Origin of the sequence: Chelativorans sp. J32 (genome assembly GCF_000518985.1) — a bacterium.
Taxonomy (GTDB): Bacteria; Pseudomonadota; Alphaproteobacteria; order Rhizobiales; family Rhizobiaceae; genus Chelativorans.
The window spans coordinates 57672-112900 of the sequence record NZ_JAEQ01000008.1; the positions used below are offsets into that span (position 1 = coordinate 57672).

Consider the following 55229-nt stretch of genomic DNA (forward strand, 5'->3'; position numbering starts at 1 on the left):
TAGATATAATCCACGATCCGCGCGGCCGAGGGCCATGAGAACAGGATGAGCGTACCGTCATAACCGGCGTCATGGGCGATCTGCGCCATTCTGTAGACAGCGTTGTCAAACCCGGTGTTGAAGCCGTGGATGAAGACGAGCGCGCGGCCCCCATGCCTCTCAATGCTCTCATGGAGCGCCCTGCTATAGGCTTGCTCGTCGCGATAGATCCCGAGCCGGCGCGCCGCGAAATAGCGAGCCGGGTCTGCTACTTCGGGAGAGGGAGAGCGCTCGAGCCTGCCGGTCTGGTGGGTTGCAGGCACGGAAACATCTGCGAAGGCGTAGGTGGTGGCCGGGGAGCGATCGCCGGAGAAGATCACACCTGGAGCGGCTGTTTCCGCGCGCGTGGTCGCAACGAAGATGCGGTACTCTCCTGCGACTTGGGCCGATGTGGCCGGCGCGATGGTGCGCGCAAGCAAGCGATGGCGCTCTGGATTGGCGCAGCCGGCAATGATCAGGAGGAGCAACAACGTAAACGACTGCGCGACGACGGAAGGGAGGTGCATATTCGACTGGCGCCCGTGATTTTCATCCGGACGATATTCTATCCGGAAGGTGATGCAAGCCCCGACACGAGGGAAATCCTTGCTGCTGGTAAATCAAGCGGTAGGACAGCGCAATCCGTTACTGTCTCAATATTCTAGCATCTCGGCCAAACGTTGAAGAAATGGTTGCTGGCCGACGATGATCCTCGCGCGAGCCTCGCCAAGGCTGAACCATGCCGCGCGATCGATTTCGGGAAAGCTTTGCCGACGGCCGCTGCGGGGCGGCCAAATCATCTCGAACGTGTTGCTCTTCAGTGTTACGGGATCGAAATCAGCTTCCATTGCGAAGGCGATGACATGCTTGCCGCCCGCCTGACGGATTTCGCCTAAAGGCGCCAACTCTCCTTCGATGGACCAGCCCGTCTCTTCCATGAATTCGCGGCGCGCCGCGGCTTCGGCAGCTTCGTCTTCCAGATATTCTCCCTTGACGATCGACCAGGCCCCTTCGTCCCGTTTGCGCCAGAACGGACCTCCCGGATGCGCGAGCAGGACTTCCAGCTCACCCGAATGCCGCCGGAAGGGTAGGATGCCTGCACTGCGCCGCATCGTGAGATTTTCTCCTTCCCATCCGTATCAGTTTACATTCCCCAAGCGGTTTCAGCCAATGCAGAAAATCCCGATCCCGCTTTTAGCGCTGGTTTAAGACATCGAAACGCACGCTTGCAGGCGCATTTTATTTATATATGGAGTTTTATTATGAATAAGGACTATTTTTTACCTTATATTGCGCTGGTTGTCTTCTTGATCGTTTGCTTCAGCTTTTTTGTACCGAAATTTGCCAATAGTAATCGCCTGGAAAAAGGAGCCGATGGGAAGGATTCCAGGGACCTTGACCTTCTCAAGCTCGAATTGGTGGGAGATAGTATAGACATAAATTATAGGTATGAGGGTGATGATCGTAGAACAAACCCTGACAAGGGCTTTCTAATACAGCATTTTCAGAATGGAATGTTTCGACTATTCGAGGACGGGAAAGTAACGTACGGAGTTTATTATTTTGAGGGAGATCCGGAGTTGGGGGATAAATTTTCCGGATATTATATGACGATACCGTCAAAATATGCAGATGATGTCGTTATCTATATGAATATCGGCTACGACAATGATGATGGTGTATTCAGGAAGGACGAGCGCATTTTCAATAGATCGAAGACCGTTCGGGAAGGAATGTTCAACTTCATTACGCCTAAGTAGGCTGGTTGGAATTTCCCGGCAATCTAAACGCCGCGGTCGGTCCGCTATCGTTGAGATTCAGACCGGGCGGAGCTTCTAGTTCCTGCTGGCCCGCAGGAAGAGACCGCCGATTCAGCTCAATCCGGCTCTTGCGCGTTTGCGCGAGGCGATAAAATTGGCGAGCTGGTCCTCCGGCGTTCCGACTGTCCGGATGAGAAGGCCGCGTGCGGACAGTTCCAGCTTCTCGCGCCATGTCAGTGCATCGCCCACCCGCACCGGGATCAGCGCTTTCACGAGAGCCTGCGCCCGATCGCGTCGGTCGTGGCGGAAGCGGTCCGTGTCTAGGAACGCGCGGCGGCGGTTTTCCCCCGCAAGCTGCCAGGCTTCCCGCTGCAGCATTTGGATGCCTCGTTTCAGATTCAGTTCGCGACGGAGATAGGACGCCCTGTCGCCCAGGTCGCGCGTGGTCTGCGTGCCGTTCTGCGCCCAGACTGCCAGCGGCTTCATCGCCACATAGATGTCATCGATGATGGTGAAGGTGCGCAGATATTCCTGAAGCGTGACGTTGCAGGGATAGCCGATCTCGAGGTCGCTCTTTGCCGACCTCGACCAGAAGAGGCCGCCATTGGATACGCCGATTCCCGGAATGAGCGACATGCGGAAGAGGTCCGGTTCGTAGCGCCCTTCTGTCAGGCGGCGATCCAGGATGCCGAAGTCGCTTAGTCGTGCATCCGATGTGCCGCTTGCGTACTCCATGAATTGGTTGCGCAGGATGACGGTGACGCCCTCACGCGCGCAGAGCGCGATGTTCTCTTCCATGAACCCGGGCAGGATGAAATTATCGTCTTCCGCGACGCAGAAATAATCGGCATCGCGCGGGTTATCACGAGAAAAGCACTGGTCGATATTGCAGGAGGCAAATCTCTGCGGCCGGTTGTGGTTGTAGAAGATCCGCGGATCGCCAAGCTCCTCGCAGACCGTCTTGGCCGAGCCCTCGGGATCATCGTCATAAACGTCGCACACCCAGTTCTGCCAGGTCTGCTGCTGCAGGGATTCCAGACAGCGCCGCAGAGCATCGGGCCGCTTATAGGTCGGTGTCCGGACCTGGACGAGTGCGGTTTGCTGATTGGGCATCGGCCGTCTCCGCTACGATTGGGATTCTGTTTCAGGCGCCTCCGCAACCCGGCTGATCGCCGGTTGCGGTGCCGGGCGGGGTGCTGGTGATATGAGAAGGTATCCTGGGCAAAAAGGTTGCCCCAGGCCCTCCAGGTTCGATCCAAGTGCCGTCTGAGCAGCTATGATCCGGCTTCCCTCCGGAGCCGGCCAGTGGCAGGCCCTGCGAAGCTCTTTCGCGTCGTCGAGGATGGTGGCCAGAATCCGCTTGCGCGGCAAGAAGCCCGCTGCGTTCAGCCCCGCAAGACCATGGCAGACGATCTCGAGATTGGCTTCCATGCTCATCGCCGCAAGCCTAAGAAGATTCCCGCGCTCCTGCTGGCCAGCAGGCCTTCGCTCGGCCGGAGGCCTGTAGGATGCTACCGGAACAAGTTCTATGTCTCCAACACCAAGGGCGTCGTGAAGGGCGTTTACGTCGTTCGACCGGCAGGTTTGGTCGTGAAGTGCAATGATCCGCCGAGCGCGCGGTGCGGAAGGCCGCTTGTTCATGCGCGACTGAAGGTTCTCGACGACCGACCGCGCGAGCGGCCGGATAAGTCCCAGATCGGAAATCAGGAGGCCGAGCGCCTTTGCCGCCCGGCGCTCCTTGAGCGAAACGACGAGGCGTTCGAAGGACAGCGACGACCGCAGTGCCGCCATCCGCTTGTCGAGCAGCTGCTCAATCTCGGGAGAGAAGCTGCCCTGCGCTGCCGCCAATCTCTGTTGATTGGTGATCATGGCGAGAACCGTGCTTTCAGAAAGCCGGTGTGAGATGGAATGTGCATGCCGCCGATAAAGATAGAGCGGATCCGGCAAGATGTAGAACTGCGCTCCGGCAAGCAGGAAGCGCAGGAGGAAATCATAATCCTCGCCGATGCGCACCGCTTCGTCGTAGCGAAGCCTTGCAAGCCTTGCTCGCCTGAAAAGAGGCTTCACATATCCGAGCGGGGGCAGACCGTTTCCGGAGGTGTTGCTGCGGATGAAATCCGCGGGTGTTATCCGCCGAGGCTCCGCGGAAGTAGTCTCGCCCAGCAGCGTAGGGCCGGCACCGACATCGGAGAAGAAGAGGAGATCGTCGGCGATACCGTCGGCTCCCAGCGCGTCGGCGGCTGCAATCATGGTCTCGAGGCGTTCGGGATGGATGACGTCGTCGGAATCCACAATGGCGATCCACTCGCCACGGGCCGCTTCCAAAGCCCTGTTGCGCGCTGCAGCCGGGCCGCCATTTTCCTCGTTTGCAATTAGCCTCACACGGGAATCCCGTGCCATGTACTGGCGCACGATCTCGACACTGCTGTCAGGGGAGGCATCGTCGGAAACGATCACTTCCAGGCTGTGCACGGTTTGTGTGAGCACCGAGTCGAGAGCTGCGGGGAGGTGGGCGGCGCCACGGAAATTCGCCATCAGAACCGAGACCAGTGGCTCGCTCCCGGCTATCGTCGCGTTTTCGCCCGCTGTCGCCTTGTCGAAACGTTCGTGGCGTATCGAAGCGATATCCGGCGACGTCTTCATCTAGTGATCACCTCAACTGCAGTTACACTGCGGTGCAGCAAAACCGACTTCACACATCTTTACTAGCCTGGTTGTAGAATAATGAGGATCGTTCATTCGCAACCTAAGGTCGTTATGTACGTGGAAACAATAAAGCCTCAACTTTTGTGGCAAAGAGAAGACAATAAGATCTTGTATCAATCACTTTATTCGACCGCTGTTCACATAAATTTCGAGAATGAGGTCGATCATTTTCCTGGAATTGAGGTTTTGCAGGTTGCTCCCGCGGCGGCCCGGTGCCATCCTATATTGCATTGCAGCATACGGAAGTCGCTTCCTGATTGGTATACCCTACAGAAAGATGAGGTCCCGATATGGCAGAAAATTGTTTCCCGCGAATCTCGACGCTTGTCGCAACTCTCCTGATCGGGGGGACATGGCCGGCCTTCTCGCAGACGACGGGAACCTCTTTTTTTGATGATTTCGACAATTTCGACCGGTCACGCTGGTACGTGTCCGATGGCTGGGCCAATGGCGAGTGGCAGAACTGCACCTGGTCGAAAGGCCAGGTGAGCGTTGCCAATGGCATCGTCACGCTCGGATACGAGAAGAAGCCCTACAACAATCGGGAATATTCATGTGCGGAGATCCAGACGACCGCCCGTTTTGGATACGGTGTCTATGAAGCCCGGATGAAGACGGACGAGGGTTCGGGCATCAACGCCGCCTTCTTCAGCTATACGAACTCGCCCCATGACGAGATCGATTTCGAGGTGCTGACGAAGGACACTTCCAAGGTGAGCCTCAACACCTATGTTTCCGGCAAGCCGCACAACGGGGCGACTGTGGAGGTGCCGTCAGGCACGACGCAATTCAACCATTATGCCTTCGTATGGGAGCAGGGTCGACTGCGCTGGTATATCAACGGCAAGCTCGTCCACGAGGCAACCGGGGCGAATCTGCCGACCAATCCGCAGAAGATTTTTTTCAGCCATTGGGGGAGCGGCACCTTCACGGATTGGATGGGAGCCTTTGCAGACCCGGGCCGAAAGCTGAAAATGGAAGTGGACTGGGTGGCCTATACGGCTCCGGGCGATGCGTGCCAGTTTCCGGAATCGGTGGCCTGCAATCTGAACTAGGAATTCTGCCGCGTACCCTTTGCCGGATGCGGCTCTAGATTGAGGTAAAGCGTGCTCGCCGAAGGTGAGAAGCACCAGCAAGAAGACGGCGCATTCAGCCATATGCGTTCCGGGCGGGCGCAGGCCGCAGTGCGCGGCGCGCTGTGGGCCGGACTGAACAGCTTTGCGCCAGCCGTGGTGGCGGCCGGCGTTTTCACGGTCACGTCACGGTATCTCACGCCCGCCGAATATGGCCTTGTGATGCTCGCCGCCAGCATTTCGTTCTTTGCTTCCGCGATCGCTCCGGCGGGCTTTGGCGAGGCGCTGATTCAGCGCCGCGATGTCACCAAGAAGCATGTAGATGCGGTGTTCTGGCTCTGCGTCGGCAGCGCGCTTCTGATTTATGGCGGCCTTTTGCTGCTTACGCCGCTGCTGGCAAAGTTCCTCGGGCAAGCAGGCCTGCTGACGCTTCTTCCGGCGGTGGGTTTGCGCGTTGTCTTCGACCAGGCGGCGATCGTTCCCAGTTCGCTTCTGGCGCGGTCCATGTCGTTCGACAAGATCGCCCTGCGCACAACCATCGCTTCCCTGGTGGCTGCGGCGGTCTGTGTTCCGCTTCTGCTCATGGGGTACGGGGCTTGGGCCCTGGCGCTTTCCTTTGTTGCGGGCTCGATCGCCACCTTCTCCGCCGCGTTCCTCTCCGTCGCCTGGAAGCCGGGATTGAATTTCAGCCTCAACTCGTTGCGTGAGGTGGCCCGCTACGGCGTGTTCGCCTCGGGCAACCGCACGATCCAGCTCCTCAATTCAGATCAACTGCTGATCGGCTGGCTGCTGGGTACTGCGCCGCTCGGCATTTTCAGCTTTTCGCGCCGCATATACCAGCTTCTCAACGACCTGATCGCAGGTGCGCTGAGAACGGTTTCCTTCACCATGCTGTCTTCGCTACAAACCGAACACGAGAAGCTGAAGGAAGCCTTCCTCTTTGCCACATTCGCCTCTTCGGCCTTCTCATTTCCCATCTTTGTCGGGCTTGCCGCGGTGGCAGGCGATCTCGTCCCGCTTGTTTTCGGCAGCCATTGGGCCGAAGCCGTGCCCTCGCTCCAAGCCTTTTGCGCCCTGGGGTTGATAAGCTGTATCGGCGTGCTGCAATCCTCGTTGATCACCAGCCAGGGGAGGGTGGGCTGGTGGATGTCATACCAGGCCGCCCAGCAAATCCTTTCCGCGGTGGTGATCCTCGCCCTCTATCGGTTCGGCATTACCGTCGTGGTCGTCGCCATGGCCGTAAAGACCTTGATCACCTGGCCGATATCGGTGGCGCTCACGCTGCGCATCCTGCGGCTCGACGTCCTTTCCTATGCCCGCCAGTTCCTCGCGCCGGTCGTGGCGTCGGTCGTGATGTTTGCGAGCGTGCTTGCGGTCAGGAGTGCGATGCCGGAGGCGCATCCGGTCGTCACTTTGACGTTAGAGGTGCTCACCGGAGCCCTTATCTACGGAGCGGTGCTTGCGGTCCTGGTCGGCCGACAGCTCCTGCGCATGCGAGATCTGATCCTGAAGAGGGGTGCTGTTGCCTCATGAAGCTCGTCTATTTCCGTGGCCATGTGCCGAACTTCGGCGACGAACTGAACACCTATATGTGGCAGCACCTGTTGCCCGCCGGTTTTCTTGACGAAGACGAACGCGATCTCTTCATCGGCATCGGCTCGATCCTATGGGACACCTTTCCCCGGTCGGCACGAAAATATGTCATGGGCTCTGGCTATGCGGGCTACACCGGCCTGCCGGATGTGCATGACGGGAGCTGGGACATCGTGTTCGTGCGCGGTCCTGAGACGGCGCGGGTTCTGGGCATCGAGCCGGAAAAGGCCATTTGCGATTCGGCGGTCCTTTTGCGGGCTCTTCAACTGCCGGCAGCTGCTCCCACCTTCGATGTCGGCTTCATGCCCCATTATGAGAGCCTGGACCGGGGGCTTTGGGAGGAGGCTTGCCGCCTCGCCGGCATCCCGCTGATCGATCCGCGTGACGACGTGGAAAAGGTCATTTCCCAGATTCGCGGCGCTCGCATGATCATCACCGAAGCGATGCATGGTGCGATCGTGGCCGACGCCTTGCGCACGCCATGGGTGGCGGTAAAACCCATCAATCCGGGCCATCATGCGAAGTGGAAGGACTGGTCCGGTGCACTTTCCATGGATGTCTGCTTCCACGATCTCCGTCCTTCGAGCCTTCTCGAATTTTATGTCGGGTTGACCGGCGGCCGAGGAGATCCGAACGGCCGCGCCGGGCGGCTCAGCAGAAGCGCGCTGGCGACGCCCGCAAACAGGGTGCTTGTCAATCTCGCGGCTCGGCACCTGCGGCAGATGGCAACCGCCGCGCCACAGCTGAGCCGTGACGAGAAGATCGCAGAGGTGACCGAGCGTGCGTTGGAGGCGCTGCACGGTTTCGTCCGTGCGCGCCAGCTGAGCTTCACCTGACGACGCCGGTCACCGCGACCGGCTACTGACTCCAAGCATCGTGCCTCCCGGAATCGACTCCGGCTTCCGCACCGGTGCGCCAGCGCGCACCGTATAGATGAATGCGCAGATCACGATGATCGAAGTAATGCTGAACTGGAAGAACACGGCCACCTCGATGAAACTGCTGCAAACCACATAGGTGAGGAAGGAAGCGAAGAAGGCCGTCTCCGGCGCGGGTGCCTTAAATGCCCACAGATAGGCTCTGGCGAGGGCGCCATAGAGAAGCAGAATCTGCAGACCCACGCCAATCATGCCGATCTCGACGGCGTTGTTCACATAGGTGTTGTGGAAGTTGAAGCCGGCGCGTGCGTTGATGCCGAAGACGGCCCAGAGCAATTCGGCGGGTGGATAACCCTGTACCCAGAATGCACGATAGCCAAGACCGAGCCATGGATGCTCGCGGATGAACTGGGCTGCGAAGTGCCAGAGTTCCGTCCGTCCAGTCAGCGTGACGTCCTTGCCCGAGGCATCGAGCAGATTCTGGAGCAGGTAATCGGAATATTGCAGCACCAGGATCACCCCCGCCAGGCCGAGGCAGGCGACTAACCCGCCCAGAAAGAGCTTCTGCCAGTGGGTAAGGCGTCGGCTGAGGAGGATGGCGAGCGCCAGACCTGCGGCGGGAAGGATGAAGAGAATGGCGCCCGTCGATTGGGCGCTGATGAGCAGGGGGCCGGCGGCAGCGATTCCGGCGAGCGCTGCGAAGCGCATCAGGCGGGGCGCCGTGCGGTCGAACAGCATGGCGATCGAGGCGAGCGTAAATGCACAGATCACGGCGGCAAAGGCGTTCTTGCTACCGAAGATCCCGATCCACGCGCCGATATCGTCACGTATCCGGCCGAAGAGGATGCTGCCGACAATGCCGATGCCATAGATGCTGAAAAGAAAGCGTATGAAGGTCGTCGGCGAAATCCGCGTGGCGATGGCAATGGCGATCACCACAGTGATGGTGAACTGCAGTCCATAGCGAAAAGAGAGCCCGGGAAATTGCGACCACAGAATCGAGAGCAGGCAGAACCCGGGCAGGATCAGGAGATACCAGAAGCGCAGGATAGCCTGCAGGCTTGCAGCAGGCCGTATCGCAAGCAAAAGGCATCCTGAAACGAGGAACAGAAGCGCGCTAAGCGAGCCGAAAAAGGAATCGAAGATCAAAGCCGCGAGCGCAGTGAAGCTCAGGCTCGCGGCGACACCGATCTGCAGCCGTCTGCGGCCCACGCTGGCGGCAACATGCGGGTGCGACAGCCCTAAGGCCGACATCCATTCTCTCCGTGCGTCCGATCACGCTTCATTGGCCGGCGGAGAACTGGAGGGCAGGGGGCAATTCCTGTTCCACTTTGATCACATCGCCGGGCCAGACGGTTGAACTCTCGTCGGCAAGCAGCATCGTCGCCTTTCCGTTCACGACGCGCACAATGGTGATCTTCGGTTCCGGCAAGCCGCTGCGGCTCGCTGCTGCCGGTGCTTGTGCCAAAGCTTCCGCCATCAGCCCGCGCTGGGTCTGCATCGTGATGCGGTTCTCCTCCAGCTTGGCCTCGATCTCCTGCCGTTCAACAGCCAGCTCCGAGACGGCGGTGTTCTTCAGGTTTATGGCGTCCTGCTCCGCCTTGCTGATATCCTGGCGTGCCGTCAGGATCGCCGTTTCGAAATCGAGCAGCTTGCTTTCCATATCGGCGATGTTGCGCTCCGAGGTAAGCACGCGCGTATTGACCACAAGGCCCTTATCCGCCAGCGAGCCGACGCCTTCGAGTTCTTTCCTTGCAAGCTCCACCTGGCGGGTCTGCGTGGCAACCTTCTTCTCCAGGGAGGAGATCTCCTGCTGAAGCAGTTCCTTGAGATCGTCCAGGGCCTGGAGTTGGAGTGTAAGCTGCTTCTGCCGCGCATCCATGATCGCCTTCTCATCCGCAAGGATGCTGGGAAGCTTGGGGTCGGAGGCGATCTCGTCCGGCACCTGGATTTCAGCCTGACCCTGCAGTTCCGCCTCGATGCGAGCGCGCTTCACGAGCAGCCTTATGCGTTCGTCGGCGAGCGCATCGGCATTGCCCTGTGCGCTGATGAGATCGCGTTCGGCTCGGCCGCCGCTTGAATCGCGCCGCATCCCGCCGGCAATGCTCACGGCCTTAAGCACGGTCATGTCCGGCACATAGGGGTATTGTCCGGGCGAGTTGACGTCACCAGCCATATAGAATGGCCGGTACTCCGCCAATTCCACCGCCGCCTCCGGACGGTCAGCCAGGCCGAATTTCTGCTGCAGTGTCGTCTCCACCGTCTCCGAAATTTCCGCGGTGGTCTTCCCCGCCGCTTCGATCTCGCCCACGAAGGGGACCGATAGCTTGCCGGACGCACTGATCACATAAACGCCACTGACCGCCGACCATTCGCGGAAGGCGCCCTCCACGGTCTGCCATTCCACCACGCGGATGTTCAGCTTGTCCTGGCTGCCCAGACGATACTCTTCCGCCGCTGCGTGGGCGGCCGGTAAAGTTCCGATGACGAGGGCGACAAGCGCGCCGTACAACCGCAAAGCCATGGGCATGGATTTGCTGCCGACGCAGAAGTGGTTGGATTCCAGCAAGTGCAGTCCTTTTCTGTACCAGGAGCCCGGGCACAGCCCGGATTCATCGATTCAGCCCCCGCTGCCCAGCCGCACTCTGCGGCCCCTTTCTAATAGCTTCCGCGCGATAGACAGACGGCCGGAACGGTCTTGGCTATGATGCGGATGTCCTGCGCCAGCGACCAATTCTCCACATAATACCGGTCAAAGGCGACGCGGGTTGCATATGAGACGTCATTTCGTCCGCTTACCTGCCACAGGCCCGTCAAGCCGGGCCGCGACTTGAGGTAGAAGACTGCGGCACTCCCATATCGTTCCAGCTCTTCCTGGACGACCGGCCGCGGACCCACAATGCTCATCTCGCCGGCAAGAATATTGAGGAATTGTGGCAGCTCATCGAGGCTGAGCTTGCGCAATACCGCCCCGACGGGCGTGACGCGTGGGTCGTTCTTGAGCTTGCGCGTGGCCTCCCATTCCGCCTGTGCTTCGGGATTCTCGCTCAGATAAGCCTGAAGCACAGCGTCGGCATCCTGGCGCATCGTCCTGAATTTCAAGCAACGGAAACGACGCCCGCCTCTGCCGATCCTCGCATGCCCGTAGAAGACGCTTCCGCCGTCGGAAAATTTCACCAGAGCGGCGAGGAGAAGCAACAAAGGACTGAAAAGAATGAGCGCGCAGAGCGCTCCCGTTATGTCGAACCCGCGCTTCAGCACCCCTCCGAGAGGGGTGGAAAGATCAAAATCCACCTCTGTCCCGGCGAAGTTCGCAGATTTGGCGATTTCCCGCATGAAAAGCCCCATCCAGCAACCTCTCAGATTACGCTTAGGTTAGCAGACTATGTTGCGCTGCAATATGACTTCTTTGGGAAACTCAAATTATTTTTGTGCTCAATTTATAAACACGAATTGCACAAAAATTGATATTCCTGGTACTTATATGACCCGGCTAATATAACTGAGTGCTTCCATGGGGTTCTTGTATGGGTAAGTTAGATGAAGAAATGCTATTCACAAAGATGTAATATTCGGAAACATTAGTGATATATATTTGAAGTATAAGGATTAGTCTAAGCGAAAGTCGCGAATAGCGCGTCATAGAGCGGATTTGTCTACTGGGGTTCCAGGCGGTATGAGCCTGGTTTTTGCAGAAAATGCAGTTCTTTTGAGGTTGCAGCGCAATCGAGCAATCTCATGTGACTTTGCTGGTGGAGTCTGCGCGGGTATATTTTTATGGAATGCGGCCGGCGATCGGGCTAGGGTACTGACTGAACTCGTCAGTTAACGACTGGGAATGGGCCGCAGGACCGATAACAATATGTCTCTGCCAAAATTCGCAATTGGCATGATCTTCGTTATCTTCGCGGTGGCGCTATGGTCGGCCATAGACACCGCTTCATTCGGCATGATTATCTTGCGCGCAATTATTTGCGCTATTGTCTTGCAGGTTGGCTATTTCATTTACGTGCTTGGGAAGGTGGCGATGCACTCCCGGGCGAAATCGAGGGGAAAAGCCGTCGAACCCGTCGCATCTGGTGCGAAGGGGAAAGCTGATCTTCCCTTGCAGCGCCCTCTGTCGCGCTGACCTCGTAGAAACTTAGGGATTTCTCAGAGAGTGTAGACTCGGGTATCAACCTCGCCCTAGGTCACATTCGTATTTCGCAATGAAAACATATTTTCCTCGCGCCCGGGGCTATCGCTTTTTTTCAGGACACAATTTGTTTCTATAAACTTATTCGCCGGCGTGAGTATCTTGCTCGGCGGGCTACCTTTATGCTGTTGGCGCATCAAGATTGCAGCGAACGGAGAAGACATTGGCATCGCTTTTCGGCTTCAAGACGCGCAGCCCTGAGCGGGACCGTGATACGGATCGTGAGAGACTTGCGCGGCTGAGTGCGTTCCTCGGGGAAATGGCCGACCAGATAGCGGCGGAGAGGAGCGGTCTGGAGCGGCGCTACCGGGAGGCGTCGACGAATGCGGGTTTCCTCGCGGATGCCATGGAAAATGAGGAAGTCTCCGCAGGTTCCTCTCACCGGCTCGACGCAATGACCGACGATATGCTCAATTACGAGCGCCGTCTCGCGGCGCTTTCGCGTCAGATCGGGGTGGTGGAAGATCTCCGTGCACGTGCACAGGCGCTTCTGGATTAGGCTTCTAAGGTCTTAACGGCAATAACGGAACATTTCAGCATAAATGAAGAGGTGATTGCATAGTTTTGTCAAATCTTCGTCACATGCCGTCTTCATAATTTTACTGATTGCGTAGGAAAGCTTTACGGCAAAGATTGTGCAGCGCGGCACAATTTGGCCGAATTTATTCGTAAATTGAATTCCATATTGCAGTGCAGCATTAGCTGCTATACTGTTTCCAGTTGCGGGTAGTCGTGGGTGCCAGATGCTGCATGTGCTTTATCTCGTCTTCAATCTAACGGACCCGGCCGTTCGTCGCCGAGTCATGATGTTGAAGGCGGGTGGCGCGACTATCACGCTTGCGGGCTTCCGCAGGACTGAGGAGCCGCCTGCCGATATCGAAGGCATCCGCCCTATCGATCTTGGCATCAGTCATGATGGCCGGTTTACGCAGCGGGCATTTGCGATTCTGAATGCGACCATGGCGCTTCGATCTGCTCTGAAGAGCGTTTCCAAGCCGGATTTGATCATTGCGCGGAACCTGGAAATGCTGGTGCTTGCTTCGCGGGCTAAGCGGGTTTTCGGGGCCAATGACCTGCCATTAGTCTATGAGAGCCTCGACATCCATCGCTTGCTTTTGCGGCGGGATCCGTTCGGCCATGCGCTGCGCTTCCTTGAACGTTATCTCGCGCGGAATGCGGGGCTCCTCATAACCAGCTCGCCTGCCTTTGTACACAATTACTTCGCGCCGCGCGGCCAAGTGAGTGCGCCCGTAAAGCTCATCGAAAACAAGCACTTGGAGTTGGTCTCGACCGAGGGTGTGGAGAGGCCGGCCCAAGAGCAGTCGCCACCTTGGAAAATCGGTTGGTTCGGCGCGCTGCGGTGCAGACGCTCACTTGCGATCCTGTCGGAGTTTTCCCGCCGTTCCCAAGGCCGGTTCCTGATAACGCTGAGGGGGAAACCCGCCCTTCGCGAATTCGAAGACTTCAGCGGAGCGGTCGCATCCGAGCCGTATCTTTCCTTCGAGGGTCCGTATCGCAACCCCGAGGACCTGGCTGCCATCTACGGAAAGATCCATTTTTCATGGGTCATCGACTTCTTCGAGGAGGGGCAGAACTCGAAATGGCTCCTGCCCAACCGCCTTTATGAAGGCTGCCGCTTCGGTGCAGTACCGATCGCAATGCGTGATACGGAAACGGCGCGTTTTCTGGAGGAGCGCGGGATCGGCATTATCTTGCCCGAACCTACGGCTGATGCCTTGGAACGGGTCGTCGGCGGCATGAGTCCCGAGCGCTACCGGGAACTTCGCGGCCGGGTGTTGGAGCTCGACCGCAAGACATGGACCTGTGACCGCCAGGATTGTGTCGACCTTGTAAGCCAGCTCCGGCGGCTTGTCGCCGAAACGCAACCCGTCATCGTCAAGGGATTTGCTCAAGCATGACCGATGGAGATGCCGGCCGGATGGCGGATCACTGGCCTCCTTCCTGCCTGATCGTCATTCCCTGTCTCAACGAGGCTGCCCATATCGGCAGTCTTCTGGACCTGCTGGAACCCTCGGCCCGCCGACTCGATGCCAGGATCGTCGTCGTGGATGGCGGAAGCTCAGACGGCACCCAGCAGATCGTGTCCGAACTCGCGAAGGAATATCCTGCGCTTATCCTGCTGGAGAACAAGAAGCGCATCCAGAGTGCAGCCGTAAACCTCGCAATCGAGCTGTTGGGAGAGGGGGTCGAATATCTGATCCGGATCGATGCCCATGGCGGGTATCCCGAGGATTATTGCGACAGGCTTCTGGAAGAAGCATTGGCGACCGGAGCGGATTCCGTGGTCGTCTCGATGGAAACCACCGGCTCGGGGCTCGTTCAGCGGGCGGCCGCGGCAGCGCAGAATTCCAAGTTGGGTACCGGGGGTTCAAAGCACCGTCATCAGGCCGCCGGCGAGTGGATCGACCACGGCCATCATGCCCTCATGCGGATCAGCGCCTTCGAGGCGGTAGGAGGCTATGACGAAAGCTTCAGCCACAATGAGGATGCAGAGCTCGATCACAGGCTTCGGCAGGCCGGGTTTCGCATCTGGCTCACCGCCAGGACGCAGATGACCTATTACCCGCGTTCGACCTTCAAGGGGCTTTATCTGCAATATTTGGGCTATGGCCGGGGCAGGGCGCGCAACATCCTCAAGCATCGGGTCGTCCCGAAAGTGAGGCAGATGGCGCCGCTCATGATTCTGCCCTTTGCGATCTTGGCCACTCTTTCATTCCTGCACTGGGCGGCAGCGCTTCCGTTTCTGCTTTGGGCTGCCACCTGCCTCGTCTACGGCGCGTTGCTCGCGATCAGAGGACGGGACCTGAACCTCCTTCTGGCCGGGCCTTCCGCCATGGTCATGCATTTCGCCTGGTCTTTGGGCTTCTGGCAGCAGCTCCTTTCGTCCGGACTGAGCGGGGAGGCGACATGATGGAAAGTACAGTTCTGCCTCGGACGATCGACATCTGCATCTGCACCTTCAGACGGCCTGAGCTTGCGGCGACCCTTCGTTCTCTGGCGGTTTTGGAACCGCCTCAGGCGTATAAGGTTGGCGTCATAATTGCCGATAACGACGACGAGCCCAGCGCGCGGGACCTCGTGATCGCGATGATGGACGAGTTGCAGATACCCGTTCACTACATCCACGCGCCCGCCCGCAACATCTCGCTTGCACGCAACGCCTGCCTCGACGCAAGCCGTGCCCGCTTCGTCGCCTTCATAGACGATGACGAGACGGCCACGAAGGAGTGGCTGGTGCGTCTCGTCAAGGCAGCAGAAGGAAGCCGTGCCGACGTGGTGCTCGGCCCGGTACGCGCTGGTTATGGGGAGGACGCACCGGTGTGGATGCGCCACGGCGACTTCCATTCAACCTTCCCGGTCTTGGCGGGCGGAGAAATCCGAACCGGATATACCTGCAACGTCCTGATGCGCATGGATGCTAAGGCGATCTGCGGCCGGCGCTTCAGCCTTGACCGCGGGCAGACGGGCGGGGAGGACACCGCCTTCTTCGACGAGGTCTACCGGGCGGGCGGCAGAATCGTTTACGCGCCCGATGCCTGGACTGAAGAAGTCGTGCCTCCGAACCGCGCCACCTTCAGATGGCTCGTGCGCCGGCGCTATCGTGTCGGCCAGACCCACGGACGGTTGGTGGCAAGTCGCAAATCCGGAATCGGTGTTGCAGGACAACTCGCATTGGCGGGTGCAAAGATCGCCTACTGCACCGTCGCAGCCACACTCACGGCGCCTTGGGCCACACGGCGCAACCGCAACATCCTTCGAGGGGTGATGCATATGGGCGCGCTGAGCGGATTGCTCGGCGCGGATGAACTTCGCCAGTACGGCATGAAGCAGACCGGTCAGGGGCAGGGGCATGCAACCTGAGGGCCGGTATCGCTTTTCCAGGATAACGAAACAGCGGCAGAAAAAACCGCGATTAGTTGGGTTGGGGGATTACGCCGCACCGCTTTCGAAAGGCGGCTGCTCAGTTCTAATGCCTCAAGGGATTTTGAGATGAAGAAAGTTAGGAAGGCCGTCATTCCCGTTGCCGGACTTGGAACGCGGTTTTTGCCCGCGACCAAGGCGCTGCCTAAGGAGATGCTTACGATCGTCGACAAACCCGTCGTCCAATATGCAGTGGACGAGGCATTGGAGGCCGGCATCGAGCACATCATCTTCGTCACCGGCCGCAACAAGGCCGTCATCGAGGATTACTTCGATCTGCAGCCGGAATTGGTCGGAACCCTGGAAAAGGCGGGTAAGACCAAGGAGCTGAAGCTGCTTGAGGAGATGATGCCGCTTCCGGGGTCGGTGAGCTTTACCCGCCAGCAGGCACCGCTCGGGCTCGGCCATGCCGTCTGGTGCGCTCGCGACATTGTCGGCGACGAGCCCTTCGCGGTGCTCCTGCCGGATATGGTTTCCTTCGGAAAAAAGGGTTGTCTGGCCGAGGCGATGGAACTCTATAACCTGACAGGTGGTAATGTGTTGGCGGTGGAGCAGTGCCACCCGCGGGAAACCAGCAAATACGGCATCGTCGGTCGTGGAGCCGAGGTGGTGCCGGGATTCGAGATCACCGGCATGGTTGAAAAGCCTTCACCCGAAAAGGCCCCGTCGAACTTCTATATCAATGGGCGCTATATCCTCCAGCCGCAGATATTCGAGCTTTTGAGCCGTCATGAACGTGGCGCCGGCAATGAGATCCAGATCACCGACGCGATGGCGCATCTCCTGAAGGAGCAGCCGTTTTACGCGCGGCCGTTCACAGGCCGCATGTTCGACTGCGGTTCCAAGTCGGGTTTCATCGAAGCCAATGTCGCTTTCGCCCTCGCGCGTGAGGACATCCGCGACAGCGTCTTCGAGCCGATCCGCGCGATGGTCGGCCTGGATCGAAGAGCAGAGCAGGCAGCCTGAGCCGAGCGGTGCTTGCAGCAGCCTATCAGGGCTGCATTTGGGGGCTCTGTCATGCAGGGCCCCTGCTGAATAACGAGGACAAGAGGAGCAGCTATGAACCACGCCGGATTTCCCGTGACGAAGCCTGTTCCCCTACCTGCCAGTGAGCCTCAGGAAACGGATACTTTCATCGATATCGAGCGCCTCCTGGCGATGGCGTACCGGCAGGCTCGCGTCCTGATCCTCTGCGCTTTGATCGGGCTTGGTCTGGGCATCCTCTATCTGGCCACGACGCCCCCCACCTACACCGCGATAAGCCAGGTGCTCATCGATGAGAGCCTGCGCAAGATGGTCGACAGCACGTCATCCTTCACTTCTGAGATGGAGACGGACTCGGCCATGCTGAGCCAGCTCGAGATCGTAAGATCGGCCCGGCTTGCAGAAGCGGTGGTGGACGCGGAGGGGCTCGACCGGGACGAGAACTTCATGAACCCGCCGGAATCGCTTCTCTCGCAGATCATCGGCTACGCGCGTTCCATCGTGCATTCTCTGCGCGGCAACGTGACGGTTTCCGACGGTGCAGACGCTGCTGCTACGCGCAGAGCCGCCATCCTAACGCTGCAGCGCAATGTGATCGCCCAGCGTGCCGGCCGCAGTCTTGTGATTTCCATAGGCTTCCGCTCACATGATCCAGAACTTGCCGCAAGGATCACGAACGCGTACGCGAAGGCCTATGTGGCCGACCAGCTCAATGCGGGTTTCGAGGCTACGGAGGAAGCGGCGGTATGGCTTGAAGGCCGGCTGGCGGAGCTGCGCCAGAGTTCTCAGGCCGCCGCGCTCGCCGTCGAGCAGTACCGGGCCGAGAATGGGCTTTCCGCCGCAAGCGGAGAGCTGATGGCCGACCGCCGCCTTTCCGATTTGAATAGCCAGCTTGCCATCGCCAAGGCCGACACGGCGCGCGCCTATGCGCGTTACCGTCAATATCAGGAGATCACTGAAGCCGGACCGGACGAAGCCGTCCGGAACGCGACCGTGTCGGAAGACCAATCCGGCAATTCCGTCCTTACGGAGCTCAAGACGCGTTATCTGAACATCAGCCGGCGCGAGCAGGAGATCTCCACGCAATATGGGGAGGATCACCCCCAGGCGGTGGCGCTGCGCCGCGAGCAGGCGGAAGTCGCGCGGCAGGTCCATAATGAGCTGACACAGCTCGCGGTGAGCTACCGCAACGAATATCAGGTGGCGCTTTCGCGCGAGAAGGCGTTGCAGGAAAGCGTAACCGCGGCGAGTGGCGAGAGCTCCGAAGCGAAGCAGTCACAGGTGCGCCTGCGTGAGCTGGAGCAGCAGTCGAACGCTCTCAGCTCGTTGTATCAATCCTTTCTGACCCGCTATGAGGAGGCCACGCAGCAGAGTACTTTCCCGATCTCCGGTGTGCGGATCATCTCGGCTGCCAGTCTTCCGCGGGGACCGTCGAGCCCGAGCACGACGCTTGTCCTGGGGCTGGGACTGGTGCTCGGTCTGATGATGGGAGGCGCCTTTGCCGGGCTCAATGAGTTCAACGAACGATTCTTCCGCACCGGCGATGATGTGCGCGACAGGCTTGGCGCACGCTTCCTTGGCTATCTGCCGACTTTCAGTAGCGAGGAGAGCAGGGCGCGCCGGCGGCGTAGCCGTAAGGATCCTCCCCTCCAGCCTGCTACAGCCGCGGGTATCGACCCTCAGGCGAGGCGTCAGACGCGGATCGCGATCAAGGCACCGGCCTCGATCTTCGCGGAAACCCTGCGCAGCGCCAAATACGCCGCTGATGTCGTGCTTCAGGAAAAGCAGAGCAAGGTGCTTGGCGTCATCTCGGCCCTTCCTGGAGAGGGGAAGTCGACAGTTGCGGCGAACCTCGCTCATCTTCTTGCCGCCAACGGCCAGAAGACTCTGCTGATCGATGCGGATCTGCGGAACCCGACCTTGAGCCGTGCGCTCGGCATGAGCAGCGAACAAGGTCTTCTCGAAGCGGTGATGAACGGCTTGTCCTGGCGCGCGGTTGCGAAGATGGACCCCGAAACGCGCCTTGTCATCGTGCCGGCCATGGTCCGCGCGCGGTTTTCACATACCAGCGAGCTTCTCTCTTCGGCCGGTATGGACAGCTTTCTGCAAGAAGCGCGGAACAGCTTCGATTACATCATCGTCGACTTGCCGCCGCTTGGGCCGGTGATCGACGCCAAGGCATTTGCGCCGCAGGCGGATGGGCTTTTGGTCGTGGTCGAATGGGGACGCACGCCACGCGCGCTTGTCCGCTCCGTCCTCGGCTCCGAGTCCGTCGTGACGGAGCGCATTCTCGGCGTCGTGCTCAACAAGGTAAATATGAAGGCGCTCTCGCGCTACGGCGGTTTCGGAAGTTCAGAAAAATACCTGGGCGAGTATGTGAGCTACTACAACGACGCGCAGAAGAAGGCGGCTTAGGCCGGCGCTGACGTCAGGTGGACAGGAAATGCGCGCGCCCGGCGCCCAACTGCACCGCCGTGAGCCGGCCGCTCATATAGGCGCCCGTATCGATGTTCAGCCGGCGGCCACTGAGCTCAGGCTTTTTGACGGGGGTGTGGCCATGGATCACCCAGCGATCCAACTGGGCTGCGCCAGCGAAGAACTCCTTGCGGATGAAAAGCAGGTCGCGCTCGTCCTGATCTTCAAGCGGGATTCCGGGGCGGATGCCCGCATGTACAAATGCCACCTGGCGCGAATAAGCCATGATTGGCAATGCACGCAGAAAGGCCACATGGGACGACGGCACGCTGCTTCGCACCATCTGGTCGAGCTCTGACGCCGAATAGAGATTGGCAAGATAGGTAAGGTCGATACCGTAGGAACGCAGCGTGTTTTCACCGCCGGTGGCGAGCCACGCGTCACGCGGAAGGTTACCCTCCAGATAATCCAGGAATGCCGTCTCATGATTCCCGGCCAGGCAAATGCGCTGAAATCCTTCCGGCGGCGGCTGTATCAAATGCTCGATCACCTGGGCCGATTCAGGTCCGCGGTCGACATAGTCCCCCAGCATGATGATGAGCTTGCGGCCGCTGAAACCGGTCGCATCCGCGATAATTTTCTGCTCCAGAACCTGCAGCTGGTCAAAGCAGCCATGGACATCGCCGACCGCATAGACAAGCGTGCCGCCGAGCTCGATTTGCAGCCGCGCGCGCGTTCCCTGGCGTTTTCCCCCGCCGAGCAAACTGAGAAATTTCTGCCTCAGCGCCAAATCCTTTCATGGCGAGCCGAAAGGCTCGTTTAAGCCTTTCGGCAGAGCTTTGGAATCAGGCTGCTATTCGAGGCAATTTTGCCGGGCTTGCAACCCCCACGGCGCAGGAGACTGTCACTGTGGGGGGGTTCCGTTTTCGGCCAGCACCTCGCCCGCGAGGTAGAGAGAGCCGCTGATGAGGATTCGCGGAGGTGTCGGGTCGTCCCAGGTGTCGCGCAGAAGCTTCAGCGCGTTCGGCACGGAGTTGACGGGCTCCGCCGAAAGACCGGCTGCGATGGCGCGCGCAGCAAGCTCGCTGTTCGGCACCCCCGCTTCGCTCGAATTGACCGGAACGGTATAGACATGCCGCGCCATCCCTTGGAAGGCGCTGAAATAGCCCTTCTGGTCCTTGGTATTGATCATCCCGGTGATCAGCACCAGAGGCTTCGGGCGCTTTTCCTCCGCCTCGGCCATGCTTTCCGCGATAACGGCACCAGCACCGGGATTGTGGCCGCCGTCGACCCAAATCTCCGCATTGTCCGGCGCAAGCTCTACCAGCCGTCCCTCGGTGAGCCGCTGCATGCGGCCAGGCCACGAAACCGTGAGCATTGCCTCCTCGGCGATGCGGTCGCTCACGGGAAATCCGGCCGCCTTCACTGCGGCGATGGCCGCTGCGGCATTTGCCAGCTGATGACGGCCGACGAGACGGGGCAAAGGCAGGTCCATCAGGCCGTTTTCGTCCTGGTAGACCATGCGGCCATTTTCTTCCACGGCAATGAAATCCTGGCCATAGATGGCAAGTGGCGCGTCCAGGCGCTCCGCGGTCTCGATGAGCACCTCGCGCGCCGCATCCCATTCCTGCTGCCCGATCACCACAGGCGACCCAGGCTTGATGATCCCTGCCTTCTCAGCTGCGATCAATTCCACCCGGTCGCCAAGATAGGCTTCGTGGTCGAGCGATATCGGCATGATGAGGCTGACGGCAGGCTGACGGACGACATTGGTGGCATCGAACCGGCCGCCAAGACCCACTTCCACGACGGCGGCATCTGCGGGGTGTTCGGAGAAGAGCAGGAACATCACCGCCGTGAGCAACTCGAACACCGTGATCTGCTCGCCGCGATTGGCTTCGGCGACACGCTCGAGGGCATCGGCGAGAACCTCGTCCTCAACAAATCTGCCGCCGCCCGCCTTTCCAATGCGGAAGCGCTCGTGCCATCGAACCAGGTGAGGCGAGGTGTGAACGTGAACGACCTTGCCCGATGCCTCAAGCAAGGCACGGGAAAAGGCGGCTGCGGACCCCTTGCCGTTCGTACCGGCGATGTGGATCACCGGCGGCAGCTTCTCCTGCGGATCGCCAAGTCGATGAAGCAGCCGGCCGATGCGTTCAAGAGAAAGGTCGAATCCCTTGGGGTGAAGCGCCATTAGGCGGTCGATGGCGCGCTCGGCGGCACTCATGGAAGTGTTGGACCTCGTAGGTAGGTAGGATCACGCGCTGACGGCAGCGGGTTCGGCTTCTTCAGGTGCAGGAAGTCTCGGTGCTTCCTCTAGCGCCACCTGCTTCTTGAGCAGGATCTTCAGCAACCGTGCCACGGTCGCCTTCATCTCGGTGCGCGGGACGACCATATCCACCATTCCGTGCTCCCTCAGATATTCGGCGCGCTGGAACCCTTCGGGCAGTTTCTCCCGGATGGTCTGCTCGATCACGCGCGGGCCGGCAAAGCCGATGAGGGCGCCGGGCTCGGCGATATGCACGTCGCCAAGCATGGCGTAAGAGGCGGTGACGCCGCCGGTCGTCGGATTGGTGAGCACGACGATATAAGGCAGGCCCGCTTCCTTGAGCCTGTCTACAGCCACCGTCGTGCGGGGAAGCTGCATCAACGAGAGGATGCCCTCCTGCATACGCGCGCCGCCGGAGGCTGCGAAAAGGACGAGCGGCAACCGGCGCTCCACCGCGGTCTCGAAGCCGCGGACGATGGCTTCGCCCGCCGCCATGCCCAGCGAGCCTCCCATGAAGGCAAAATCCTGTACTGTCGCCATGACCTCCAGGCCCTCGACGCTGCCGATCCCGTTCAGAACCGCATCTTCCAGATTCGTCTTGGCCTTGGCATCGCGCAGGCGGTCGATATAGCGACGCTCGTCGCGGAATTTCAGCGGATCGACGACGACTTTCGGATTCTCGAGCGTCTCATAGGCACCACCATCGAAGAAGTGCTTCAGCCGGTCCTTGGCGGAGATCTTCATATGGTAGCCGGAGGAGGGGATCACCCACTGGTTCTCCTCCAGATCCTTATGAAAAACCATTTCGCCCGTCTCCGGATCCTTGATCCAGAGATTTTCCGGCATCTCGCGACGGCCGAGCATGGAGTTGATTTTCGGCCGGACGTAGTTGGTGATCCAGTTCATGAGCGATACTCCTTCCTCTCCGAATACTACCGGGAGAAATTGTCCGTTATTCGGCGGGAGCCGAGACGCGCGCTTCGCGCACCCCGTCGGCCAGCCCGCGCACGAGGGTCGCCACCGCTTCCGCCGGGTCGGCCGTGGTTTTGCCGTCCGCGCCCAGCACATTGGCGACAGCATTGACGATAGCCGTACCGACCACCACGCCATCGGCCGCCGCACCGATCGCGCGCGCCTGGCTTGCCGTCTTCACGCCGAAGCCGACGCAAACCGGCAGCTCCGTATGGCCCTTGATGCGGGAGACGGCCCCTGCCACCTTGGACGTATCGGGGAGGGCAGAACCGGTGATGCCCGTCATCGACACGTAGTAAACAAAGCCGGAGGTGTTTTCGAGAACCTTGGGCAAACGCTTGTCGTCGGTCGTGGGCGTGGCAAGGCGGATGAAGTTGATGCCGGCCTTCAGCGCCGGCACGCACAGTTCCTCGTCCATCTCCGGCGGCAGGTCGACGATGATCAGCCCGTCGATGCCGGACTCTTTCGCATCGGCCAGGAAGCGATCGACGCCATAGATATAGATCGGATTGTAGTATCCCATCATGACGATGGGCGTATGGTCATTCTCCTGCCGGAAGCTCCGAGCCATCTGAAGCGTCTTGGCGAGCGTCTGGCCGCCTTTAAGCGCGCGCAGACCGGCAGCCTGGATGGCCGGTCCGTCGGCCATCGGATCCGAGAAGGGCATGCCAAGTTCGATGATATCGCTGCCGGCTTTCGGCAACGCCTTCATGATGGAAAGCGAGGTCTCGTAATCCGGATCGCCGCCCATGAAATAGGTGACGAGCGCAGGCCGGTTCTCGGCCTTGAGATTGGCGAAAAGCCTGTCGATACGGGTGGTCGTCATGCAGGTTCTTTCGTTTCCGCGCGCAGCCAGTCGGCATAGGCCTGATCGACCTGGCTGATCTCCGTCGCTGTGATGAACGGTACTTCATAGGAATGGAGCGTGCGCACTGCCTCGCAGACTGCTTCGAAATGCTCGCTCCGGGTTTTCAGGAGGAGCGGCACCTCGGTCGCCGTCTCGATCGCGCCCTTCCAGCGATAGCGGCTTGCAATCGGGGGGAAGATATTGGCGCATGCAGCAAGCTTTTCGGCGATGCAGGCGTCGGCGATCTTCTCGGCCGTCTTCTGATCGGGGCAGTTCACCCAGATATCGATGAACCGGAGCGGCATGGCTTAGATATCCATGTTGAGGTGTTTCGCCACGGCGAAGATATCCTTGTCACCCCTGCCGGACAGATTCATGACGATGATCTGATCCCTGCGCATTTTCGGGGCGCGCTTGATGACCTCGGCCAAGGCGTGGGACGGTTCAAGCGCCGGAATGATGCCTTCGAGGCGGGTAAGGAGTTGAAAGGCCTCCAACGCCTCATGGTCCATGATGGGCACATACTCCACGCGACCGGCATCCTTCAGCCAGGAGTGCTCGGGCCCAATGCCCGGATAGTCCAGGCCGGCCGAGATCGAGTGGCCTTCCTTGATCTGGCCGTCGTCGTCCTGCAGGAGGTAGGTACGGTTGCCGTGCAGAACGCCCGGCTTACCCGCGGTGATGGAAGCGCAGTGCTCGTCGCCTTCAAGGCCCTTGCCGCCGGCTTCGACACCCACCATGGCCACGTCTTTATCGTCCAGGAAGGGATGGAAAAGCCCTATGGCATTGGAGCCGCCGCCGACCGCAGCCACGAGGAGGTCCGGCAGACGCCCCTCGGCTTGGAGCATCTGCTCCTTGGTTTCTTGCCCGATGACGGACTGGAAATCTCGTACGAGTTCCGGATAGGGATGAGGACCTGCGGCCGTGCCGATCAGGTAATACGTGTTCTCGACATTGGTCACCCAGTCGCGGAGCGCCTCATTCATCGCATCCTTGAGCGTCCCGTGGCCGGACGTCACCGGCTTCACCTCCGCACCCAAAAGCCGCATGCGAAAGACGTTCGGCGCCTGCCGTTCCACATCCGTCGCGCCCATATACACGATGCAGGGCAGCCCGAAACGGGCAGCCACGGTGGCCGAGGCCACTCCGTGCTGGCCAGCACCGGTCTCGGCGATGATGCGCGTCTTGCCCATGCGCCGGGCAAGCAGGATCTGGCCGAGGCAATTGTTGATCTTGTGGCTGCCCGTATGGTTGAGCTCGTCGCGCTTGAAATAGATCTTTGCGCCGCCGAGATGCTCCGTCAGCCGCTCGGCGAAATAGAGCGGCGAGGGCCGGCCCGTGTAATGCGCATTGAGGTGCTGAAGCTCGGCTTTGAAAGCCGGATCGTTCTTGGCTGCGTTCCAGTGCTCCTGGAGATCGAGGATGAGCGGCATCAGCGTTTCCGCGACGAAGCGGCCGCCGAAAATGCCGAACATGCCCTGCTCGTCGGGTCCGGTGCGGAAGGAATTGGGTTCAACCGGCTTGTTCATGCCGCCTCCGTTACTCGCGCTCGCCCCGTGCGGCCTGCACGGCGGTGAAGAAGGCGCGTATCAAATCCGGGTCCTTTTCGCCCGGCGCGCGTTCCACGCCGGAAGAAATATCGATACCGCGCGGCCGGGCTATGGCAAGGGCCTCAGCGATATTGGCCGCGTTGAGACCACCCGAAAGCATGTAATCCACTTCGCCGTCAAGGGAGGCAAGCAACGACCAGTCGAAAGGGATGCCGTTGCCGCCCGGAAGCTGTGCACCAACCGGCGGTTTCGCGTCGAGCAGGAAACGGTCTGCCACCTCACGATAGGCCGACAATGCCAGAAGGTCTTGCGCCTCCCGCACTGAGATCGCCTTCATCACCGGCAGCCCGTAACGCTTCTTGATGTCATCCAGACGCTCTGGGCTTTCGCTCCCATGGAACTGCAGCACGTCAGGCTGCACAATGTCGACGATACGCTCGAGCGTCTGGTCGTCGGCATTCACAGTCACGGCCACCGCTTTCGCGCGGCCACTGGCCAATCTCCCAAGTCGCGCAGCCGTTTCCACGTCGACATTCCGCGGGCTCTTCGGAAAGAAGATGAAACCGATATGGCTCGCCCCGCCGCTGAGCGCGGCGGTAACGGCTTGCTCAGTCTTCAGGCCGCAGATTTTGATCTCTAGTTCCATGCGCGTGGGAGTGGCACGAATAGGGCGGTAGGGCAACAAGACAGTCGCGTGTATGCCGGATTTGGGCGAAATACATACTGCCCGGACGCTCTATCCCTTACTGCCCTATCCAAACCGTATTGCCTGCAGTGCGGTTCCGTTCCTTTTTAGCCAGGCCTTGCATCGTTCCGTGTCCGGGCAGAGTGTCTCGCACAGGTCCCAGAAGCGGGGGCCGTGGTTCATTTCCTTCAGATGCGCCACCTCATGGGCGACGAGATAGTTGATGACCGGCGACGGCGCCATCATGATGCGCCAGGAAAAGGAAAGCACCCCGTCCGACGTGCAGGAGCCCCAGCGGCTCGACGTGTCCTTATAGCGGATCGATTTGGCGCGCCGGCCTACATGTGCCGTGTGGCGGGCCACGAGCGGTTCGATCTCCCGTTTCGCTTCACGCTTCAGGAAATCCGCCAGCCGGCGCGGCAGGTGCCTTGTATCGCCACTGATGACGAGGGCTGGCTGGCCGTCGATCGTTACCGCCGTCACCGTCCCTCGGGTACCCGGCTCATGCACTATGAGATGCGGCACGCCGCGCAGCGGAATCTTGATCCCGGGGCGCACGAGCGGCTCTTCGGGAATTTTTCTGAGCTTCTCTTCAAGCCAGCCCCGGTGACGTTCCAGGAAACGGTCCACCTCGCGCGACGAAACGCCGGGGGGAATGGTGACGCGAAGGCTTTCGCCGCCCGGCCCGATGCGGAGCGTGAGCCGCCGGGCCCGCTCGTTTTCCACCACTTTCAGCGGCAGTTCACGTCCGGCGACGATGTGCGTTCGCGCGGCTGGGGATGCTTTTGGCGAGGCGCGCTTCAGGAGACGAGGGAACATTCGAACAAAATATGTGATTCGTCCGGCATTGATCAGGAGCTTGCAAGAAAAACGGCGCCCTTGTGGGGCGCCGGAGGAACAAAGTCGGTCGGTCCGCTCAGCCGAGATCGGTCACCGGCGGAGCGCTCGGCCCGCGGTTCTCGCGTTCGCGCATAAAGCGGTCGAACTCTTCCTGGTCTTTGGCGCGGCGAAGCTCGTGCGCATACTCGTCGAACTCGTCGCGCATGGCGTCGAGCCTGCGGCGCTCTTCTTCAAGACGCTCGAGCTCCTTCTGGCGCCACTCGTCGAAAGCGACGTTACCGGTCATGGAATAGCTGCGGCTCGCCTTGCGGCAATTCGCAAACAGTCCGTCGGTCTTGCGGTTGACACCGCGCTTGAATTCGGGGAGCCGGTCGCCCCACAGGATATAGGCCAGCATGGCAAGGCCAAGCGGCCAGAACAGCATGAAGCCGACCACCATCAGGGCGATCGTCGCCGGTGTCCAAGCCGGGCGTATCAGGGCAGAATTGGTCATCGTCACCAGTTCCTCATCGAGGGTTGAAAGTCGGGGCGCGGCCGCTTTTTGTGACATGGGAAAGTGCCGAAGGCCTTTCAAGGTATGAACAACCAAAAATCGTAAGACGGCCGCAACCAACTATCCTTCAGGGCGAGTTTGCCGCGCCCGTTCCACCAGCGCCGCAGCTACCCTGAGCATCAGATCGATGTCCTGCGGGCGGGAGAGACGATGATCGCCGTCCCGGACGAGGGACAGCGTCACGTCATCCGCCGGAAGGTGCTCGACGAGCCGGAGAGCGTGCGTATAGGGCACGTCAGGGTCTGCCATTCCCTGCAAAATGTGAACGGGGCAATGGGTGTCGATGATGCCTTCGAGGACCCGGTTGCTCCGTCCATCGTCAATCAGCGCTTTGGTATAGATGTAAGGCTCCGGCGAATACTCAGACGGCTCTTCGAAATAGCCCTGTCTTTCCAGCGCTTCGCGTTGCTCCTCATTCAGTTCGGGCTCCACCAGCTCCATGGTGAAGTCCGGAGCCGGCGCCAGAAGCAGAATGCCGCCGACGCGCCCGCCTTCTCCGGCTTTCTGCAATTCCTGCACCATGCGGAGCGCGATCCAGGCGCCCATGGATGAGGCGACGAGGATTTGTTTTCCCTCCGTGAAGCGGCGGAATACGGCGAGGCTCTCGGCAAGCCAACGGGAAATCGTTCCCTCCTCGAAGGCGCCGCCCGATTCGCCATGCCCGGAATAGTCGTGCCTCGTGCAGGCGACGCCGCGCTCTTCCGCCCAGCCGTCCAAGGCCTGAGCCTTGGTCCCTTTCATGTCTGAGCGGTAGCCTCCAAGCCAGACGAGACCTGGGGCGGTTCCTGGCCGATGCCGCACCGCGACCATGTTTCCCTCAACTTCGACGAGGATCGGCTGGCTTTTGTCCATTGGCACCTCCTGTTCAACTTTCAGGCGAATTTTTTCTGCTCATTTCCGCCCGATATTGCTCTTCCGGCGTGATTCTTCTGCCGGGTTATGCTATTGACACTTCGCCCTGCAAGCCCACATAGCCGGCGGCTTGTTCCTTTGGGCGCAAGCTGTTTCGTCAACAATTGGAGATAACGACCATTCGCAGACCATTCAAAGCCGCGCCTGTCGTAAAGGAAGGCCCGCGCTCCAACCGGGATATCCGGGTTCCCCGGGTTCAGCTTATCGATGACGAGGGCAATAACCGCGGAATCGTGTCCACCGACGAGGCCTTGAGGATTGCCGAGGAGGCAGGACTCGATCTCGTAGAGGTATCGCCGAACGCCGATCCGCCCGTCTGTAAAATCACTGATCTCGGCAAGCTCAAATACCAGAGCCAGAAGAAGGCCGCTGAGGCTCGTAAGAAGCAGAAGACCATCGAGATCAAAGAGATCAAGATGCGCCCGAACATCGACACCCATGATTATGAGGTGAAGATGCGTTCGGTTCGCCGCTTCTTCGAGGAGGGGGACAAGGTCAAGCTGACGCTTCGCTTCCGTGGCCGCGAGATGGCGCACCTGGAACTTGGTATGAAGCTGCTCAACCGCGTCCGTGAGGACGTCGAGGGGATCGCCAAGGTCGAGGCCGAGCCGAAGCTCGAAGGCCGTCAGATGATGATGGTGCTTGCCCCGAAATAGCCGAAGTGCCACCCGAACCATCCTGCCTGTCAGGTTTGGAGACGGTGCGAGGTTTTGATGAGTGGCGAGACTGCAAAGGCGATGGCGGCATTTCAGTCGTCACGCCGTTACGTGTTGGCGTTGCTGATCGGCGTCATCGGCATCCTGCTTGTCTTCGGAAGCTCGTTGCAGAACGAAATGATGCACGAGCTGATCGAAGCCTACGGTCTCGTCCTCATCCTGATTGGCATCGGCGGGCGATTGTGGTCGATACTTTATATCGGCGGGCGAAAGTCCGCCGAATTGGTTTCCGCCGGCCCTTATTCGGTAACGAGAAACCCGCTTTATTTTTTCTCCACGGTTGCGGCAGTCGGTGTGGGCGCGCAGACCGGCAGTCTTGTCATTTCGGCGCTGGCGGGCCTCTTTTGCGCGGTGGCCTTCTACTTTGTCGCACTTCGTGAGGAGCGCTACCTGAAGGCGACGCTCGGGGCGCCTTATCTAGCCTATGTCGAACGGGTGCCGCGATTCCTGCCGATTCCCTGGCTTTACAGGGATGAGGAAAGGGTCACCTTCAAGCCCCAGATCTTCAATCGCACATTGGTCGATGGTCTCGTTTTCCTGAGCGCCATCCCATTTTTCGAGCTCGTCGAGATGGGGAGGGACATGGGATTGATCCCGGTCCTGTTCCAGCTCTACTGAACAGCTCGGCGCTATTGCGCAGGCGATGACTTGCTGGTATGAGGCGCCGTTCCTTCTGAGCCGTCCGGCAGGGCATGCCGTGGCGGCTCGTAATGCTTCCGGGGAAAGCCCGGTGAGAAAACAGGCGTTAAGCGCCACAAGAAGTTGGAGAAGCAAAATGCCCAAGCTGAAGACCAAATCGGCGGTCAAGAAGCGGTTCAAGGTGACCGCGACCGGCCGTGTGAAGGTGCAGGCCGCTGGCAAGCGCCACGGCATGATCAAGCGTTCCAATAAGTTCATCCGCGATGCGCGGGGCACGATGGTTCTTTCCGATCCCGATACGAAGATCGTGAAGAAGTTCATGCCCTACAGCTTCTGATCGGCGGTTAAGGACAGTTTAAGGAGATCATGCCATGGCACGCGTGAAGAGGGGTGTTACCGCCCACGCCAAGCACAAGAAGGTCCTGAAAGCCGCCAAGGGTTTCTACGGCCGTCGCAAGAACACCATTCGTATCGCCAAGCAGGCGGTCGAGAAGTCGCTGCAATACGCCTATCGCGACCGCAAGAATCGCAAGCGCAATTTCCGCGCGCTGTGGATTCAGCGCATCAATGCCGCCACGCGCGAACACGGGCTTACCTATGGCCGCTTCATCGACGGCCTGAACAAGGCAGGCATCGAGATCGACCGCAAGGTGCTGGCGGACATGGCCGTGCACGAGCCCCAGGCTTTTGCCGCGCTCGTGGCCAAGTCCAAGGCAGCGCTCGAATATCTCAAGAACACCACTCCCAACGCTTTTGAGAGCGCTGTCGCTTAAAGACCAGCGCTCCCGAAGCAAAGGAAGCATATCTCGGGAACCCGCGCTGGCAGGGCTGGCGCGGGTTTTCTTTTGAACCTAAGGACATTTGCACGAGATCCGGAATGATGCGCGGGGAAAGGGCAGTGGAAGGGGGGCTTCCATCGTCTCAAATAGGGGAGGCGCTTTTGCGCCTGCTGCTCCTGAGCGAGGAGAAGCGTATCTCCTCGGCGATCCTCGACGGCCGCACTGTTTGGATCAAGCGCTACGATGCCGAAGCCCGGCATTGGGGAAAGCGGCTGCACGAACTCCTCTCGCCTGTCATGCCAAAATCCTTCCTGCGCGCGTCCAGGCGCGCGGACGCCTCCGGCATGGTCGATCGGGAGATCCGCAAAATGGAAGCTTTCCGGCAGGCAGGCTTCGACGTTCCTGATCTCGTCTATCGCGGCAGAACGGTGATCGTACTCTCCCATGTGGCCGATATCGTGGAGCATGAATTGCGAAGACTGAGGTCGGTTGATCCCGATGAGCATGACGAGCTTCTGGTCGGCGCTGCCGGTGCGCTCGGCCATGTCCATGGAGCCGGGCTTTGCCACGGAAGACCGCACCCGCGCGACATGTTCATGAGCGGGGGCCGCTGGGGCTTTGTGGATTTCGAGGAGGAGCCGGAGGCAGCGATGCCTTTGCGGGCCGCGCAGGGGCGCGACATATGGTTGCTCTTCATGCAGATCTCGGCCAATGCAATGCTTCAAGACACGGAGGAGAGGGCTCTCGCTGCCTATGCGCAGGCCGGCCCCAAAGGGGCTCTGGAGCAGCTCGATTCCATTGTCAGCTTCTGTTCGCCCTTGTTGCCCCCGCTGGGGCTGCTCGAAAATGCCGTCCTTGGGAAGGATCTGCGACGCCTTCTGAAGGCAACCCGATATTTGAAGCGCGCCCTGGTATCCATTGGTGCGCATTCTGACGCGTCCGCATCGTCCCGAAAGACGAAAGCGATTTTCGGAAACCGCGATGCCTAGGCCCGATATTTCACAGCGTCCTTGGGGCGCCCAGGTGGACGCCTGCGATGTAAGTCAATGCGGCTCGGTGAGACCGAGGAGGTAAAGGAAAGACAATGAACGATCTGGACCGGCTCGAAAAAACGATCATGGACGAGATCGCCGCCGCTGGCGATGAGCAGGCAATCGAGGCCGTCCGCGTGGCTGCCCTGGGCAAGAAGGGCTCGATCTCGGAAAGGCTGAAGACGCTCGGTTCGATGTCGGCCGACGAGCGGCAGGTCATGGGCCCCGCGATCAACGGGCTCAAGAACCGCGTGACAGAGGCGCTCACCGCCCGCCGCACCGAATTGCGCGATGCGGCGATTGCGGCACGGCTGGAGCGCGAGAAGGTGGACGTGACGCTCCCCGTCGCACGGCCCCCGGCGGAGCGCGGCCGCATCCATCCCATCACGCAGGTGATCGACGAGATCGCTGCCATCTTCGGCGATCTCGGATTCTCCATTGCGGAGGGGCCGGACATCGAGACGGACTACTACAATTTCACGGCCCTGAACTTCCCGGAGGGTCATCCGGCACGCGAGATGCACGACACCTTCTTCTTCGAGCCGGATGAGAAGGGAGAGCGCAAGCTTCTGCGCACGCACACCTCACCGGTGCAGATCCGCACCATGGAGGCGCAGAAGCCGCCGATCCGCATCGTGATTCCCGGCAAGACCTATCGCGCGGATTCGGACGCGACCCATACGCCCATGTTCCACCAGCTCGAAGGTCTGGTGATCGACAAAACGGCCAATGTCGCCAACATGAAATGGGTGCTCACCGAGTTCTGCAAGGCCTATTTCGAGGTGCCGTCTCTCAATATGCGCTTCCGGCCGAGCTTCTTCCCCTTTACGGAGCCGAGCCTGGAAGTGGACATCCAGTGCGACCGCTCGAAACCCGGCGAGGTGCGCTTCGGAGAGGGGAATGACTGGATGGAGATCCTGGGCTGCGGCATGGTGCATCCCAATGTACTGCGCGCCGGCGGGCTCGATCCCGACGAATACCAGGGTTTTGCCTGGGGCATGGGCATCGACCGCATCGCCATGCTGAAATACGGTATGCCGGACCTGCGCGCCTTCTTCGATGCGGATGTCCGCTGGCTCCAGCATTACGGCTTCCGCCCGCTCGACCTGCCGACACTGTTCGGCGGGTTGAGCAGCTGATTTCTCCTGGTAGGCTGATTACGATGAAATTCACACTCTCCTGGCTCAAGGATCATCTCGAAACCGAGGCAACGCTCGCCCAGATCGTGGAAACGCTCACCATGATCGGTCTTGAGGTCGAGTCCGTCGACGACAAGGCGGCATTGAAACCCTTCGTCATCGCCAAGGTTCTGACGGCGCAAAAGCACCCCGATGCTGACAAGCTCCAGGTCCTTACGGTCGACAAGGGCGACGGCAAGCCGATCCAGGTCGTTTGCGGTGCACCCAACGCGCGCGCTGGCCTTATCGGCGCGTTTGCCGCGCCGGGGACTTACGTGCCTGGGATCGACGTCACGCTTTCCGTGGGAAAGATCCGCGGCGTGGAAAGCCACGGCATGATGTGCTCGGAACGCGAGCTGCAGCTTTCCGATGAGCATACGGGCATCATCGATCTGCCGGAGGATGCGCCCGTGGGTGAATCCTTCGCCAGATGGGCCAAGCTCGATGACCCGGTGATCGAGATCGGACTCACGCCCAACCGGCCCGACTGCACGAGCATCTATGGCATCGCGCGTGATCTTGCCGCGGCCGGCCTCGGCACGCTCAAGAACGGCGCTGTGGCGCCCGTCGCAGGGCAGGGCGCCTGCCCTGTGGACGTGAAGATCGTGGCGCCCGAGCTCTGCCCCGGCTTCGCGCTCCGACTCGTCCGCGGTGTGAAAAACGGTCCGTCGCCAAAATGGCTGCAGCAGCGCCTCATCGCCATCGGCCTGCGTCCCATCAACGCGCTGGTCGACATCACCAACTATATCACCTTCGACCGCGGCCGCCCGTTGCACGTGTTCGATGCTGCCAAGGTGAAGGGCAATCTCGTGATCCGCCGCGCGGAAGCGGGAGAGAAAGTGCTGGCTCTCGACGGGCGGGAATATGAGCTCAATCACGAGGTCTGCGTCATCGCTGACGAGAGCGGGGTGGAATCCATCGCCGGCGTCATGGGCGGTGAGCATTCCGGCTGTGACGAGAACACGACGGACGTGCTGATCGAGTCGGCTCTCTGGGATCCGCTCAACATCGCCCGCACCGGCCGCACCTTGGGCATCATCACGGATGCGCGCTATCGGTTCGAGCGCGGAGTCGATCCCGAATTCATGATCCCGGGCCTCGAGCTTGCGACCCGCATGGTCATTGATCTCTGCGGCGGCGAAGCTTCCGAAGCGCGGGTGGTAGGCTATCAGGGGCACACGCCCAAGGTGGTCTCTTTCCCGACTTCCGAGGTGAAGCGTCTCACCGGCCTTGATGTGCCGGCGTCGGAAAGCCTCTCGATCCTTTCGCGTCTCGGGTTCGTGCCCGACGGCTCCGGCGAGGTCGTGAACGTGGCCGTCCCCTCATGGCGGCCGGACGTCGACGGCAAGGCGGACCTGGTCGAAGAGGTTATGCGTATCCATGGGGTGAACGAGATCGCACCCCAACCCATGATATCGAAGGAGGCCGTGGGCGGCCGCATCCTCACCGCTGCGCAACTTCGCACACGCCAGGCAAAGCGCGCGCTCGCCGTCCGCGGCATGATGGAGGCCGTCACCTGGTCGTTCATCCCGGAAGAACAAGCGCGCCTCTTTGCCGAAAACCGGAAGCTCATCAGGCTCGCCAATCCGATCGCGGCCGACATGTCGACCATGCGGCCTTCGCTGCTGCCCGGCCTGCTTGCTGCCGCGCAACGGAATGCAGACCGTGGCTTTGCCGACGTAGCGCTGTTCGAAGTGTCCGGGACCTATGAGGGAGACCGGCCGGAGGATCAACGCCGCGTTGCCGCCGGTGTCCGCCGCGGCACCGCCCGGCTTGAAGAGCAGGGCCGTCACTGGTCGGGCAATGCCGCGCCCGTCGACGTTTTCGAGGCAAAGGCCGATGCCCTTGCGGTGCTCGAGGCCTGCGGTGCACCGGTGGACAAGCTGCAGATCGAGGCTGGTGGACCGAGCTGGTATCATCCCGGCCGCTCCGGCACGATCAAACTGGGGCCCAAGAACATTCTCGGCACCTTCGGCGAGTTTCATCCGAAGACGCTCGAGGAGATGGACGTCTCCGGCCCGCTTTGTGGCTTCGAAGTGTTCCTCGATGCCATTCCCGAACCCAAGGCGCGGGCGACGCGCACCAAGCCGCGCCTGGACCTCTCGCCCTTCCAGGCAGTGAAGCGCGATTTTGCCTTCGTGGTGGATAGAAAGGTCGAGGCGGCAACCCTCACGCGTGCCGCAGCGGCGGCCGACAAGAAGCTGATCGCGGATGTGAACGTCTTCGACGTCTTTGAAGGCGCCGCGCTCGGCCCCGACAAGAAATCCATCGCCATCGAGGTGACGATCCAGCCCCTGGAGCGTACGCTGACGGACGAGGATTTCGAGGCACTCGCGGGCCGGATCGTGGAGAATGTCGGCAGGCAGACCGGGGGTGTGCTGAGGAGCTGAGGCAAACGGAGGAGAAGATGTTCCGCTGGGGTATTCTGTCCACGGCCAAGATTGGCCGTGACCACGTCATTCCGCAGCTTCTGGATGCGGAGAACGGTGTCGTAACCGCCATTGCCAGTCGGGATGAGGCACGAGGCAGGGCGGTCGCCTTCCGTTTCGGGATCCCAAATGTCTTCTCCTCATACGAGGCCTTGCTTGCCTCGCCAGAGGTGGATGGCGTCTATATTCCCCTCCCCACCTCGCAGCATGTTGAATGGGCCGTGAAGGCGGCAGACGCCGGCAAGCATGCGCTGGTGGAAAAGCCCCTCGCGCTAAAGGCCGAGGACATCCGGCGTGTGATCGAAGCACGCGATCGCAACGGGGTGCTCGTTTGCGAGGCCTTCATGGTCACCTATCATCCTCAGTGGCTGAAGGTGCGCGAGCTGATCGCCGATGGCGCGATCGGCCGGCTGCGGCACGTACAGGGCGCGTTCACCTATCACAATGTCGACCCTTCCAACATGCGCAACAGGGTGGAACTGGGTGGCGGGGGCCTGCCTGATATCGGCGTTTATCCGACGGTGACCACACGCTTCGTTACCGGGCAGGAGCCTGTCCGCGTGCAGGCGACGGTCGAACGCGATCCGGGCTTCGGCACCGACATCTATGCAAGTGTGAAGGCTGAGTTCGACGGCTTTGACATGAGCTTCTATGTCGCCACGCAGATGGCTGCGCGCCAGCTGATGGTTTTTCATGGAGACAAGGGCTTCATTGAAGTGGAGACGCCCTTCAATTCACGAGTCTACGGCGATGACCGCGTCACGCTGCACAATGTGAACCATGCGCAGTCAAACGTCTTCCGCTTCGCAGACACGCGCCAATACCGCCTGCAGGCGGAAGCCTTTGCCAAGGCTGTCGCCGGGGAGAGCGCGCAGGTCTTCACGCTTGAGGATTCGTTCAAGAACCAGAAGGTGATCGACGCGATCTATCGGGCTGCCGGACATGAAGGCTGGGAGCCGGTCTGATCGCCCGGGTTCCGGTGAACAACGGATAGATGCTGCCTTGCACCAAAAATTCCTGGTTCTTATATACGCCGCATGTTTCGGAACTGCGCTCGCGAATGGGTGTGTTCGGAAAAATCCAATGAACAGGGGCTGTTGCCTGGAGCGCCGAAATGGGTCCTAACAGTCTGCTAAGCGGAGAAGAATAAATGGCAAAAGTTATCGGTATCGACCTCGGAACCACAAATTCCTGCGTCGCCGTTATGGACGGTAAGGACGCCAAGGTCATCGAGAATTCGGAGGGCGCGCGTACGACTCCTTCGATCGTCGCCTTCACCGATTCGGGCGAGCGCCTCGTTGGTCAACCGGCAAAACGTCAGGCCGTCACCAACCCTGAGGACACGTTTTTCGCGATCAAGCGCCTGATCGGGCGTCGTTTCGAGGATCCGACGGTTGAGAAGGACAAGAAGCTCGTCCCCTACCAGATCGTGAAGGCGGACAATGGGGACGCCTGGGTCGAAGCCGAAGGCGAGAAGTACTCTCCGTCCCAGATCTCCGCCATGATCCTTCAGAAAATGAAGGAAACCGCAGAATCCTATCTCGGCGAAAAGGTCGAGAAGGCCGTGATCACCGTTCCCGCCTACTTCAACGACGCGCAGCGCCAGGCCACGAAGGACGCGGGCAAGATCGCCGGCCTCGAAGTGCTGCGCATCATCAACGAGCCGACCGCGGCTGCGCTTGCCTATGGTCTCGACAAGAAGGATGGCAAGACCATCGCTGTCTATGACCTTGGCGGCGGCACGTTCGACATTTCGATCCTGGAGATCGGCGACGGCGTGTTCGAGGTGAAGTCGACGAATGGCGACACCTTCCTCGGTGGCGAGGACTTCGACATGCGGCTCGTCAACTATCTGGCCGACGAGTTCAAGAAGGAGCAGGGCATCGACCTCAAGAACGACAAGCTCGCCCTTCAGCGCCTGAAGGAGGCCGCGGAGAAGGCCAAGATCGAGCTGTCGTCCGCTTCGCAGACCGAGATCAACCTGCCCTTCATCACCGCTGACCAGACCGGCCCGAAGCACCTGGCGATGAAGCTCACGCGTGCCAAGTTCGAGAGCCTGGTGGACGATCTGGTTGCCCGCACGATCGAGCCCTGCAAGGCCGCGCTCAAGGACGCCGGCTTGAGCGCCGGCGAGATCGACGAGGTGGTTCTTGTCGGCGGCATGACCCGCATGCCCAAGGTGCAGGAGACGGTGAAGAACTTCTTCGGCAAGGAGCCGCATAAGGGCGTGAACCCCGACGAGGTGGTCGCCATGGGCGCCGCCATTCAGGCGGGCGTGCTGCAGGGCGACGTGAAGGACGTGCTGCTGCTCGACGTCACCCCGCTTTCGCTGGGCATCGAGACCCTGGGCGGCGTGTTCACGCGCCTCATCGACCGGAACACGACGATCCCGACCAAGAAGAGCCAGGTTTTCTCGACTGCCGAGGACAACCAGAATGCGGTGACGATCCGCGTGTTCCAGGGCGAGCGCGAGATGGCTGCCGACAACAAGCTGCTCGGCCAGTTCGACCTCGTCGGCATCCCGCCTGCACCGCGCGGCGTACCGCAGATCGAGGTGACCTTCGACATCGACGCCAACGGTATCGTCAATGTCTCGGCAAAGGATAAAGGCACGGGCAAGGAGCAGCAGATCCGCATCCAAGCATCCGGCGGCCTGTCGGACGCCGATATCGAGAAGATGGTGAAGGATGCCGAGGCCAATGCAGCAGCCGATAAGAAGCGGCGCGAGGCGGTCGAGGCCAAGAACCAGGGCGAGGCGCTGATCCATTCGACCGAGAAGTCGCTCAAGGATTATGGCGACAAGATCTCGGAAGATGACCGCAAAGCCATCGAGAACGCCATTGCCGAGCTCAAGACGGCAATGGAAGGCGAGGATGCCGACGCGATCCGCACCAAGACCACAGCGCTTGCGGAAGCTTCGATGAAGCTCGGCCAGGCTGTCTATGAGGCAAGTCAGGCGGAAGCCGCGGCGGGCGACGCTGGAGCCGAAGGCGGTGCGAAGTCGAGCGACGACGTGGTCGACGCGGATTTCGAAGAGATCGACGACAACGACAAGAAGTCGGCCTGACCGATCCTGAAGATGAACCGAAGGTCCGGGCCTAGGCCCGGACCTTTTTCATTGCTCGTGGACGCACTCTGCCTCTTAGCGGCACTGGCAAAATCCAGCGAACTATGGCATTCGCTGAAAAGAATAACTAAATAGCGGGCACCGATCGGGGACCTTGCTGTGCCCCCTTTATTTGTGAATGCGGGATCTCTTGTATGAAGGCTGATTTTTACGAGACGCTCTGCGTGTCGAGAAACGCCGATGAAAAAGAACTGAAGAGCGCTTTCCGCAAGCTCGCCATGAAATATCATCCGGACCGCAATCCGGGCGATATGGAGGCGGAGCAGAAGTTCAAGGAAATCAACGAAGCCTACGAAACCCTGCGCGATCCGCAGAAGCGGGCGGCCTATGACCGCTTCGGCCATGCGGCTTTCGAGAATGGCGGGATGGGTGCGCGCGGCTTCAATGGCGGCGGCTTTGCGGATATCTTCGAGGATATCTTTGGCGACATCATGGGCGGGGGCCGGCAGCGCCGCTCCGGCGGCCGCGAGCGCGGGGCCGATCTCCGCTACAATATGGAAATCACGCTTGAAGAGGCGTTTACCGGCAAGACGGCACAGATCCACGTACCCACCTCAGTCACCTGCGACGAGTGTGCCGGCTCCGGCGCCAAACCCGGCTCCTCGCCGGTCCAGTGCCCCATGTGCCACGGGGCCGGCCGCGTCCGAGCCGCGCAAGGCTTCTTCTCCATCGAACGCACGTGCCCGCAATGTCAGGGGCGCGGCCAGATCATCGATGATCCCTGCCGCAAGTGCTCCGGTCAGGGCCGGGTCACGGAAGAACGTTCGCTCTCGGTCAATATCCCTGTCGGCATCGAGGACGGCACGCGCATACGGCTGGCGGGTGAAGGTGAAGCGGGTCTGCGGGGAGGGCCTCCCGGCGACCTCTATATTTTCCTGTCGATCAGGCCGCATGAGTTCTTCCAGCGCGATGGCGCGGACCTCTATTGCAAAGTCCCCATTTCCATGACGACTGCCGCCTTGGGCGGTTCCTTCGAAGTCACGACGCTCGACGGCACCCAAACCCGCGTGAAGGTACCGGAAGGCACGCAAAGCGGCCGCCAGTTCCGACTGCGCGGCAAGGGCATGCCGGTGTTGCGCCAGCCGCAGGTCGGCGACCTCTACATCCAGGTCGCCGTCGAAACGCCACAGAATCTGACCAGAAAGCAAAGAGAGTTGCTCGAGGAGTTCGAACGGATTTCCTCGAACGAGAACAGCCCGCAGTCGACGGGTTTTTTCGCGCGCATGAAGGATTTCTTCGAATCCTTCGGCGAGTAGGGGCGGCACGGTCATCGCGTCGACCCACATTATGGGTGGCAAATATTGGCGCCATCCAAGGAGGAGTCGAGCATGGGAAGACCTTTCGACGTTCGCAAGGCGATCGTCTCGCGCTTTGATGAGGAGCTGCGCTTTTTCCGCGGCTGGATAGACAAGCCGAAGGCGGTGGGCTCAATCGTGCCCACGAGCAGCATCACTGCGCGGCGCATGGCCTCGGTCGCGCGGCCGGAACGCAATGACCTCGTGCTGGAACTCGGTCCGGGAACGGGAGTGATCACCCGTGCGATCCTGGACCGGGGCATCAAGCCGGAAAACCTCGTCTCCGTCGAATATTCCCTCGATTTCGTCGAGAAGCTGCGCGAGGACTTCCCGGGCGTGAACATCGTCCACGGAGATGCCTTCGATCTCGACACGGTCCTGGCGCCGTGGAAGGGGCGGGTCTTCGACAGCGTAATCTCGGCCATCCCGCTTCTCAACTTCCCGGTGCCGAAGCGGATCGAGCTTGTCGAGAGGCTGCTCGATCTTCTTCCTTCCGGCCGGCCCGTCGTGCAGATCACTTATGGCGCCCTCTCGCCGGTGCCTGTCGGCCGCGGCACCTATTCGGTCGAACGCTTCGATTTCGTGATCCGTAACATTCCGCCGGCACATCTTTGGATCTACACCCGTCGGGTCGGCGCTTGAGCCGAGGCTGAGGATTTTTCCATGACGCCGCGAATACTGGTTTTCGCCGGATCGACGCGCACGGGCGCCTATAGCGGCAAGACTGCCGATGCGGCGATGAAGGAATTGGCGCTTCAGGGTGCCGATGTCACACGCATTTCCCTCGCCGATTATCCCCTTCCGATCATGAACCAGGATCTGGAGCGGGAAAAAGGCGTGCCCGAGAATGCCGTCAAGCTTGCTTATATGATCGGTGCGCATGTGGCGGTCCTGATCGCCACGCCGGAATATAATGGCTCGATCCCGCCGCTCCTCAAGAATACGATCGATTGGGTGAGCCGCGTGAAGGCCGATGCGCGAGGGCAACCGTTCCGGGCCTTCAACGGCCGGCTCATAGCTCTCTGTTCTTCTTCCGACGGGATGTATGCTGGCATTCGGGCGATCAACCATCTTCGGGCCGTTCTCGTTCAATGCCAGGCCGAGGTGATTTCGGCGCAATGCTCTGTGCCGCGCGCAGGAGACGCATTCGATGAGAATGGCGATTTCCGCGAGGAGCGTCTGAGGAAGGCGATGTCCAAGGTCTGCCGCAGCCTGATCGAGCACGCGCGGCTGTTCTCTACCCGGATCGAGCCGTAACCCTCACGGTGTGATCTCGTGCAGGATTGCGAGCCAGGGGTTCTTATGCCAGTGGACGCCAATGGATATCTTTGAGGAGTCGTCGATGCCGGCTGACGAAATTCGCGAGCGCCTGATCGTCGCCCTGGACGTGCCGACCCTGGATGATGCGAAGAGGGTGGTAAGCACGCTGGGCGACACGGTTGGTTTCTACAAGATCGGCTATCAACTGGTTTTCGCCGGCGGCCTAGACTATGCGGGGGAGCTCATCCGGTCGGGCCGAAAGGTCTTCCTCGACATGAAGCTGCTCGACATCGACAATACGGTGGCGAAGGGCGTGGAGAACATCGCCCGCATGGGCGTCACCATGCTCACGCTCCACGCTTATCCGAAGGCGATGCGGGCGGCGGTTGCCGCAGCGGAAGGTTCCGGCCTTTGCTTGCTCGGCGTGACGGTGCTGACCTCCATGGACGAGCAGGATTTGCGTGACGCGGGCTATGCATATGATCCTCAAAGCCTGGTGCAGCGCCGCGCGGAACAGGCACGCGATGCCGGTATGGGCGGCATCGTTTGTTCTGCCGCGGAAGCTGCCCTGGTGCGCGGCGTCGTCGGCCCGGATATGGCGGTGGTGACGCCCGGCATCCGCCCGGCGGGGGCAGCTCATGGGGACCAGAAGCGTGTGACGGCGCCAGCAGATGCCATTCGCGCAGGCGCGAGCCATCTCGTCGTCGGTCGTCCGATCATAGCTGCGGAAGATCCCAAATCGGCCGCCCAGTCAATTTTGCAGGACATGAAGGCAGCGGTTGCCGACTAGCCGAACGAGAGGGAGGAAGATATGCCGAAAGCCTACTGGATCGCCCGTGTGGATGTTCGCGATCCCGAGCGTTACAATGACTATATCGCGACGGCAAAGCCCGCCTTCGAAAAATATGGCGCCCGTTTTCTGGTGCGTGGCGGCGCTTATGAACCTTTGGAGGGGAAGGCGCGCAGCCGCAATGTGGTGATCGAGTTCCCCTCGCTTCAACACGCGAGGGACTGCTACGACTCACCCGAATACCAAGCCGCCAAGGCGATCCGCCAGGAAGTCGCCGATGCCGAGCTTATCCTGGTGGAGGGGCATGAGGGCTGAGGAGGCAGCGAATGCGGGCTTACCGGACGGCTATGTTATTCGCGCCTACCGGCGTGAAGATGCGGCCGCCCTTGCCTCGGTCGAGACGCGCGCATCCCGTCTTTTTGCCGAGCATGGCTTTCCCAGCCTGGTGCCGAACCCGCCGACGACGGCGCGGGCCCTACACGGCTTTGTCTCCGCTTTCGAGACCTTCGTCGTCTTGAATGCGGAAGCTCGCCCGGTCGGCTACGCCGTGCTGCATCCGCTCGACCGCTTTCTTCATCTTCGGGAACTGGCGGTGGATCCCGCTCATAGCCGCCGAGGCCTTGGCTCGGCACTCGTCAAGCTCGCCATAGCGCGATGTCTCGAGGAGGGGCGCGCCGGCGTCTCCTTGAGCACATTCAGGAAAATTCCCTTTAACGAACCCTTTTACGCCGCCCTCGGCTTTATCGAGTGCCCGGTGAACGAGGCTCCACCAGCACTCGCCCAACAATTCTTCGCCGAACTGCCGCCGCGTATCCCGCCGGAGACGCGACTCCTCATGCTGCGTCCTGTCGAGGCCCGTTGAGGTTGTTTTTGGCTTGATTCTGCTGCGCTGCAGCAATAGCTTATTCGTCGGGTAATCGTTGATGCCTAGATATTTCAAGGCGATGCTATAAGTCGGGTTTCTATCGCATTGCACCAGAAGCGCGTCATTCTGCCAGGGCACCTGCCGTCCGCCTGAGTTCTCGCCGGAAAGGTCTGCAATGTATTATCAGCTTTACGAGCTTCATCACGCCGCGCTTCAGCCCGCGCGGGTCTGTGCGGACGCGATCAGACTTTTTTACTCAAATCCGCTGAATCCTGTCTCGACCACTGCCTGGGGGCGGTCGATCGCCGCGGCCGCCGAGATGTTCGAGCGCACCACACGCCGTTACGGGAAGCCTGAGTTCGGCATCGCCTCGACCGTGGTGGACGGCAAGAAGGTGAAGATACGCGAAAAGGTCGTGTGGTCGCGCCCGTTTTGCCGCCTTGTACATTTCGAGCGCGCGCTGCCGTCCAAGCGGCAGCCGGATGCAAAGCTCCTGATGGTGGCTCCCATGTCGGGCCATTATGCAACCTTGCTACGCGGCACAGTCGAGGCCATGTTGCCCCATGCGGATGTCTACATCACCGATTGGACAGATGCGCGGATGGTGCCGTTGTCCGATGGCTCTTTCGACCTCGATGATTACATCGACTATCTCCTCGAGATGTTCCGTCTGCTCGGTCCCGGTGCAAGCGTGATGGCGGTCTGCCAGCCATCGGTCCCGGTTTTGGCGGCGGTTGCACTGATGGAAGCGCGTGGGGATCAAAACCTTCCCTCATCGATGATCCTCATGGGCGGCCCGATCGATACGCGCAGGAATCCGACCGCGGTGAACCGGCTGGCTCAGCAGCATGGCATCGACTGGTTCCGCGACAATGTGGTCATGCAGGTACCGTGGCCCAATCCCGGCTTCATGCGGCAGGTCTATCCGGGCTTTCTCCAGCTCTCCGGCTTCATGAGCATGAACCTCGACCGGCACATCGTCGCGCACGAGGACTTCTTTTTGCATCTGGTGAAGGGGGACGGGGATTCCGCGGAAAAGCACCGCGAATTCTACGACGAGTATCTGGCGGTGATGGATCTCACGGCAGAATTCTACCTGCAGACCGTCGACACGGTGTTCATTCGCCATGCCCTTCCAAAGGGCGAGATGACGCATCGGGGCGAACGGGTTGACCCGGCCGCGATCCGGTCCGTGGCTCTGCTTACGATCGAAGGCGAGAACGACGACATCTCCGGGATCGGGCAAACGCAAGCTGCGCATGATCTTTGCATCAACATACCCGCTGGAAAGCGCGCTCATCATCTGCAGCCCTCGGTGGGGCATTATGGCGTGTTCAACGGGTCGCGGTTTCGCAAGGAGATCGTGCCACGCATTGCCGGGTTCATCGCCGACAACCGTGGCGTGAGGGCTACACCTCGCCGCAAACCTGCGCCATAAGCGCGCGGCTCGGTAACCATAACTGGAAAACGAGTCATTACTAATTGACAGAACCCCATAAAAGTTCGTTAACTTTCCATTAACGACCATAAATAAATGGGGAGCGGCTTATGGCTGCTAAGCGGGCGGGTTTTATCGCCGCACTCGGTATTCTTGTGTCTTCCGTCAGCGTCGGGCAGAGCCCGGCTGTCGGTTCCGGACTCATGGCCACAGGATCGGTCACCTCGCAACCGATCGGCCACTATGAGTTTTGCCAGACCAATCCGAAAGAGTGCTCAATTCGTTCTCGCGATAGGGGCCCCCTAATCGTGAACGATGCGCTCTTGGCCAAGATCTCGGCCGTCAACCTGGCGGTGAACCAGGCTGTCAAGCCTCGCAATGATATCGACATCTACGGCAAGGAAGAAGTCTGGGTCTATCCCGACAACGGCGAAGGCGATTGCGAGGACTATGTCCTGGAAAAGCGTCGCCGGCTGCACGCCGCCGGCATCTCCTTTTCCAACCTTCTGATCACGGTTGTCCGCAAACCTGACGGGGAAGGCCACGCCATCCTCACCGTGCGCACCGACCGCGGGGACCTCATCCTCGATAACCTGAACGATGAAGTAAGGCTCTGGAGCCACACGCCTTATCGTTTCCTCAAGCGGCAGGCGACCACTCATACGGGCCAGTGGGTGAGCCTGCGTGACGAGAACAACCTGCTGGTTGGCGCGGTCAAGAAGTAAGCTTATTCCGGACCCGTTGGTCGGCGTCATCGAGCGTACTTGCGCTCGTCAGCCGGCCGAGTCCGCAAGGATGTCGTCACCCATGCTCAGGGTGATCCGGCGATTGGGGTGATCGCCTTTGGCTGCTTGGAAGATCGCATGCGCCAGCTGGGCGTTTAACGCGCGCGCAAGTACCCGTTCCACCTCACCGCGGCCTGCTTCGTCCCAGAGCTCGATCCTGTAAGGAAGCTCTTCGGAAGCGCTGGTCGGGAGGGCAGTCCGAGACATCGGTGATGATGTGCCTAGTGTGCGGGGCCGTTCCACCTTGAGACAATGCTATTCTTGTGGCGCAATGTAATGTAGCGATCAGGGTGCTCACGGGTAGCGGCGAAATATGCGGCATAGCCAATGCTTCCATTGGCAGTCACCGCGAGCACTTGAACTACGGTTTTCTTTGCGGCGTCCCAGAGCTCGACCTTATAGGGCAGGTCCTCACGTTCCGCTGCACTGTGATCGGGTGCGGTCGGGTCTTTCGAATCGTCCTGACCATTCCCGTCAGAAGCAAAGCTGAAGGGAGTGTTCGCGATCTCAAGGTTATACGCAAGGGCGGTTTGATAGCTGGCCATAGATCCGCGACTGTTGAACAAAATCCGCCATACCTTCGTGCGTCGGTTTCCCTGCACGTCACCCAGGCACCAAATCGCTCATAAGAGGTTGGGCAGCCATTGTCTACGGCTTGCTTGCAACACTCCTGCAGAATTGCGCGGGTCGGTTCCAAGTGTAAGCCGGCACGCAAGAAGTCACGGCAAAGCTGCGATTTGCTGCAAAAACAAATGCCGGCCCTTGTTTTCCACGCTTCTTCTGGATAGATGTCCCGCTACCAGACCGGGCCCCTCTGGCAGTCTTTCCCAGGCTGTGATGTCGGACTGGATGTCCAAATCGGATGGCCCGATGTTCGTGGAGCTCCATCGACATTGGTATGCAAGATTCGCCCACGCAGCGCGGTTTGCTGCGTGTCCGATCCCTTGTCGATGTCCCTCGAATCGGGCGCCTTCGTCAACATTGGGTGCTAAATGAGCGAAATGTTCAGCACGGAAGTCCTCTCCGCCTTCCTCCAAGTCATAATGATCGATCTGGTGCTTGCGGGCGATAACGCAATCATCATCGGTCTCGCCGCCGCCGGCCTTCCCAAGGAGCAGCGCGCCAAGGCAATCATCATAGGTATCGTTGCGGCGACCATGTTGCGTATCGGATTTGCCGCCGTGACCACGCAGCTCCTGCAGATCGTCGGCCTTCTTCTTGCCGGTGGCATTCTGCTCTTGTGGGTGTGCTGGAAGATGTGGCGCGAGCTCCGCGCAAATCATGCGCATGAGCTGGAGGGCGCGGAGGCTCTCGAAGGCAAGGACCTGAATGCGGACGGAACGGTTGCCGGTGGAGCCCCGCGCAAAACTTTTGCACAGGCAGCCTGGCAAATCGTCGTGGCAGACGTCTCGATGTCCCTCGACAACGTGCTGGCGGTGGCCGGCGCCGCCCGCGAACACCCCTATGTACTGGTGTTCGGGCTTGCTCTTTCCATCGCTCTGATGGGCCTTGCGGCATCCTTCATTGCCCGCATTCTGCAAAAGCATCGCTGGATCGCCTATATCGGCCTTCTGGTCATCCTCTATGTGGCGTTGGAGATGATCTACCGGGGCGGTTTCGAGGTGTTCGGCTACCTGAACGGCGCCTGATTCCAGAGGGCGGCGCAGAAGCGCCGCCTCTTCCCCATGGACGCGTCCATAGCCCGTAATCAACTCCGTGGACTTCAAGCCTGTGACGGCTTAAATCAGAGGTGGTGATCGCGCCGCCTCATGCGGCTTCTCCTGGGGAACACCATGAACGATCTGTCGGGCCGTCCACCCTTTCTCCGCCTCTCCGATGAAGACAATGTGGCGGTGGCGGTTCGTGCGCTGGCGCCCGGCACGGTGTTATCCGGCGCGGTGCAAACCACAAGCCGCATTCCCTTCGGCCATAAGGTGGCGCTGGAGCCCATCGCGCCGGGTGAGGCCATCCGCAAATTCGGTCAGATCATCGGCTTCGCCAAGGTCGCCATAGAGCCAGGCGAATGGGTGCACGAGCACAATGTGGAAATGGGGGATTTCGAGCGCGATTACCGGTTCTGCGAGGAAGCCAGGCCGGTCAACATTCTGCCCCCCGAGGAGCAGGCGACGTTCAACGGTTTCCGCCGCGCGAATGGGCGCGTCGGCACGCGCAATTACATCGGCATCCTCACCAGCGTGAACTGCTCGGCATCCGTCGCGCGCTTTATCGCGGAAGCCGCCAACCGGTCCGGAATTCTGGATGGTTATCCCGATATAGACGGCGTCGTCGCCTTCACCCATGGCACCGGCTGCGGCATGGCGGGGAAGGGCGAGGGGTTCGATATCCTGAAGCGGACCCAGTGGGGCTATGCTGCCAATCCCAATCTGGGAGGAGTGCTCATGGTAGGGTTGGGCTGTGAGGTCTTCCAGATCGCCCGGCTGAAGGAGCTCTACGGTATCGAGGAGAGCGACACTTTTCGTTCGATGACGATCCAGGATACCGGCGGAACGCGCCGCACCATCGAAGCGGGTCTGGCGGTGGTGAAAGAAATGCTTGGCGCCGTGGCGGCCGCGAAACGCGAGGCCGTCCCTGCCTCGGAGATCAAGCTCGCGCTCCAGTGTGGTGGTTCGGACGGCTATTCGGGAATCACGGCAAATCCCGCTCTGGGCGTGGCTGCCGATATCCTTGTGCAAAATGGCGGCACGGCGGTGCTTTCGGAAACCCCAGAGATCTATGGCGCCGAGCACCTCCTCACCCGTCGGGCAATCAGCCGCGAGGTGGGAGAGAAACTCGTTGAACGCATCCATTGGTGGGAAGACTACACGGCACGTCTCGGCGGCGAGATGAACAACAATCCCTCGCCGGGCAACAAGGCCGGCGGTCTCACGACCATCCTGGAAAAATCCCTGGGTGCGGCGGCAAAGGGCGGGTCAACGCCGCTTACCGCCGTTTATGAATATGCTGAGCCCGTTACCGAGAAAGGGTTCGTTTTCATGGACACGCCGGGTTACGATCCGGTGTCGGCAACCGGTCAGGTTGCCGGGGGCTGCAATGTGATCTGCTTTACCACTGGCCGCGGCTCGGCATATGGCTGCAAGCCCACGCCCTCGATCAAGCTTGCTACCAACACACCCATGTACGAGCGCATGGCAGAGGACATGGACATCAATTGCGGGGATATTCTTGAAGGCGTTTCGCTTCAGGAAAAGGGCCGTGAGATATTCGAGGAGATATTGGCTGTCGCTTCCGGCAAGCGAACCAAATCCGAGCAACTCGGATACGGCGACAATGAGTTCGTGCCCTGGCAACTCGGCGCCGTGATGTAGGCGGCCAAAACCGGCAAGAAAAAAGGCTGGTGCGAGCCCCAGCCTTCATTTGCAAAATGAATGCCCGCTGACCGGGCATTTCTTTTAACTCAGTAGCCGCGCGGGCAAGCAGCCGTGTAGCGGCGGCCGTATTCGTCGCGATAGACGCACTGATTCGATCCCTCGGCCGCGCGACCGACCAGAGCGCCTGCAACCGCGCCGACGGCGCCACCAATGACCGCGCCCTCAACTTCGTTGCCCGCGACTGCCGCACCAACTGCCGCCCCACCCAGGCCACCGATTGCCGCACCCTGCTGGGTGGGTGTGCAAGCGGCCGCAGCAAGAAGGAACGGAATCACAACAATGAGCTTTTTCATGGGGGTCTCTCCAAAATGGCATTGCACCGGCACAATTCGCCACGCGGCAATTCGTTCCGGGTTCTCTACGCGCGCGATGGTCCACTGTCGCGCTTTCCGCGTCAAGCGTCGGGGGTTACAAAACCGCCCGTTAGGTTGCTGCGCGGTATTCGGCATAAACACCTATTGATGCAATGAAGAACCAAAGGGGCTCATCCATTGGCGCTTTCACGGAGCCCGGCAGAGTGTGCACCGGTCTCGCCGAGGAATTGTTGATAACTCACGCAGCGCACATCTGGCTTCACGCAAACTTCCTCCGCGAAGCGCTCGAGAGCATCCCAATATGCCCCGTTGTTCATGAGGGTGAAATGGAACCCGAGCTGGAGGGGGATGCGATCGCCGGCGTATTCGCGGTCAAAGGCTGCGCGAAAGGCATTGAAGGTGCGCTCGGCAAAGATTGCCGCGTCGTCCGGTTGCTCCGATCCGCCTGAGTGGCGGACATAAAGATTGTAGTCCATTGCGATCACACGCTTTTTTGCTGGTCCTTCCGGAATGAGCGGAAGCGAGAAATGCGTGATGCCACCCTTGTGAAGCGGCTCTGCCGGCCCCCTCGACACGGTGCTTGCATCGTAGTCGAACCCGTTTTTGGCAAGTGCGGTGGAGAGCGCCGGCCCGACGGAAAGATACGGCGCGCGAAAGCCCTTGATCCCGTTCTCGGAGAAATCCTTCCAGCCTTCCGGCTCGCCCGGAATCGCATTGATTGTCCAGGCGTCTCGCAAGATGGTGCGAAACTGGCCAAATTCCTTGTTCCACTCTGCTGCGCTCCATTTGCCCCCGTCATAATGCCCGCAGGCATGGCTGGCGATTTCGTGACCCTCCTGCCGGGCGGCCCAGATCTGGTTGAGGCGCGCCTCCACATCCTCGCCTGAAGCGGCGAACCCGATATTTGACCGACCGGCTTTCATGCCGGGCGCCTGGTAAAGCCCCTTCGTCTCCGGGGAGAGTAGATAGACGCAGGAAAGGAAATAGGTGAAACGGGCGCCGGTGCGCTTGCCGAGCGCGCGGCTTCGTTCCCACTGGGAAATGAAGGAAGCGCTGTCGAAGGAAATGATCACATATTGCGGCTGGCGCGGCAGGTCTTCGGCAAGAGCAGGAAAAGAAAAGACGAAAAGCGCGAGCGCGGCGAGACGCGAAAAAAACGGCATACCGAAACCATCGATTGAACCAACCCACCTTGCCGGTAGTAAGCAAATATGGCGACCTATGGACTCGCGGACGGATGTGCACAGTTTTGATGAAGGGTGGGAGGCATTGGGCTCCTTAACGATTGGAGGATCGTATGATCGATGCTGTTTCGAAACGCCCGGCCATCGCCCGGATTTGGCGGGGTAGAACCACGCGCGACAGAGCGGACGAATATGAGGCTTATCTGCATGAAGTCGGCATCAAGCCTTTGATGGAAAAGGCACTGGGCGTTCAGAATCTGCGCGAGGATCGGGAAGACGAGACGGAATTCATGACCATTTCCTATTGGGAAAGCGTGGATGCCATGAGCGTTTTTGCCGGGCCGGACCCGACGCGGATCCACCACCTTCCGCGCGATCCCGAATTCCTGATCGAGCTGCCGAGGCAGGTGCAAATCCTCCGTATCCTTGCAAGTAATGGTAGGACCGGTTAGCGGGTTTGCCCGCACTTCCCCGACCCGAGCGGCTTGCAGAACCCGTTGGCAACTGCAAAGGGATTTCTTTCGCCCCTTCCATGTGCTGGAAATTCGGTTAAAAGCCGTGGGCGGGGCTAAGGCCGGGATAAAGGGTTTAGATGTCCGACGACAGTTTCATTCGCGAAGTCAATGAAGAGCTTCGCCAGGAGCAGATGAGGGCGCTGGGGCGCCGCTATGGCCCCATCGCCATCGTGCTTGCGGTTTTGGTTGTGCTGGCCACGGTTGCCTGGGTGGCCTACGACCATTGGTCGACCTCGCGTGCGAATGCGTCGGGTGACCGCTTCGCGCAGGCCCTTGAGCTTGCCGAAGAGGGAAACAGCGACGAAGCGCTCAAGATCCTGGACGAATTGGAGACTTCCGGCTTCGGCGCTTATCCGGTGATGGCGCGCCTGCGTGCCGCGACAACCCTGGCCGACAGCGGCGACACCGAAGCGGCAATAGCCAAATTCGACGAGGTCGCGAACAGTTCGTCCGTGCCTGCCGCGATCAGGGATATGGCGCGCCTTCGCGCAGCTCTGCTGCTTGTCGACCACGGTTCCTATGCGGACGTGGCCGCTCGTGTGGAGACGCTCTCCGCCGATTCCAATCCGATGCGTCACCTTGCGCGCGAGGCGATGGCGCTGGCCGCATGGAAGGAAGGCAATCGTGAGAATGCGCTTTCGCTCTTTGGCCAGGTCGCCGATGACGAGCAGGCTCCTGCAGGCGCACGCCAGCGCGCGGAGATGATGATGGATCTGATCTCAGGCTCCACCCCCGGCGAATCCGGATAATCCTATGTCCTTCAAGGTCGCCATTGTCGGCCGGCCCAATGTCGGCAAGTCGACCCTCTTCAACAGGCTGGTCGGGCGCCGAATTGCGCTTGTCGATGACACTCCCGGCGTTACGCGTGACCGGCGCGTCCATCCGGCCCGCTTGCTCGACCTTCGTTTCGACGTCATCGACACGGCCGGTTTCGAGGAGGCTGCGGCGGCAAGTTTGGCCGGCCGCATGCGCGCGCAGACGGAAACGGCTATCGATGAAGCCGATCTCGTCTTGTTCATGATCGATGCGCGCGCCGGTCTGATGCCTGACGATCGCGCCTTCGCCGATGTGGTGCGGCGGAAGGGCAAGTCCGTGGTGCTGGTCGCCAACAAGACGGATGTGCGGGGAACCGATGCCGGCGTGCTGGAAGCGTTCGCGCTGGGTCTCGGCGAACCCATCGCTATCTCGGCGGAACACGGCCAGGGCATGGTGGAACTTCGCGACGCGATCGCCGAGGCTGCAGGAGAGTTCGAGGAAGAGGAGGCAGCCTCCGAAGAGAGAGCGGGAGAAACGGCTGCTCTCATCGGCGAGGACATCGATCCGGATTCGGAGGAGACGCCATACGATCCGACCAAGCCCATAAGGATTGCGGTGGTCGGTCGGCCCAATGTGGGGAAATCGACCCTCATCAACGCCCTCATTGGTGAGGAGCGATTGCTGACAGGCCCCGAGGCTGGAATCACCCGGGACTCCATTTCGGTCGATTGGCGCTGGCGCGGCAGGGAAATAAAGCTTTTTGATACGGCCGGCATGCGGCGCAAGGCGCGCGTGCAGGAAAAGCTGGAGAAGCTGTCCGTAGGCGAGACCTTGCGAGCCATCCGTTTCGCAGAGGTCGTCATCATCGTTTTCGACGTGACGATGCCCTTCGAGAAACAGGATCTCCAGATCGCGGATCTCATCATCCGCGAGGGCAGGGCGCCGGTGATCGCTTTCAACAAGTGGGACCTGGTCGAAAACCGCCAGGAAAAGCTTGCCGAGTTGCGCGAGAAGACGGAAAGGCTGCTTCCGCAGGCCCGCGGCTTGCGCTCGGTTCCCATCTCTGCGGAAACCGGCCGGGGCCTCGACCAGCTTCTGGAAGCGGCCGTCAACACTCATGTGGTGTGGAATCGGCGTATCCCGACCGGCCCCCTGAACCGCTGGTTGGAAGCGGCCACCGCCCAACATCCGCCGCCGGCCGTCGCTGGCAGGCGGCTGAAGGTCAAGTATATGACTCAGGTCAAGACACGACCGCCCGGTTTCGTGCTTTCCTGCTCACGCCCCGAGGCGATGCCGCAATCCTATATCCGCTACCTGGTGAACGGGCTGCGCGAGAGCTTCGATATTCAGGGCGTGCCGATCAGGATTTCCCTGCGCACATCCGAAAATCCTTATGCGGGCCGGGGCCGGAAGCGCACTTGACCGGCCGTAGCGTCGGGCATTCACCTGAGTGAAGGACGCCCCATCGTTCGCATTGAACCAGGCTCTGATGAGCAGGCTATTCCCAATTTCTAATTGGGACTCGCAAATACCAACGATGAATCTCAGAGCTTGATCAAGCTCCTCGCGCCCCGGTCCGGCGACCTACGCAAACCGGTACGGCATCAATCCGCCCATCGCTCCCCGCGTTAACCGGTGATCAAGGTTAACGAAATAATCTCGAAACAGTTGGCGTTTTAAGTTTCGAGAGGGGTACGAGTGGTTGCGTCAGGTGTAAGGCGGCGTCACGCGCCGGGGCAGAAGCGCTCTCGATTTCCTTCCATAGTTCTTGCTTTCGGCTTTCTGTTCGGCTTCCCGACGGTCGGCGCTTATCAGGACATGGTGAGCCTCGTTGCCGGACAGGGGACCCATGCCCGCTGGACGGCTGTCGTCGAACGCTCCGTTGCTGGGTCGGTTCACAAGGCGGAGATGCCGTTTCTCAATTCCGATGCGCCGGCCGCAGCTGTCTCGGGCGCGGGGCGCCTGATACCAGGCATCGGCGACGTCGCCTTCCGCACCCATGGCAAGGCTAAGGAAGGATCGGACGAAAAGAACATCGCCCGCGAATCCAAGCAAGGCCGGCTGGTGAAAACCTTGCCGATGGCTCCGCCGCGGCTCTTCAATGCGGGTACGATCTTCGAGCAGACCAGTCTGCTGAAAGCGGCGCCTCTCGGCGAGAAATTGATGGCGTTTGCAGAGCCGGAGATTCAAGGCAAGGAGGTCCAGATCGCCTCTGCCTTCTACCTTAAGAAGGAGCAGGACCTCGGATTGGCCCCGGCGGTGGCCGAACTGGTGAACAATGAAGAGGGCGACATTCTCGCGACCGCCTATGCACCGGCCGAACCGGACTACGCAAGAGCGTCCCCCTTCGCCAGCATCTTGCGGGACGAGAATGCCGGCCGGTTCATTCCCCCTGTTCCGCCGAGCGATCATCCATGGGCACGCACGCCGCTTCCGCCCGAGGTCTTTTCGGAGCGCGAACAGCAATGTCTGACCGCCGGTGTTTACTTCGAAGCCCGCGGCGAGCCTGTTCGCGGCCAAGCCGCGGTGGCCCAGGTCATCTTGAACCGGGTCCGCAACCCCGCCTATCCGAAAAGCATCTGCGGTGTGGTTTATCAGAACGAGAAGTGGCGCAATCGCTGCCAGTTCTCCTTCGCTTGCGACGGCATCAAGGATCGTGTGGCAAGCCCCAAGCATTGGCAGACCGCGAAGGAGGTCGCGTTAGCCGTGACCGCGGGCAAGATTTGGCTCGACGAAGTGGGGACATCGACCCATTACCACGCCACCTATGTGCATCCGCGCTGGGCGAAATTCATGGAGCGGACGAAGAAGATCGGTCAGCACATCTTCTATCGCACCTATGGCGGCGGCTGGGACTAAACGAACCCCAATCCCCGCTTTAAAGGCGCTCGGAAGCGCGATTCCACCGCCGGAATTCTTCCTGCGGTGGAAGACGCTTTGTCGCACCGCGATAAGCAACTGTTTTTTCATGGAAAACCTCCTGGCTTTCACAGTCGTTGGGCGGCTTGACTGCCGCTGCCCTGCTCACTATGTTGCGCGCGACTTCGAGGCGGGTATCCGCAGGCCGAAAACGGGCGTGGAGGCTCTGATGGGCAATCGCGAGGAGCCGGATGGTCTGGAGAAGCGGCGGCGTGATCTCGAGGCAGCCCTGGCGGCGCGACGGCCGAAAGAGCCGAGCAACGCAGGGGGCGCGAAGACGGGCGGTGTTAGCGGCTACGGGAATGCGCTGAGGCTTTCCAGCGAATTCATCGCAGGCATCCTTGTCGGAGCAGGCTTGGGGTGGTTCATCGATGAGATGGCCGGCACTTCGCCTTGGGGATTGATCATTTTCCTGCTCCTGGGTTTTGGGGCAGGAGTCCTAAACGTCCTGCGTTCCGCAGGGCTGGTTGCAGAATTTGGGGCGAAGCTGTCGAAAGGCGGCGACGACCCGCAAGGAAAATAGCGCAGCAGCGCGTGAGAGTAAGGGGATCCCAGTGGCCAACGATCCGATCCACCAGTTCCAAATCGCCAAGTGGATTCCGATCGAAATCGGCGGGCTCGATTTCTCTTTCACCAATTCGTCTGCCTTCATGGTGGCTACGGTGGTTGCCGCCGGCGCTTTTCTTTACCTGACCACGTCAAGTCGCGGCCTCGTTCCGAGCCGGCTGCAGTCCGTCTCGGAGATGTCCTACGAGTTCATCGCTTCGATGTTGCGGGATGCGGCCGGCAATCATGGGATGCGCTTCTTCCCCTTCATCTTTACGCTTTTCATGTTCGTGCTGGTGGCAAACCTGCTCGGCCTGTTCCCCTACTTCTTCACGGTTACAAGCCACATCATTGTAACCTTTGCACTGGCGCTGCTCGTTATCGGGACGGTGGTCGTCTACGGCTTCTACAAGCATGGGCTTGGATTTCTGAAGCTCTTCGTGCCGTCCGGCGTTCCTGTTGTCATCGCGCCGCTTGTGGTGGCAATCGAGGTCGTGTCCTTCCTCTCGCGCCCGATCAGCCTCTCAGTTCGTCTCTTCGCGAACATGCTGGCCGGCCATATCGCCCTCAAGGTTTTTGCCGGTTTCGTCACCTCGATGACCGCGCTCGGCATTGCCGGCGCAGCGGGCGCTGTCCTGCCGTTGGCGCTTACCGTAGCGATCACCGCACTCGAATTGCTCATGGCGTTCCTGCAGGCATATGTCTTTGTCGTTCTCTCCTGCATGTACATCAACGACGCGATACACCCGAGCCACTAGTCTTCACTCGCGGTGTTGCCGCGGGCCGAAATCACCTGAAGTTCCACAAGGAGTTTGGAAATGGAAGCACAAGCAGCAGCATATCTCGGCGCTGGCCTTGCCTGTCTGGGAATGGCCGGAGCCGCGCTCGGTCTGGGCAATATCTTCGGCAGCTATCTCTCGGGCGCGCTGCGCAATCCTTCCGCCGCTGATGGCCAGTTCGGCCGCCTCATCTTCGGCTTTGCCGTGACGGAAGCGCTCGGCATCTTCTCGCTGCTCATCGCTCTTCTCCTCCTGTTCACCACCTGATCGCGAACACGAGTGAGCGGCTGGCCGCGCCGCGGC

Annotated in this window: 58 protein-coding genes (1 of these 58 only partly in view); 37 read left to right on the forward strand and 21 right to left on the reverse strand. The window is 60.3% G+C overall.

The genetic code is table 11. The features are described from left to right. Together CHEJ32_RS0112530 and CHEJ32_RS0112535 are read right to left on the reverse strand one after the other, a co-directional pair. Positions 1–545, reverse strand: partial view of an alpha/beta hydrolase gene (locus CHEJ32_RS0112530; RefSeq protein ID WP_028034180.1) — the 5' portion only. 622 nt of this gene lie to the left of the window's left edge; the window shows 545 of its 1167 coding nt (coding positions 1–545); the start codon lies at positions 543–545; its stop codon lies off the left edge, out of view. 126 nt (positions 546–671) lie between these two features. Continuing rightward, positions 672–1130 (reverse strand): NUDIX domain-containing protein, encoded by a 459-nt coding sequence (locus CHEJ32_RS0112535; protein ID WP_028034181.1) that lies wholly within the window; start codon positions 1128–1130, stop codon positions 672–674. A 150-nt stretch (positions 1131–1280) separates the two neighbouring features. Between CHEJ32_RS0112535 and CHEJ32_RS0112540 the strand changes: the two genes are divergently transcribed. After that, on the forward strand, positions 1281–1778 hold the full coding sequence (locus tag CHEJ32_RS0112540; RefSeq protein WP_028034182.1) for a hypothetical protein: 498 nt from the start codon (positions 1281–1283) through the stop codon (positions 1776–1778). A gap of 111 nt (positions 1779–1889) precedes the next feature. On the opposite strand, the gene CHEJ32_RS0112545 is transcribed toward CHEJ32_RS0112540, so the two are convergent. Then, the gene (locus tag CHEJ32_RS0112545) at positions 1890–2891 is read right to left on the reverse strand and encodes a glycosyltransferase family 2 protein (protein ID WP_028034183.1); all 1002 of its coding nucleotides are present in this window, start codon (positions 2889–2891) and stop codon (positions 1890–1892) included. Positions 2892–2903: 12 nt separating this feature from the next. Further along, positions 2904–4421: a glycosyltransferase gene (locus CHEJ32_RS26275; RefSeq protein ID WP_051469643.1), complete on the reverse strand. Its 1518-nt coding sequence runs from the start codon at positions 4419–4421 to the stop codon at positions 2904–2906. A gap of 353 nt (positions 4422–4774) precedes the next feature. On the opposite strand from CHEJ32_RS26275, the gene CHEJ32_RS0112560 reads away from it, so the two are divergent. The 3 genes from CHEJ32_RS0112560 to CHEJ32_RS0112570 are packed head-to-tail and all read left to right on the forward strand — an operon-like array spanning position 4775 to position 7986. Beyond that, positions 4775–5539 (forward strand): family 16 glycosylhydrolase, encoded by a 765-nt coding sequence (locus CHEJ32_RS0112560; RefSeq protein ID WP_028034184.1) that lies wholly within the window; start codon positions 4775–4777, stop codon positions 5537–5539. 51 nt (positions 5540–5590) lie between these two features. Continuing rightward, the gene (locus tag CHEJ32_RS0112565) at positions 5591–7090 is read left to right on the forward strand and encodes a lipopolysaccharide biosynthesis protein (RefSeq protein ID WP_028034185.1); all 1500 of its coding nucleotides are present in this window, start codon (positions 5591–5593) and stop codon (positions 7088–7090) included. Continuing rightward, complete coding sequence (locus tag CHEJ32_RS0112570) at positions 7087–7986, forward strand: polysaccharide pyruvyl transferase family protein (RefSeq protein WP_028034186.1); 900 nt, start codon at positions 7087–7089, stop codon at positions 7984–7986. The genes CHEJ32_RS0112565 and CHEJ32_RS0112570 overlap by 4 nt, the downstream gene beginning before the upstream one ends. A gap of 9 nt (positions 7987–7995) precedes the next feature. Here the strand turns inward: CHEJ32_RS0112570 and CHEJ32_RS24660 are convergent, their stop codons facing one another. The 3 genes from CHEJ32_RS24660 to CHEJ32_RS0112585 all read right to left on the reverse strand — a co-directional run bounded on the left by CHEJ32_RS24660 (position 7996) and on the right by CHEJ32_RS0112585 (position 11364). Next, complete coding sequence (locus CHEJ32_RS24660; RefSeq protein ID WP_051469644.1) at positions 7996–9282, reverse strand: O-antigen ligase; 1287 nt, start codon at positions 9280–9282, stop codon at positions 7996–7998. 28 nt (positions 9283–9310) lie between these two features. Continuing rightward, complete coding sequence (locus tag CHEJ32_RS0112580; RefSeq protein WP_245261084.1) at positions 9311–10552, reverse strand: polysaccharide biosynthesis/export family protein; 1242 nt, start codon at positions 10550–10552, stop codon at positions 9311–9313. A gap of 134 nt (positions 10553–10686) precedes the next feature. Next, on the reverse strand, positions 10687–11364 hold the full coding sequence (locus CHEJ32_RS0112585) for a sugar transferase (protein WP_028034188.1): 678 nt from the start codon (positions 11362–11364) through the stop codon (positions 10687–10689). A gap of 553 nt (positions 11365–11917) precedes the next feature. Between CHEJ32_RS0112585 and CHEJ32_RS26280 the strand changes: the two genes are divergently transcribed. The 7 genes from CHEJ32_RS26280 (at position 11918) to CHEJ32_RS0112620 (ending at position 19564) form a co-directional block, all read left to right on the forward strand. Next, positions 11918–12157: a hypothetical protein gene (locus CHEJ32_RS26280; RefSeq protein WP_198023859.1), complete on the forward strand. Its 240-nt coding sequence runs from the start codon at positions 11918–11920 to the stop codon at positions 12155–12157. 229 nt (positions 12158–12386) lie between these two features. Next, the gene (locus tag CHEJ32_RS24670; RefSeq protein WP_051469647.1) at positions 12387–12722 is read left to right on the forward strand and encodes a hypothetical protein; all 336 of its coding nucleotides are present in this window, start codon (positions 12387–12389) and stop codon (positions 12720–12722) included. 244 nt (positions 12723–12966) lie between these two features. Then, positions 12967–14142 (forward strand): glycosyltransferase, encoded by a 1176-nt coding sequence (locus tag CHEJ32_RS0112600; RefSeq protein WP_028034189.1) that lies wholly within the window; start codon positions 12967–12969, stop codon positions 14140–14142. Continuing rightward, positions 14139–15155 carry a glycosyltransferase family 2 protein gene (locus tag CHEJ32_RS0112605; RefSeq protein ID WP_305803855.1) on the forward strand — a complete coding sequence of 339 codons (1017 nt, stop codon included), beginning with the start codon at positions 14139–14141 and terminating at the stop codon, positions 15153–15155. The genes CHEJ32_RS0112600 and CHEJ32_RS0112605 overlap by 4 nt, the downstream gene beginning before the upstream one ends. Next, the gene (locus tag CHEJ32_RS0112610; RefSeq protein ID WP_034658327.1) at positions 15155–16105 is read left to right on the forward strand and encodes a glycosyltransferase family 2 protein; all 951 of its coding nucleotides are present in this window, start codon (positions 15155–15157) and stop codon (positions 16103–16105) included. Before CHEJ32_RS0112605 ends, CHEJ32_RS0112610 begins: the two co-directional genes overlap by 1 nt. A 129-nt stretch (positions 16106–16234) precedes the next feature. Continuing rightward, on the forward strand, positions 16235–17131 hold the full coding sequence (gene galU, locus CHEJ32_RS0112615) for a UTP--glucose-1-phosphate uridylyltransferase GalU (protein ID WP_028034192.1): 897 nt from the start codon (positions 16235–16237) through the stop codon (positions 17129–17131). A gap of 93 nt (positions 17132–17224) precedes the next feature. Next, positions 17225–19564 carry a polysaccharide biosynthesis tyrosine autokinase gene (locus CHEJ32_RS0112620; RefSeq protein ID WP_028034193.1) on the forward strand — a complete coding sequence of 780 codons (2340 nt, stop codon included), beginning with the start codon at positions 17225–17227 and terminating at the stop codon, positions 19562–19564. Between the two features lie 13 nt (positions 19565–19577). Here the strand turns inward: CHEJ32_RS0112620 and CHEJ32_RS0112625 are convergent, their stop codons facing one another. From CHEJ32_RS0112625 to CHEJ32_RS0112670, 10 genes are all read right to left on the reverse strand, one after another. Beyond that, positions 19578–20354: a metallophosphoesterase gene (locus CHEJ32_RS0112625; protein ID WP_028034194.1), complete on the reverse strand. Its 777-nt coding sequence runs from the start codon at positions 20352–20354 to the stop codon at positions 19578–19580. Between the two features lie 114 nt (positions 20355–20468). Beyond that, positions 20469–21791 carry a folylpolyglutamate synthase/dihydrofolate synthase family protein gene (locus tag CHEJ32_RS0112630; RefSeq protein WP_028034195.1) on the reverse strand — a complete coding sequence of 441 codons (1323 nt, stop codon included), beginning with the start codon at positions 21789–21791 and terminating at the stop codon, positions 20469–20471. Positions 21792–21821: 30 nt separating this feature from the next. Further along, entirely contained in the window at positions 21822–22739 is a 918-nt protein-coding gene (gene accD, locus CHEJ32_RS0112635; RefSeq protein ID WP_028034196.1) for an acetyl-CoA carboxylase, carboxyltransferase subunit beta, read from the reverse strand. A 46-nt stretch (positions 22740–22785) separates the two neighbouring features. Next, positions 22786–23631 (reverse strand): tryptophan synthase subunit alpha, encoded by an 846-nt coding sequence (gene trpA / locus CHEJ32_RS0112640; RefSeq protein ID WP_028034197.1) that lies wholly within the window; start codon positions 23629–23631, stop codon positions 22786–22788. Continuing rightward, positions 23628–23957: a divalent-cation tolerance protein CutA gene (cutA, locus tag CHEJ32_RS0112645; RefSeq protein WP_028034198.1), complete on the reverse strand. Its 330-nt coding sequence runs from the start codon at positions 23955–23957 to the stop codon at positions 23628–23630. The genes trpA and cutA overlap by 4 nt, the downstream gene beginning before the upstream one ends. Before the next feature lie 3 nt (positions 23958–23960). Further along, on the reverse strand, positions 23961–25181 hold the full coding sequence (gene trpB / locus CHEJ32_RS0112650) for a tryptophan synthase subunit beta (RefSeq protein ID WP_028034199.1): 1221 nt from the start codon (positions 25179–25181) through the stop codon (positions 23961–23963). 10 nt (positions 25182–25191) lie between these two features. After that, positions 25192–25848: a phosphoribosylanthranilate isomerase gene (locus tag CHEJ32_RS0112655; RefSeq protein ID WP_028034200.1), complete on the reverse strand. Its 657-nt coding sequence runs from the start codon at positions 25846–25848 to the stop codon at positions 25192–25194. A gap of 105 nt (positions 25849–25953) precedes the next feature. Beyond that, complete coding sequence (locus CHEJ32_RS0112660; RefSeq protein WP_028034201.1) at positions 25954–26706, reverse strand: M48 family metallopeptidase; 753 nt, start codon at positions 26704–26706, stop codon at positions 25954–25956. Between the two features lie 97 nt (positions 26707–26803). Further along, entirely contained in the window at positions 26804–27220 is a 417-nt protein-coding gene (locus CHEJ32_RS0112665; protein ID WP_028034202.1) for a DUF2852 domain-containing protein, read from the reverse strand. Positions 27221–27340: 120 nt separating this feature from the next. Beyond that, positions 27341–28132, reverse strand: coding sequence for a carboxylesterase (locus tag CHEJ32_RS0112670; protein ID WP_028034203.1), 792 nt, complete (start codon positions 28130–28132; stop codon positions 27341–27343). A 179-nt stretch (positions 28133–28311) separates the two neighbouring features. On the opposite strand from CHEJ32_RS0112670, the gene infC reads away from it, so the two are divergent. From infC to CHEJ32_RS0112755, 17 genes are all read left to right on the forward strand, one after another. Next, positions 28312–28848, forward strand: a complete 537-nt coding sequence (gene infC, locus CHEJ32_RS0112675) for a translation initiation factor IF-3 (protein WP_034658349.1) — start codon at positions 28312–28314, stop codon at positions 28846–28848. 57 nt (positions 28849–28905) lie between these two features. After that, positions 28906–29526, forward strand: a complete 621-nt coding sequence (locus tag CHEJ32_RS0112680; RefSeq protein ID WP_028034205.1) for an isoprenylcysteine carboxylmethyltransferase family protein — start codon at positions 28906–28908, stop codon at positions 29524–29526. A 157-nt stretch (positions 29527–29683) separates the two neighbouring features. Then, positions 29684–29884: a 50S ribosomal protein L35 gene (gene rpmI / locus CHEJ32_RS0112685; RefSeq protein ID WP_028034206.1), complete on the forward strand. Its 201-nt coding sequence runs from the start codon at positions 29684–29686 to the stop codon at positions 29882–29884. Positions 29885–29918: 34 nt separating this feature from the next. Beyond that, entirely contained in the window at positions 29919–30320 is a 402-nt protein-coding gene (gene rplT / locus CHEJ32_RS0112690; protein ID WP_028034207.1) for a 50S ribosomal protein L20, read from the forward strand. Positions 30321–30487: 167 nt separating this feature from the next. After that, a complete protein-coding gene (locus tag CHEJ32_RS24675) occupies positions 30488–31315 on the forward strand; it encodes an RIO1 family regulatory kinase/ATPase (protein WP_245261086.1) in 828 nt (275 codons plus the stop codon). A 95-nt stretch (positions 31316–31410) separates the two neighbouring features. Then, on the forward strand, positions 31411–32496 hold the full coding sequence (gene pheS / locus CHEJ32_RS0112700; RefSeq protein ID WP_028034208.1) for a phenylalanine--tRNA ligase subunit alpha: 1086 nt from the start codon (positions 31411–31413) through the stop codon (positions 32494–32496). A gap of 23 nt (positions 32497–32519) precedes the next feature. Next, entirely contained in the window at positions 32520–34925 is a 2406-nt protein-coding gene (gene pheT, locus CHEJ32_RS0112705; RefSeq protein ID WP_028034209.1) for a phenylalanine--tRNA ligase subunit beta, read from the forward strand. 17 nt (positions 34926–34942) lie between these two features. After that, positions 34943–35929, forward strand: a complete 987-nt coding sequence (locus CHEJ32_RS0112710) for a Gfo/Idh/MocA family protein (RefSeq protein ID WP_028034210.1) — start codon at positions 34943–34945, stop codon at positions 35927–35929. A 185-nt stretch (positions 35930–36114) separates the two neighbouring features. Continuing rightward, on the forward strand, positions 36115–38031 hold the full coding sequence (gene dnaK, locus CHEJ32_RS0112715; RefSeq protein ID WP_028034211.1) for a molecular chaperone DnaK: 1917 nt from the start codon (positions 36115–36117) through the stop codon (positions 38029–38031). 194 nt (positions 38032–38225) lie between these two features. Further along, the gene (gene dnaJ, locus CHEJ32_RS0112720) at positions 38226–39347 is read left to right on the forward strand and encodes a molecular chaperone DnaJ (RefSeq protein WP_028034212.1); all 1122 of its coding nucleotides are present in this window, start codon (positions 38226–38228) and stop codon (positions 39345–39347) included. Positions 39348–39419: 72 nt separating this feature from the next. Continuing rightward, positions 39420–40028: a phospholipid N-methyltransferase PmtA gene (pmtA, locus tag CHEJ32_RS0112725; RefSeq protein WP_028034213.1), complete on the forward strand. Its 609-nt coding sequence runs from the start codon at positions 39420–39422 to the stop codon at positions 40026–40028. Between the two features lie 21 nt (positions 40029–40049). Then, positions 40050–40643 (forward strand): NADPH-dependent FMN reductase, encoded by a 594-nt coding sequence (locus CHEJ32_RS0112730; RefSeq protein WP_028034214.1) that lies wholly within the window; start codon positions 40050–40052, stop codon positions 40641–40643. Positions 40644–40728: 85 nt separating this feature from the next. Then, complete coding sequence (gene pyrF / locus CHEJ32_RS0112735) at positions 40729–41436, forward strand: orotidine-5'-phosphate decarboxylase (protein ID WP_028034215.1); 708 nt, start codon at positions 40729–40731, stop codon at positions 41434–41436. Positions 41437–41457: 21 nt separating this feature from the next. Beyond that, on the forward strand, positions 41458–41751 hold the full coding sequence (locus CHEJ32_RS0112740) for a DUF1330 domain-containing protein (RefSeq protein ID WP_028034216.1): 294 nt from the start codon (positions 41458–41460) through the stop codon (positions 41749–41751). Continuing rightward, on the forward strand, positions 41714–42298 hold the full coding sequence (locus CHEJ32_RS0112745; protein ID WP_245261088.1) for a GNAT family N-acetyltransferase: 585 nt from the start codon (positions 41714–41716) through the stop codon (positions 42296–42298). The genes CHEJ32_RS0112740 and CHEJ32_RS0112745 overlap by 38 nt, the downstream gene beginning before the upstream one ends. 178 nt (positions 42299–42476) lie before the next feature. Continuing rightward, a complete protein-coding gene (locus CHEJ32_RS0112750) occupies positions 42477–43739 on the forward strand; it encodes a polyhydroxyalkanoate depolymerase (protein WP_028034218.1) in 1263 nt (420 codons plus the stop codon). 110 nt (positions 43740–43849) lie between these two features. Then, positions 43850–44464 carry a transglutaminase-like cysteine peptidase gene (locus CHEJ32_RS0112755; RefSeq protein ID WP_028034219.1) on the forward strand — a complete coding sequence of 205 codons (615 nt, stop codon included), beginning with the start codon at positions 43850–43852 and terminating at the stop codon, positions 44462–44464. 48 nt (positions 44465–44512) lie between these two features. On the opposite strand, the gene CHEJ32_RS0112760 is transcribed toward CHEJ32_RS0112755, so the two are convergent. Both CHEJ32_RS0112760 and CHEJ32_RS0112765 read right to left on the reverse strand, forming a co-directional pair. Beyond that, complete coding sequence (locus tag CHEJ32_RS0112760) at positions 44513–44731, reverse strand: hypothetical protein (RefSeq protein ID WP_028034220.1); 219 nt, start codon at positions 44729–44731, stop codon at positions 44513–44515. A gap of 14 nt (positions 44732–44745) precedes the next feature. After that, positions 44746–45069 (reverse strand): hypothetical protein, encoded by a 324-nt coding sequence (locus CHEJ32_RS0112765; RefSeq protein WP_245261090.1) that lies wholly within the window; start codon positions 45067–45069, stop codon positions 44746–44748. Positions 45070–45516: 447 nt separating this feature from the next. On the opposite strand from CHEJ32_RS0112765, the gene CHEJ32_RS0112770 reads away from it, so the two are divergent. Together CHEJ32_RS0112770 and CHEJ32_RS0112775 are read left to right on the forward strand one after the other, a co-directional pair. Further along, entirely contained in the window at positions 45517–46173 is a 657-nt protein-coding gene (locus CHEJ32_RS0112770; protein WP_028034222.1) for a TerC family protein, read from the forward strand. Positions 46174–46317: 144 nt separating this feature from the next. Beyond that, positions 46318–47850: a UxaA family hydrolase gene (locus tag CHEJ32_RS0112775; protein ID WP_028034223.1), complete on the forward strand. Its 1533-nt coding sequence runs from the start codon at positions 46318–46320 to the stop codon at positions 47848–47850. Between the two features lie 89 nt (positions 47851–47939). Here the strand turns inward: CHEJ32_RS0112775 and CHEJ32_RS0112780 are convergent, their stop codons facing one another. Further along, the gene (locus tag CHEJ32_RS0112780) at positions 47940–48206 is read right to left on the reverse strand and encodes a YMGG-like glycine zipper-containing protein (RefSeq protein ID WP_028034224.1); all 267 of its coding nucleotides are present in this window, start codon (positions 48204–48206) and stop codon (positions 47940–47942) included. A 191-nt stretch (positions 48207–48397) separates the two neighbouring features. After that, a complete protein-coding gene (locus tag CHEJ32_RS0112785) occupies positions 48398–49390 on the reverse strand; it encodes a polysaccharide deacetylase (protein WP_028034225.1) in 993 nt (330 codons plus the stop codon). A gap of 134 nt (positions 49391–49524) precedes the next feature. Here CHEJ32_RS0112785 and CHEJ32_RS0112790 point away from each other — a divergent pair, with 134 nt between their 5' ends. The 7 genes from CHEJ32_RS0112790 (at position 49525) to CHEJ32_RS0112820 (ending at position 55193) form a co-directional block, all read left to right on the forward strand. Next, entirely contained in the window at positions 49525–49863 is a 339-nt protein-coding gene (locus CHEJ32_RS0112790) for an antibiotic biosynthesis monooxygenase (RefSeq protein ID WP_028034226.1), read from the forward strand. Positions 49864–50003: 140 nt separating this feature from the next. After that, positions 50004–50675 (forward strand): tetratricopeptide repeat protein, encoded by a 672-nt coding sequence (locus CHEJ32_RS0112795; RefSeq protein ID WP_028034227.1) that lies wholly within the window; start codon positions 50004–50006, stop codon positions 50673–50675. A gap of 4 nt (positions 50676–50679) precedes the next feature. Continuing rightward, positions 50680–52104, forward strand: coding sequence for a ribosome biogenesis GTPase Der (der, locus tag CHEJ32_RS0112800; RefSeq protein WP_028034228.1), 1425 nt, complete (start codon positions 50680–50682; stop codon positions 52102–52104). Positions 52105–52380: 276 nt separating this feature from the next. Then, positions 52381–53541, forward strand: coding sequence for a cell wall hydrolase (locus CHEJ32_RS0112805; protein ID WP_028034229.1), 1161 nt, complete (start codon positions 52381–52383; stop codon positions 53539–53541). Between the two features lie 229 nt (positions 53542–53770). After that, on the forward strand, positions 53771–54124 hold the full coding sequence (locus tag CHEJ32_RS24680; protein WP_051469654.1) for an AtpZ/AtpI family protein: 354 nt from the start codon (positions 53771–53773) through the stop codon (positions 54122–54124). 31 nt (positions 54125–54155) lie between these two features. Next, on the forward strand, positions 54156–54905 hold the full coding sequence (locus CHEJ32_RS0112815) for a F0F1 ATP synthase subunit A (protein WP_028034230.1): 750 nt from the start codon (positions 54156–54158) through the stop codon (positions 54903–54905). A gap of 60 nt (positions 54906–54965) precedes the next feature. Beyond that, positions 54966–55193: a F0F1 ATP synthase subunit C gene (locus CHEJ32_RS0112820; protein ID WP_028034231.1), complete on the forward strand. Its 228-nt coding sequence runs from the start codon at positions 54966–54968 to the stop codon at positions 55191–55193. Positions 55194–55229: the final 36 nt, after the last annotated feature.

What these genes read in the sequence shown, in the direction of transcription:
- CHEJ32_RS0112535 (WP_028034181.1), bottom strand. Translation starts at nt 1,130, where the DNA reads ATGCGGCGCAGTGCAGGCATCCTACCCTTCCGGCGGCATTCGGGTGAG.
- CHEJ32_RS0112540 (WP_028034182.1), top strand. Translation starts at nt 1,281, where the DNA reads ATGAATAAGGACTATTTTTTACCTTATATTGCGCTGGTTGTCTTCTTG.
- CHEJ32_RS0112545 (WP_028034183.1), bottom strand. Translation starts at nt 2,891, where the DNA reads ATGCCCAATCAGCAAACCGCACTCGTCCAGGTCCGGACACCGACCTAT.
- CHEJ32_RS26275 (WP_051469643.1), bottom strand. Translation starts at nt 4,421, where the DNA reads ATGAAGACGTCGCCGGATATCGCTTCGATACGCCACGAACGTTTCGAC.
- CHEJ32_RS0112560 (WP_028034184.1), top strand. Translation starts at nt 4,775, where the DNA reads ATGGCAGAAAATTGTTTCCCGCGAATCTCGACGCTTGTCGCAACTCTC.
- CHEJ32_RS0112570 (WP_028034186.1), top strand. Translation starts at nt 7,087, where the DNA reads ATGAAGCTCGTCTATTTCCGTGGCCATGTGCCGAACTTCGGCGACGAA.
- CHEJ32_RS24660 (WP_051469644.1), bottom strand. Translation starts at nt 9,282, where the DNA reads ATGTCGGCCTTAGGGCTGTCGCACCCGCATGTTGCCGCCAGCGTGGGC.
- CHEJ32_RS0112580 (WP_245261084.1), bottom strand. Translation starts at nt 10,552, where the DNA reads ATGGCTTTGCGGTTGTACGGCGCGCTTGTCGCCCTCGTCATCGGAACT.
- CHEJ32_RS0112585 (WP_028034188.1), bottom strand. Translation starts at nt 11,364, where the DNA reads ATGCGGGAAATCGCCAAATCTGCGAACTTCGCCGGGACAGAGGTGGAT.
- CHEJ32_RS26280 (WP_198023859.1), top strand. Translation starts at nt 11,918, where the DNA reads ATGATCTTCGTTATCTTCGCGGTGGCGCTATGGTCGGCCATAGACACC.
- CHEJ32_RS0112600 (WP_028034189.1), top strand. Translation starts at nt 12,967, where the DNA reads ATGCTGCATGTGCTTTATCTCGTCTTCAATCTAACGGACCCGGCCGTT.
- CHEJ32_RS0112605 (WP_305803855.1), top strand. Translation starts at nt 14,139, where the DNA reads ATGACCGATGGAGATGCCGGCCGGATGGCGGATCACTGGCCTCCTTCC.
- CHEJ32_RS0112610 (WP_034658327.1), top strand. Translation starts at nt 15,155, where the DNA reads ATGGAAAGTACAGTTCTGCCTCGGACGATCGACATCTGCATCTGCACC.
- galU (WP_028034192.1), top strand. Translation starts at nt 16,235, where the DNA reads ATGAAGAAAGTTAGGAAGGCCGTCATTCCCGTTGCCGGACTTGGAACG.
- CHEJ32_RS0112620 (WP_028034193.1), top strand. Translation starts at nt 17,225, where the DNA reads ATGAACCACGCCGGATTTCCCGTGACGAAGCCTGTTCCCCTACCTGCC.
- CHEJ32_RS0112630 (WP_028034195.1), bottom strand. Translation starts at nt 21,791, where the DNA reads ATGAGTGCCGCCGAGCGCGCCATCGACCGCCTAATGGCGCTTCACCCC.
- accD (WP_028034196.1), bottom strand. Translation starts at nt 22,739, where the DNA reads ATGAACTGGATCACCAACTACGTCCGGCCGAAAATCAACTCCATGCTC.
- trpA (WP_028034197.1), bottom strand. Translation starts at nt 23,631, where the DNA reads ATGACGACCACCCGTATCGACAGGCTTTTCGCCAATCTCAAGGCCGAG.
- cutA (WP_028034198.1), bottom strand. Translation starts at nt 23,957, where the DNA reads ATGCCGCTCCGGTTCATCGATATCTGGGTGAACTGCCCCGATCAGAAG.
- trpB (WP_028034199.1), bottom strand. Translation starts at nt 25,181, where the DNA reads ATGAACAAGCCGGTTGAACCCAATTCCTTCCGCACCGGACCCGACGAG.
- CHEJ32_RS0112655 (WP_028034200.1), bottom strand. Translation starts at nt 25,848, where the DNA reads ATGGAACTAGAGATCAAAATCTGCGGCCTGAAGACTGAGCAAGCCGTT.
- CHEJ32_RS0112660 (WP_028034201.1), bottom strand. Translation starts at nt 26,706, where the DNA reads ATGTTCCCTCGTCTCCTGAAGCGCGCCTCGCCAAAAGCATCCCCAGCC.
- CHEJ32_RS0112665 (WP_028034202.1), bottom strand. Translation starts at nt 27,220, where the DNA reads ATGACCAATTCTGCCCTGATACGCCCGGCTTGGACACCGGCGACGATC.
- CHEJ32_RS0112670 (WP_028034203.1), bottom strand. Translation starts at nt 28,132, where the DNA reads ATGGACAAAAGCCAGCCGATCCTCGTCGAAGTTGAGGGAAACATGGTC.
- CHEJ32_RS0112680 (WP_028034205.1), top strand. Translation starts at nt 28,906, where the DNA reads ATGAGTGGCGAGACTGCAAAGGCGATGGCGGCATTTCAGTCGTCACGC.
- rpmI (WP_028034206.1), top strand. Translation starts at nt 29,684, where the DNA reads ATGCCCAAGCTGAAGACCAAATCGGCGGTCAAGAAGCGGTTCAAGGTG.
- rplT (WP_028034207.1), top strand. Translation starts at nt 29,919, where the DNA reads ATGGCACGCGTGAAGAGGGGTGTTACCGCCCACGCCAAGCACAAGAAG.
- pheS (WP_028034208.1), top strand. Translation starts at nt 31,411, where the DNA reads ATGAACGATCTGGACCGGCTCGAAAAAACGATCATGGACGAGATCGCC.
- pheT (WP_028034209.1), top strand. Translation starts at nt 32,520, where the DNA reads ATGAAATTCACACTCTCCTGGCTCAAGGATCATCTCGAAACCGAGGCA.
- CHEJ32_RS0112710 (WP_028034210.1), top strand. Translation starts at nt 34,943, where the DNA reads ATGTTCCGCTGGGGTATTCTGTCCACGGCCAAGATTGGCCGTGACCAC.
- dnaK (WP_028034211.1), top strand. Translation starts at nt 36,115, where the DNA reads ATGGCAAAAGTTATCGGTATCGACCTCGGAACCACAAATTCCTGCGTC.
- dnaJ (WP_028034212.1), top strand. Translation starts at nt 38,226, where the DNA reads ATGAAGGCTGATTTTTACGAGACGCTCTGCGTGTCGAGAAACGCCGAT.
- pmtA (WP_028034213.1), top strand. Translation starts at nt 39,420, where the DNA reads ATGGGAAGACCTTTCGACGTTCGCAAGGCGATCGTCTCGCGCTTTGAT.
- CHEJ32_RS0112730 (WP_028034214.1), top strand. Translation starts at nt 40,050, where the DNA reads ATGACGCCGCGAATACTGGTTTTCGCCGGATCGACGCGCACGGGCGCC.
- pyrF (WP_028034215.1), top strand. Translation starts at nt 40,729, where the DNA reads ATGCCGGCTGACGAAATTCGCGAGCGCCTGATCGTCGCCCTGGACGTG.
- CHEJ32_RS0112740 (WP_028034216.1), top strand. Translation starts at nt 41,458, where the DNA reads ATGCCGAAAGCCTACTGGATCGCCCGTGTGGATGTTCGCGATCCCGAG.
- CHEJ32_RS0112745 (WP_245261088.1), top strand. Translation starts at nt 41,714, where the DNA reads ATGCCGAGCTTATCCTGGTGGAGGGGCATGAGGGCTGAGGAGGCAGCG.
- CHEJ32_RS0112750 (WP_028034218.1), top strand. Translation starts at nt 42,477, where the DNA reads ATGTATTATCAGCTTTACGAGCTTCATCACGCCGCGCTTCAGCCCGCG.
- CHEJ32_RS0112755 (WP_028034219.1), top strand. Translation starts at nt 43,850, where the DNA reads ATGGCTGCTAAGCGGGCGGGTTTTATCGCCGCACTCGGTATTCTTGTG.
- CHEJ32_RS0112760 (WP_028034220.1), bottom strand. Translation starts at nt 44,731, where the DNA reads ATGTCTCGGACTGCCCTCCCGACCAGCGCTTCCGAAGAGCTTCCTTAC.
- CHEJ32_RS0112765 (WP_245261090.1), bottom strand. Translation starts at nt 45,069, where the DNA reads ATGGCCAGCTATCAAACCGCCCTTGCGTATAACCTTGAGATCGCGAAC.
- CHEJ32_RS0112770 (WP_028034222.1), top strand. Translation starts at nt 45,517, where the DNA reads ATGAGCGAAATGTTCAGCACGGAAGTCCTCTCCGCCTTCCTCCAAGTC.
- CHEJ32_RS0112775 (WP_028034223.1), top strand. Translation starts at nt 46,318, where the DNA reads ATGAACGATCTGTCGGGCCGTCCACCCTTTCTCCGCCTCTCCGATGAA.
- CHEJ32_RS0112780 (WP_028034224.1), bottom strand. Translation starts at nt 48,206, where the DNA reads ATGAAAAAGCTCATTGTTGTGATTCCGTTCCTTCTTGCTGCGGCCGCT.
- CHEJ32_RS0112785 (WP_028034225.1), bottom strand. Translation starts at nt 49,390, where the DNA reads ATGCCGTTTTTTTCGCGTCTCGCCGCGCTCGCGCTTTTCGTCTTTTCT.
- CHEJ32_RS0112790 (WP_028034226.1), top strand. Translation starts at nt 49,525, where the DNA reads ATGATCGATGCTGTTTCGAAACGCCCGGCCATCGCCCGGATTTGGCGG.
- CHEJ32_RS0112795 (WP_028034227.1), top strand. Translation starts at nt 50,004, where the DNA reads ATGTCCGACGACAGTTTCATTCGCGAAGTCAATGAAGAGCTTCGCCAG.
- der (WP_028034228.1), top strand. Translation starts at nt 50,680, where the DNA reads ATGTCCTTCAAGGTCGCCATTGTCGGCCGGCCCAATGTCGGCAAGTCG.
- CHEJ32_RS24680 (WP_051469654.1), top strand. Translation starts at nt 53,771, where the DNA reads ATGGGCAATCGCGAGGAGCCGGATGGTCTGGAGAAGCGGCGGCGTGAT.
- CHEJ32_RS0112820 (WP_028034231.1), top strand. Translation starts at nt 54,966, where the DNA reads ATGGAAGCACAAGCAGCAGCATATCTCGGCGCTGGCCTTGCCTGTCTG.